This window comes from Blastopirellula sp. SH421 (assembly GCF_057808535.1).
This window is the reverse complement of the sequence record NZ_CM173712.1, coordinates 3164949-3222619: the sequence shown is the minus strand read 5'-3', so window position 1 is coordinate 3222619 and position 57671 is coordinate 3164949. Positions and strand designations below refer to the sequence as shown.

Annotated in this window: 48 protein-coding genes (2 of these 48 cut by a window edge); 26 read left to right on the top strand and 22 right to left on the bottom strand. The window is 55.0% G+C overall.

Annotation, left to right across the window (positions count from 1 at the left end; genetic code table 11):
- Together SH421x_RS13510 and SH421x_RS13505 are read left to right on the top strand one after the other, a co-directional pair.
- Positions 1-182, top strand: the 3' portion of a protein-coding gene (locus SH421x_RS13510; RefSeq protein ID WP_488856276.1) for a hypothetical protein. It extends 3865 nt beyond the left edge of the window; only the last 182 of its 4047 coding nucleotides appear in the window; its start codon lies beyond the left edge, outside the window; its stop codon occupies positions 180-182.
- Positions 183-270: 88 nt separating this feature from the next.
- A complete protein-coding gene (locus SH421x_RS13505) occupies positions 271-711 on the top strand; it encodes a low affinity iron permease family protein (protein WP_488856275.1) in 441 nt (146 codons plus the stop codon).
- A 45-nt stretch (positions 712-756) separates the two neighbouring features.
- Here SH421x_RS13505 and SH421x_RS13500 read toward each other — a convergent pair whose 3' ends face one another.
- The 3 genes from SH421x_RS13500 to SH421x_RS13490 form a co-directional block, all read right to left on the bottom strand.
- Entirely contained in the window at positions 757-1035 is a 279-nt protein-coding gene (locus SH421x_RS13500; protein ID WP_488856273.1) for a DUF1294 domain-containing protein, read from the bottom strand.
- 141 nt (positions 1036-1176) lie between these two features.
- Positions 1177-4608, bottom strand: a complete 3432-nt coding sequence (locus tag SH421x_RS13495; RefSeq protein ID WP_488856271.1) for a PAS domain S-box protein — start codon at positions 4606-4608, stop codon at positions 1177-1179.
- A gap of 361 nt (positions 4609-4969) precedes the next feature.
- Positions 4970-5323, bottom strand: coding sequence for a LysR substrate-binding domain-containing protein (locus SH421x_RS13490; RefSeq protein WP_488856269.1), 354 nt, complete (start codon positions 5321-5323; stop codon positions 4970-4972).
- A 956-nt stretch (positions 5324-6279) separates the two neighbouring features.
- Here SH421x_RS13490 and SH421x_RS13485 point away from each other — a divergent pair.
- The 4 genes from SH421x_RS13485 to SH421x_RS13470 all read left to right on the top strand — a co-directional run bounded on the left by SH421x_RS13485 (position 6280) and on the right by SH421x_RS13470 (position 9971).
- Positions 6280-7362, top strand: a complete 1083-nt coding sequence (locus SH421x_RS13485; protein WP_488856267.1) for a Gfo/Idh/MocA family protein — start codon at positions 6280-6282, stop codon at positions 7360-7362.
- A gap of 245 nt (positions 7363-7607) precedes the next feature.
- Positions 7608-8588, top strand: coding sequence for a lysophospholipid acyltransferase family protein (locus SH421x_RS13480; RefSeq protein ID WP_488856265.1), 981 nt, complete (start codon positions 7608-7610; stop codon positions 8586-8588).
- Between the two features lie 32 nt (positions 8589-8620).
- Complete coding sequence (locus tag SH421x_RS13475) at positions 8621-8935, top strand: Rieske (2Fe-2S) protein (RefSeq protein WP_488856263.1); 315 nt, start codon at positions 8621-8623, stop codon at positions 8933-8935.
- Between the two features lie 64 nt (positions 8936-8999).
- Positions 9000-9971: a hypothetical protein gene (locus SH421x_RS13470; protein ID WP_488856262.1), complete on the top strand. Its 972-nt coding sequence runs from the start codon at positions 9000-9002 to the stop codon at positions 9969-9971.
- Here SH421x_RS13470 and SH421x_RS13465 read toward each other — a convergent pair.
- From SH421x_RS13465 to SH421x_RS13450, 4 genes are all read right to left on the bottom strand, one after another.
- Positions 9968-10768: a hypothetical protein gene (locus SH421x_RS13465; protein ID WP_488856260.1), complete on the bottom strand. Its 801-nt coding sequence runs from the start codon at positions 10766-10768 to the stop codon at positions 9968-9970. The two genes, SH421x_RS13470 and SH421x_RS13465, sit on opposite strands and share 4 nt — an antisense overlap.
- Positions 10769-10817: 49 nt before the next feature.
- Positions 10818-11960: a (E)-4-hydroxy-3-methylbut-2-enyl-diphosphate synthase gene (ispG, locus tag SH421x_RS13460; protein ID WP_488856258.1), complete on the bottom strand. Its 1143-nt coding sequence runs from the start codon at positions 11958-11960 to the stop codon at positions 10818-10820.
- A gap of 169 nt (positions 11961-12129) precedes the next feature.
- Positions 12130-13551 (bottom strand): cytochrome B6, encoded by a 1422-nt coding sequence (locus SH421x_RS13455; RefSeq protein WP_488856257.1) that lies wholly within the window; start codon positions 13549-13551, stop codon positions 12130-12132.
- Positions 13552-13865: 314 nt separating this feature from the next.
- Entirely contained in the window at positions 13866-14984 is a 1119-nt protein-coding gene (locus tag SH421x_RS13450) for a glycoside hydrolase family 88 protein (protein WP_488856255.1), read from the bottom strand.
- A 38-nt stretch (positions 14985-15022) separates the two neighbouring features.
- Here SH421x_RS13450 and SH421x_RS13445 point away from each other — a divergent pair, with 38 nt between their 5' ends.
- Positions 15023-15610, top strand: coding sequence for a tRNA (cytidine(34)-2'-O)-methyltransferase (locus SH421x_RS13445; RefSeq protein WP_488856253.1), 588 nt, complete (start codon positions 15023-15025; stop codon positions 15608-15610).
- 888 nt (positions 15611-16498) lie between these two features.
- On the opposite strand, the gene SH421x_RS13440 is transcribed toward SH421x_RS13445, so the two are convergent.
- A complete protein-coding gene (locus SH421x_RS13440; protein ID WP_488856252.1) occupies positions 16499-17047 on the bottom strand; it encodes a hypothetical protein in 549 nt (182 codons plus the stop codon).
- Between the two features lie 308 nt (positions 17048-17355).
- Here SH421x_RS13440 and SH421x_RS13435 point away from each other — a divergent pair, with 308 nt between their 5' ends.
- The 5 genes from SH421x_RS13435 to SH421x_RS13415 all read left to right on the top strand — a co-directional run bounded on the left by SH421x_RS13435 (position 17356) and on the right by SH421x_RS13415 (position 21806).
- Positions 17356-18150 carry a hypothetical protein gene (locus SH421x_RS13435; RefSeq protein ID WP_488856250.1) on the top strand — a complete coding sequence of 265 codons (795 nt, stop codon included), beginning with the start codon at positions 17356-17358 and terminating at the stop codon, positions 18148-18150.
- Between the two features lie 308 nt (positions 18151-18458).
- Positions 18459-18683, top strand: a complete 225-nt coding sequence (locus SH421x_RS13430) for a hypothetical protein (RefSeq protein WP_488856248.1) — start codon at positions 18459-18461, stop codon at positions 18681-18683.
- A gap of 255 nt (positions 18684-18938) precedes the next feature.
- Positions 18939-19376, top strand: coding sequence for a hypothetical protein (locus SH421x_RS13425; protein WP_488856247.1), 438 nt, complete (start codon positions 18939-18941; stop codon positions 19374-19376).
- A 383-nt stretch (positions 19377-19759) separates the two neighbouring features.
- A complete protein-coding gene (locus SH421x_RS13420) occupies positions 19760-20755 on the top strand; it encodes a magnesium transporter (RefSeq protein WP_488856246.1) in 996 nt (331 codons plus the stop codon).
- 67 nt (positions 20756-20822) lie between these two features.
- Entirely contained in the window at positions 20823-21806 is a 984-nt protein-coding gene (locus SH421x_RS13415; protein WP_488856244.1) for a universal stress protein, read from the top strand.
- 70 nt (positions 21807-21876) lie between these two features.
- Here SH421x_RS13415 and SH421x_RS13410 read toward each other — a convergent pair whose 3' ends face one another.
- The 5 genes from SH421x_RS13410 to SH421x_RS13390 all read right to left on the bottom strand — a co-directional run bounded on the left by SH421x_RS13410 (position 21877) and on the right by SH421x_RS13390 (position 27320).
- Positions 21877-23172 carry a PQQ-binding-like beta-propeller repeat protein gene (locus SH421x_RS13410; protein ID WP_488856243.1) on the bottom strand — a complete coding sequence of 432 codons (1296 nt, stop codon included), beginning with the start codon at positions 23170-23172 and terminating at the stop codon, positions 21877-21879.
- Between the two features lie 170 nt (positions 23173-23342).
- Positions 23343-23834, bottom strand: coding sequence for a tRNA (adenosine(37)-N6)-threonylcarbamoyltransferase complex ATPase subunit type 1 TsaE (tsaE, locus tag SH421x_RS13405; protein WP_488856242.1), 492 nt, complete (start codon positions 23832-23834; stop codon positions 23343-23345).
- Positions 23831-24751 (bottom strand): thiamine-phosphate kinase, encoded by a 921-nt coding sequence (gene thiL / locus SH421x_RS13400; protein ID WP_488856240.1) that lies wholly within the window; start codon positions 24749-24751, stop codon positions 23831-23833. Before thiL ends, tsaE begins: the two co-directional genes overlap by 4 nt.
- Before the next feature lie 32 nt (positions 24752-24783).
- The gene (locus tag SH421x_RS13395; protein ID WP_488856238.1) at positions 24784-25713 is read right to left on the bottom strand and encodes a CHAD domain-containing protein; all 930 of its coding nucleotides are present in this window, start codon (positions 25711-25713) and stop codon (positions 24784-24786) included.
- Positions 25710-27320, bottom strand: coding sequence for a Ppx/GppA phosphatase family protein (locus SH421x_RS13390; RefSeq protein WP_488856237.1), 1611 nt, complete (start codon positions 27318-27320; stop codon positions 25710-25712). The genes SH421x_RS13395 and SH421x_RS13390 overlap by 4 nt, the downstream gene beginning before the upstream one ends.
- A gap of 209 nt (positions 27321-27529) precedes the next feature.
- On the opposite strand from SH421x_RS13390, the gene SH421x_RS13385 reads away from it, so the two are divergent.
- The 10 genes from SH421x_RS13385 (at position 27530) to rpsU (ending at position 42956) form a co-directional block, all read left to right on the top strand.
- Positions 27530-28009: a SixA phosphatase family protein gene (locus SH421x_RS13385; protein WP_488856236.1), complete on the top strand. Its 480-nt coding sequence runs from the start codon at positions 27530-27532 to the stop codon at positions 28007-28009.
- A gap of 144 nt (positions 28010-28153) precedes the next feature.
- A complete protein-coding gene (locus tag SH421x_RS13380) occupies positions 28154-31324 on the top strand; it encodes a DUF1549 domain-containing protein (RefSeq protein WP_488856235.1) in 3171 nt (1056 codons plus the stop codon).
- A 5-nt stretch (positions 31325-31329) separates the two neighbouring features.
- Positions 31330-32778, top strand: coding sequence for a DUF1501 domain-containing protein (locus SH421x_RS13375; protein WP_488856233.1), 1449 nt, complete (start codon positions 31330-31332; stop codon positions 32776-32778).
- Between the two features lie 277 nt (positions 32779-33055).
- Positions 33056-34066: an isocitrate/isopropylmalate dehydrogenase family protein gene (locus SH421x_RS13370; RefSeq protein WP_488856232.1), complete on the top strand. Its 1011-nt coding sequence runs from the start codon at positions 33056-33058 to the stop codon at positions 34064-34066.
- A 387-nt stretch (positions 34067-34453) separates the two neighbouring features.
- Complete coding sequence (locus SH421x_RS13365) at positions 34454-34942, top strand: fasciclin domain-containing protein (protein WP_488856231.1); 489 nt, start codon at positions 34454-34456, stop codon at positions 34940-34942.
- A 141-nt stretch (positions 34943-35083) separates the two neighbouring features.
- Complete coding sequence (locus SH421x_RS13360) at positions 35084-36454, top strand: TIGR01777 family oxidoreductase (RefSeq protein ID WP_488856230.1); 1371 nt, start codon at positions 35084-35086, stop codon at positions 36452-36454.
- Between the two features lie 34 nt (positions 36455-36488).
- Positions 36489-37973 carry a deoxyribodipyrimidine photolyase gene (locus SH421x_RS13355; protein ID WP_488856229.1) on the top strand — a complete coding sequence of 495 codons (1485 nt, stop codon included), beginning with the start codon at positions 36489-36491 and terminating at the stop codon, positions 37971-37973.
- 133 nt (positions 37974-38106) lie between these two features.
- Positions 38107-41910, top strand: a complete 3804-nt coding sequence (locus tag SH421x_RS13350) for a S8 family serine peptidase (RefSeq protein ID WP_488856228.1) — start codon at positions 38107-38109, stop codon at positions 41908-41910.
- Between the two features lie 137 nt (positions 41911-42047).
- A complete protein-coding gene (locus SH421x_RS13345) occupies positions 42048-42572 on the top strand; it encodes an SET domain-containing protein (RefSeq protein WP_488856227.1) in 525 nt (174 codons plus the stop codon).
- A gap of 186 nt (positions 42573-42758) precedes the next feature.
- Positions 42759-42956 (top strand): 30S ribosomal protein S21, encoded by a 198-nt coding sequence (gene rpsU / locus SH421x_RS13340; RefSeq protein ID WP_002652995.1) that lies wholly within the window; start codon positions 42759-42761, stop codon positions 42954-42956.
- 237 nt (positions 42957-43193) lie between these two features.
- On the opposite strand, the gene SH421x_RS13335 is transcribed toward rpsU, so the two are convergent.
- The gene (locus SH421x_RS13335) at positions 43194-43955 is read right to left on the bottom strand and encodes a hypothetical protein (protein ID WP_488856226.1); all 762 of its coding nucleotides are present in this window, start codon (positions 43953-43955) and stop codon (positions 43194-43196) included.
- A gap of 581 nt (positions 43956-44536) precedes the next feature.
- Positions 44537-45628, bottom strand: coding sequence for a hypothetical protein (locus SH421x_RS13330; RefSeq protein ID WP_488856225.1), 1092 nt, complete (start codon positions 45626-45628; stop codon positions 44537-44539).
- 212 nt (positions 45629-45840) lie between these two features.
- Here SH421x_RS13330 and SH421x_RS13325 point away from each other — a divergent pair, with 212 nt between their 5' ends.
- On the top strand, positions 45841-47073 hold the full coding sequence (locus SH421x_RS13325) for an IS256 family transposase (protein WP_488856223.1): 1233 nt from the start codon (positions 45841-45843) through the stop codon (positions 47071-47073).
- A 246-nt stretch (positions 47074-47319) separates the two neighbouring features.
- Here SH421x_RS13325 and SH421x_RS13320 read toward each other — a convergent pair whose 3' ends face one another.
- The 3 genes from SH421x_RS13320 to SH421x_RS13310 all read right to left on the bottom strand — a co-directional run bounded on the left by SH421x_RS13320 (position 47320) and on the right by SH421x_RS13310 (position 49131).
- The gene (locus SH421x_RS13320; protein ID WP_488856221.1) at positions 47320-47637 is read right to left on the bottom strand and encodes a transposase; all 318 of its coding nucleotides are present in this window, start codon (positions 47635-47637) and stop codon (positions 47320-47322) included.
- Between the two features lie 126 nt (positions 47638-47763).
- The gene (locus tag SH421x_RS13315) at positions 47764-48216 is read right to left on the bottom strand and encodes an SUKH-3 domain-containing protein (RefSeq protein WP_488856219.1); all 453 of its coding nucleotides are present in this window, start codon (positions 48214-48216) and stop codon (positions 47764-47766) included.
- Positions 48217-48219: 3 nt separating this feature from the next.
- A complete protein-coding gene (locus SH421x_RS13310) occupies positions 48220-49131 on the bottom strand; it encodes a YwqJ-related putative deaminase (RefSeq protein WP_488856218.1) in 912 nt (303 codons plus the stop codon).
- 110 nt (positions 49132-49241) lie between these two features.
- On the opposite strand from SH421x_RS13310, the gene SH421x_RS13305 reads away from it, so the two are divergent.
- The 3 genes from SH421x_RS13305 (at position 49242) to SH421x_RS13295 (ending at position 52050) form a co-directional block, all read left to right on the top strand.
- Positions 49242-49853, top strand: coding sequence for an REP-associated tyrosine transposase (locus tag SH421x_RS13305; protein WP_488856216.1), 612 nt, complete (start codon positions 49242-49244; stop codon positions 49851-49853).
- Between the two features lie 169 nt (positions 49854-50022).
- Positions 50023-50577, top strand: coding sequence for a hypothetical protein (locus tag SH421x_RS13300; RefSeq protein ID WP_488856215.1), 555 nt, complete (start codon positions 50023-50025; stop codon positions 50575-50577).
- 723 nt (positions 50578-51300) lie between these two features.
- Entirely contained in the window at positions 51301-52050 is a 750-nt protein-coding gene (locus SH421x_RS13295; protein WP_488856214.1) for a hypothetical protein, read from the top strand.
- A 1356-nt stretch (positions 52051-53406) separates the two neighbouring features.
- Here SH421x_RS13295 and SH421x_RS13290 read toward each other — a convergent pair.
- The 4 genes from SH421x_RS13290 to SH421x_RS13275 all read right to left on the bottom strand — a co-directional run.
- Positions 53407-54066 carry an SGNH/GDSL hydrolase family protein gene (locus SH421x_RS13290; RefSeq protein ID WP_488856213.1) on the bottom strand — a complete coding sequence of 220 codons (660 nt, stop codon included), beginning with the start codon at positions 54064-54066 and terminating at the stop codon, positions 53407-53409.
- The gene (locus SH421x_RS13285) at positions 54066-55340 is read right to left on the bottom strand and encodes a Gfo/Idh/MocA family protein (RefSeq protein WP_488856212.1); all 1275 of its coding nucleotides are present in this window, start codon (positions 55338-55340) and stop codon (positions 54066-54068) included. Before SH421x_RS13285 ends, SH421x_RS13290 begins: the two co-directional genes overlap by 1 nt.
- A 159-nt stretch (positions 55341-55499) precedes the next feature.
- On the bottom strand, positions 55500-57563 hold the full coding sequence (locus SH421x_RS13280) for an AAA domain-containing protein (RefSeq protein ID WP_488856211.1): 2064 nt from the start codon (positions 57561-57563) through the stop codon (positions 55500-55502).
- Positions 57564-57590: 27 nt separating this feature from the next.
- Positions 57591-57671, bottom strand: the 3' end of a protein-coding gene (locus tag SH421x_RS13275; RefSeq protein WP_488856210.1) for an alpha/beta fold hydrolase. It continues 717 nt past the right edge of the window; only the last 81 of its 798 coding nucleotides appear in the window; its start codon lies beyond the right edge, outside the window; its stop codon occupies positions 57591-57593.

Here is a 57671-nt window from a genome sequence, read left to right as displayed (position 1 = left end):
TAGCGTTGATCGATGACCGGGGAGAAGTCGTATGGGATGCGAACGACCGGGTAGCGACCGACGATCCTAGCCAGCTGAAAACATCTCGCTGGCTCGACGGGCTAAAATTGCCGGTTGCCGTTTTTCGTGACGACTGGAAAATGGCGATACCAACCGGCGAGTTCCCCAATCGGATTCCGTAGGCCACAAACCGGCGCAAGCCAAGCAAACGAATCTCACCCTATTCGAGCGCATTCGCCTTGATGAGCATCCAGCGTTGTTGAACCAACCATGAAATCAACCAAGCTCTTCACCAAAGTCGCCAAAGCGACCTCCTCAGCCGCTGGCAATCCAATCACGTTTGGAGTCGCCCTCGGTACGATTATCGTGTGGGGAGTCTCTGGCCCTATCTTTGGTTACAGCGACACTTGGCAACTGATCATCAACACTTCGACCACGATCATCACGTTCTTGATGGTGTTCCTCATTCAGAACTCGCAAAACCGCGATTCCCATGCGATTCAAATCAAACTGGACGAGCTAATTCGCGCCACCCAGGGAGCCCATGTCGCCTTACTCGATCTGGAAGAGCTAGAGGAAGCAGATTTGGAACGAATACGCAAAAACTATGGAAAACTAGCCCGCGAAGCGCGAGGCGAACTGCGCCAGGGAAATTCCGATACCGACAACCCGGAAGTGGACGAACCCCAAGTCGAAGACGACAAGACGTAACCTCCGGGACAAAGCGTCTCCCCCATGCGCGTCGCGAAATAAGCCTCAGCCGGCCAAATGCAGATAACAAAGTCCCGCGATCAAGACCACGTGCAGCGCCACGATCAGCCAATAGACAATCAAAAAAGCCCGCTTCTGCGTCTTGTGCCGAAAAAACTGTTGCCCCGCCCAAGCTCCTGGCCACCCGCCGCACAGCGCTAGCTGTTGCAAAGTCGCTTCCGATATCCTTCGCCTACCCGATTGCGCGCACCGCTTATCCCAGCCGTAAACCAAAAAGGTAACGCAGCTCATGACCGCAACCAGCAGCGCATAGTAAATCAACATTTGCTCTTAGTTTTCGGCCTGGATTCGCTCCAAACTTCCAACGCTCCCCGTTCTAAAAATCGTATTCTCAGGCACCTATCACACAGCGAACCGCGACATGGTACCGGGTTGCACACGATCAACCAACAGCAACGGCGCCCCTTAGTTTGCTTTCCCTTTCTGCACCAGGTAATTGCGTAGCAACTCTTGGATCACCGCCGGCTCGGCCGGTTTGACCAGGTGATGATCGAAGCCTGCTTGCTTGGTTCGTTGCTTGTCTTGGTCCTGTCCCCAACCGGTCAGCGCGACCAGCAGGATCTGTTCGCCCCACGCTTGTTTTCTGATCTGCTTGGCCGCTTCATAGCCGTTCAGCTTTGGCATGCCTAAATCCATCAGAATCACCTCCGGCAAAAAATCAGCCGCGACTGCGACCGCCTCCTCTCCGTCGTGGGCGACGCGGACTTCATTGCCAAGCATTTTGACAACCAATGACAGCATGTGCGCCGCCGCCTGGTTGTCATCGACGACAAGGACTCGAAAGGGGAGGGGAGCAGCGCTGGGTCCATCCTTCACTTGATCGGCGACAGGCGATTCGGTCAAAATCGGTAGTCGCACGTAGAACTCGCTTCCTTGGTCGGCGCCTGCACTAGAGACATCAATCTCACCTCCATGCAGTTCGACAAGTCGCTTGACTAAAGTCAGACCGATTCCCAGCCCTGAATATCCCTTTTCCAATGGGCGGTCAATCTGCGCAAACATCTCGAAAATCCCTTCTCGCATATCAGCGGGGATTCCCAAACCATCATCTTTCACAATGACCACGACGTCGCGCTCTTGTAGTTCGACGGTCAGCCAGATCCGGCCCCCGGATGGCGTGTATTTCGTCGAGTTGTTCAACAAGTTAGAAAAAACCTGTGCCAGTCGATTGGGGTCGGCATTCACAAAAATAGGCTGCGCAGGTAGCGTCACCGTCAATTCGTGATTCGCCTCGTCCACGAAGGGTCGCATCGCTTCTACGGCGCTCTGCACCACCTCAGAGATGGCGATCGGGCACCTTCGCAGCTCTAATTTGCCCTGCGTGATGCGCGAGACGTCTAGCAGGTCGTCGATCAGGCGAACCATTTGCTGCACCTGACGCTCCATGGTGCTGCGGACTTCCTCTAACAATTCCGGATCATTTTTCACCAGCTTGATCACTTCTAATCCGGTCCGGATCGGAGCCAGCGGGTTGCGAAGTTCATGCCCTAAGGTTGCCAGAAATTCCGTCTTGCGACGATCTGCTTCCGACAATTCGGCGGCGACTTTCCGCAGTTCGTCCTCCATCTGCTTCCGCTCGGTCTGGTCCCGCATCACTTTCATAAAGCCGAGCAACTCTCCTTGTTCGTTATGCAAACCGGTAGTAACGCCAACCGCCCAAAACCGTGTTCCATCACGACGTTTCATCCAGCGCTCGTCACTGGAGTTGCCGGTTGTCTCGGCTTTATCAAGCACCGCTTGCGGCGCCCCTTGAGCGATATCAACGTCCAGAAAGATCGACGACAAGATGTCTTTGCCGATAAACGCCGCTTCGTCAAAACCGAGCACCCGCAGCACTCCTTCGTTCCAACTTGTCGGCAAACCGTTTGCGTCGGTCATGAAGATTGCATAGTCCTCCACCTGCTCGACCAAAGCACGAAAGCGTTGTTCATGCTCTCGCATTCGTTGCTCCGCCTGTTTGCGGCCGCTAATGTCACGGACGTAGGCGGTGAACAACGGGGGATAGCTCTGATTGATGCACGTAATCGCCAATTCAATCGGAATTTCGGCGCCATCCGCTCTTAACGCGTTCACCTCTAGATGATTGTTCAAAATCGGACCATCGCCACTCTCTAAGTATCGCGCAAGACCTGCTTTGTACCTGGCTCGCAACGGAGGCGGAATGAGAAAAGCGGACATTTCCTGTCCCACAATCTCTTCGTAGGAATAGCCAAATAACTTCTCGGCCGCCGGATTGTATTCAAGCACGATCCCTTGGTGGTCAATCGTGACAATACCGTCGAGCGAGGTTTCCAGCATCGCCGCTTTTCTAATTTCACTCTCTCGAGCTTCAATTTCCGCTCGCTGACGGTCACTAATATCGCGCGCGATTTTGGAGGCTCCGATCACCTTACCGGCGGCGTCTTTGATCGGAGAGATCGTTAGCGAAATCGGAATCCTTTGTCCATCACTCTTCAGACGCACCGTTTCGAAGTGTTCGACACGCTCGCCAGAACTAATTCTAGCAATGATCTGCTCTTCTTCGTTCGCTCGCTCAGGCGGAATCAACATCGAAATGTGAGTTCCGACGGCTTGCTCTTCGGTGTAGCCAAAAATCCGCTCCGCGGCAGCGTTCCAACTCTGGATCGTCCCATCCAACGTTTTACTGATGATCGCGTCAGCCGACGAAGTAACGATCGCCGCGAGAAAGTGTGCGTGCTTTGCCCGCTCTGCATTCTCGGTTTCCAGTCGCCGCCGCTCGGTGACATCTCGAAAAACCAAAACGCAGCCTACGATCTCACCTTGATTGAGCCGGATTGGCGCCGCGCTATCATCGATGGGGCGTTCCGTTCCATCCTTGGCGATTAAAATCGTATGATTCGCGAGCCCCACAATCACACCTTCGCGCAGGGCGCGCGTCACGGGGCTTTCGACCGGGGCGCGGGTTTGTTCATTAACGATCTGGAAGATCAAATCCAGCGGTTGGCCGTACGCTTCGCGATTGGTCCAAGCGGTCAGCTCTTCAGCAACCTTGTTTAACCTTACGATGCAACCTTTCGCATCGGTTGCAATCACCGCATCTCCAATGCTGGCGAGGGTGACGCGCAATAACTCGGCCTCTTCCCGCTCTTTCCGCAGTTCGGTCAGCTCATCAATCAGCAACTGCGTATTTTCTGATTGGATCGCCGTCGGATCCTCCAAAACGCATTCGGCCAAAGCTTCGTGCACGGTCCACAACTGCTTCAGATCACTTTCCTGCTGCAACTCGGGATGAACTTTTGTCCAAAAATGGGCAGTCCGGATAAACGTGATCAAGACCAACAGGTGTTGGTAGATCCCAGGCTCCAAAACGTTTTGCAATACCTCCAAGCAACGATTGGCTTGGGACGTCTGCTGAAAGACGTGAGCAACACAAGCAAACAACGCTTCTTCTTCCGCCGTTTCGGACTTCGGCAATTCGGTGAAGTGACCACGCTGGCTGTTTAACAACGTAAGGTGCGGCTCCAGCGCTTCTCCTTTCGGAAATCTTCGGCGGAGCAGACGGACAATTTGCTCAGCCGACTCAGGCAGCGACTGCCGATCGCCAGCGGGATACCCCAAGCCGATCAAAAATCCGACATGCCGCGCGATGCAATAGCGGACTTCGCAAAACTGCGAAAGGTAAACGAACAACCGCTCCTTCAGCAGCGACGGCAGCGGGTTATCCAAGTATCCAAACTTGGCGAATCCCCACAGATTCTCCGTAATTTCGGGAGAGCTGGGCGCCAGTTGAAAAAAGTTCGGCAACACGCCAAAACGGGCTTCGACTTCCGCATGCAGAGCAGGCTGTTGGGGCGCTGGTTCCGATTGGTCGCTCACTTTGACTTCCTAAGCGGCTCGACTCTTTCCATCGCGACGGATTCCATTGCGTAGATTGGTGCGAGTTGAGAATAGGTGTTGGACTGGCCCCGCTCAATGCGATTCAAGAAGGCCCCCGCGATCCAGAAAGATCGCCGTCCCTACTGCCTGCCGGCCTTCAAGCATCGCAATTGCAGGCGACATTATAGCTAAACGCAAGCCAATTGTCCTACACGCTCTCCCGCTACGATCAGGCAAGCGAAAACGGCCCCACCACCAATTAGGGCAGCAATCGCCTGTCGATACGGTGCACTTTTGGGCCGTGCGAAGCAGTCAGACTGCGAGAATCCGTTGCAGTGAAGTAACATTGGCAATCTAGGCATCAACTTGCCGACAATTCCAGCCATGGCTGTTCAGCTAGAAACTGTAAGAGTTCTGCTTGAAAGCGTTGGGCGCGAATCGAGAGCGTTCGCTGGTAAGGCCAAATCAGGAATATCTCGCGCGGCCGACCTGACCATTCTGGCAAGACGCGTTGTAAATTTCCGATTTCAATTTCGCGCTGTACGATACTGAGCGGCAGCAATGCAATACCTGCCCCAGCTTTCACAAGGCTCAAAATCACATTCATGTCATTGCTGGTATGGACGTGCTGTTTTTGGATCACCTCTTCGCGTTTGCCGCTGACAAGTCTCCATTCACTAAACAAGTCCGCAGCAACGCTTGCCCATGGATTCAATGTTTCGATGTCGGAAATTCTCTGGTCGAGAAAGCCGCCGTCAAGTCAATAGCCGGGCGCCGTTGGTATTACGGTGTCTTCAGCGAACCACCACGTTGCTTGTTGCAATTCCAATGGTAGCGGAACGGCGCAAGCCGTCCGGTTCTTCGGACCCTCAATGATTCACACCGGAGGGCTCGCGCCCTTCCGCTACCAGTCATGGACGGTAGGTAGCGATCGTAACCACCGTTGCATCGCCCACGTTGAAGATTATGCGTTGACAGTGCGCACGGAGTTCGGGTCGATTACAGGGTGAGAATAGATAAGCAAATTGCAAAGGCTTGTTGGTTATTGGTGCTGACGGAGTGATAGGGTGCTGCGCGTGATGCGATTTTTCAGTTTCGACAGCGATGCGGTCCGGTGGGGGTGCTCCTTCGAATCTTAAATCGTCATTGATTTGAGATTCTGGTTTCGACATTCGTTATTTGAATTCGAGTCTGTATCCCACACTTGCGTTGGCGGGCCAGTTTGCTGAAGTGCGATCAAGAAACAAAAACAGGGTGAGAACCAAAACGATTCTCACCCTGGCTATATCCAGCCCCTGGAGCTTGCATAGGACAAGCTCCAGGGGCCTAAAAAAAGACTCGCCGTGAAGCGAATGTCGGCGCGGTCGACCCAGTTAACCACGTGCTCCGACATCAAAGCAGCTTCGACCCAGGAGGGGGGCTCTCGCACGTTCCCGCAAACTTGCAAGCAACGACGAGTCTTTCCAAATTCAAATTTCGTGCCACATCGCTGTTAGCGTTGGAGCGGGGCAATAAATAGCGAATCGACATTTGCTTGTCTGCGCCAATTTTTGGCGATACTGCGGATTCTTTTCCGGGGCCTGCCCCAGGTATTCGAGAACGGCGGAGCGTCTATAATGGGCGGCTTTCCCCACCTAAAGATACGTATCTTGCCCTAGAAAGGACGACATCATGTCGCTCGGCTTTGCCATTGTCGGTTGTGGAATGATCGCCGATTTCCACGCGCGTGCCATTGCGGACCTGCGCGGCGCTAAGTTGGTAGCCTGCTTTTCTCGTAACGGAGAACGCGCCGCCGAGTTTGCCGCCGAACATGACTGTACGCCTTATAGTGACCTGGACGAAATGCTGGCCGACGAGAGTGTTGACGTCGTCTCGATCTGCACGCCCAGCGGCGCTCATATGGAGCCCGGCGTCGCCGCGGCCCGCGCTGGCAAGCATGTGATAATAGAAAAGCCGTTAGAAATCACGCTAAAGCGCTGCGACAAGCTGATCGCCGAATGTGAAAAAGCAGGGGTCAAACTGTCGACGATCTTTCCGTCGCGGTTCCATGGTCCCTCTGTCGAACTGAAAAAGGCGATCGACGCTGGGCGATTCGGCAAATTGACGATGGGAGACGCCTACGTCAAATGGTTCCGCACCCAGGCCTATTACGATAGCGGCGCATGGCGCGGCACGTGGGCGCTTGACGGCGGCGGAGCGCTGATGAATCAGGCAATCCATAGCGTCGACTTGCTTTGCTGGTTGATGGGGGATGTCGCCGAGATCTCGGGCTACACGTCGCTGCTGGCGCATGAGCGGATCGAGGTTGAAGATGTCGCCGTCGCGACTTTGAAATTCGCCAATGGCGCGCTCGGCGTGATCCAGGCTTCGACCGCTTCCTATCCCGGATTTCTGAAGCGGATCGAAATCAGCGGCTCGCAAGGATCGGCGATCATGGAAGAAGAAGACCTGAAAAAGTGGGATTTCGCCAAAATGACCAAGCGCGATCAGGCGATACAAGAACGTCTCGCAGGCAAAACCCACACCGGCGGCGGGGCCGCCGATCCCAAGGCGATTGGGCACCATGGACATACGGCCCAGTTCAAAGATTTTGTCGAAGCAATCAAAAAAGACCGTGAACCGCTGATTAACGGTCCCGAGGGTCGGCGGGCCGTCGAAGTGATCTTGGCGATCTACAAAGCGGCTGAAACCGGCAAATCGGTGGCGTTGCCGCTGAAATCAGATCCTGTATTGAAGGCGCGGACCGCGAAATAATTAGAGAAACATGCGTGCCACGGCTCTGTGAGCCGTGCCAAAGTATCGGTTTGAATCCATGCTTACTCAGCGAAGACGCTGTGAAAGCATGAGCCCAGACAAGTGGAGACGATACCATGGCGCACACGGCTCACAGAGCCGTGGCACGTATATTTGGGTCGGGGCCGGGCAAATTGACCTTTCCGTACAGGTCAAATCTCGGCAAAATACCGAGCGAAATGATAGCACCAAGCAGGGAAGCGCCGGTGAAGATACGACTCGTATTGGATTACTTGGTTTATGTGGCGGTTCGTTTGGTGATTTGCATCATCCAAGCGCTGCCGATGGACCGCTGCGCTCAGATGGCCCAGTTTTTGGCTTGGCTGGTCAGTGACGTCTTTAAAGTTCGCGGCACGCTGCTCGAAACGAATCTGCAGCATGCCTTTCCGGAGATGACCGCCGCTGAGCGCAAAAAACTGGCGCGGCGAAACTGGCGGCACATGTTTTTAATGGTCTGCGAAATCGCCCACGCGCCGCGCAAGATTCATGACACCAATTGGCGCGACTATGTGGAGATGCAGAACATCAAGAATCAGATTCGCTACATGCTAAGCGATCGCCCGGTGGTGATCTTGCTTGGGCATTTTGGCAATTTTGAACTGATGGGTTACTGCGCAGGGCTGATGGGCTTTCCGACTTACACCGTGGCCCGGCCGCTGGACAATCTATTTTTGCACAATTTCGTCCAACGTTTTCGCGGCATGACCGGGCAATATATTTTGCCCAAACAAGGGAGCGCACCGGCGATCGAAAAGATGATGCAAGCCGGCGGAACGCTGGGCTTGCTGTGCGATCAGAACGCCGGGCCCAAAGGTTGCTGGGTGGACTTTATGGGGAGGCCGGCATCGTGTCATAAAGCGATTTCACTGTTTTCGATGGCCAGCGGCGCTCCGCTGGTGGTGACGCACTTTCGCCGCACCGACCGACCGATGCAGTTTCAAATGGGAATCGACAGCACCGACGCGATCTATGATCCAACCACCGCAGAAACGCAATTGGGCGTAAAAGAGTTGGCCAGTTGGTACAATGAACACCTTGAAAAAATGATCCGCCGCAATCCCGAACAATACTGGTGGATCCACAATCGCTGGCGCGACGATCGCAAGAAAAAGAGCAAGCCAAGCGACGCAACTGCTGGCGGTCTTGCCGAGACCGCCGAGCCTGAAATCAATCAACGCGCCGCCTAGCGCGTCAACACCATCACCGCCACCAGAATCGTATGCCGAATTGGGTTCGTGTCGCCGCTGTGAGTGAAATCCCCGTCGACTGCGGAATTGAACGCGTCGTCGCAGGACGCATCCTCGGGCTGTTTTGCGTTGACGAGCATTATTTTGCGATGGACGGCATCTGCGCTCATCAAGGCGGCCCCGTCGCCCAAGGAAGCGTTTGCGGAGCGATTGTTACCTGTCCTTGGCACGGCTGGCAATACAACGTGACGACCGGCAAGCACGAATTGAGTGAGATTCGCCAGCAAACCTTTCCGGTCGAAAGACGCGGCGACGAGCTTTTCGTCGACATGGAAGAACCCCAATAGCGGGCCGACATCTATTGTACTGGCTCGTGATCGGGTAGCCTGAAGTAATACCCCGTTCGACAACTTGCAGATTGCCACGCGCCCCTTGATCGAAGTTCGCCGCTTTCTCAACTCCGATCCACCGAAGTTGGTGGAAATTTGGAACAGCCAATCGCTTGGTGCGCAGCTTGCGCAGCCGATGACGGTCGGCTCGATGGAAACGTACGTTTTCGCTAAGCCCTACTTTCGAGCCGAAACCTGCTTGGTCGCGGTCGATCAGGGGCAGATTGTCGGCTTCGCCCATGTTGCGCTGCGACAAGAATTATGCCCCAACTCGCAGGGGACGCCGGGCGCCTATTTGACGATGGCCTTGGTTGCCGGGCATGCGGATTACGCGGCGGTGATGAGTGCGCTGCTGGATCAAGCCGAAGCATTGGCCCAACAATCAGGAGCGGCGCAGTTGATCACCGGCGGAGCGCCGCCGCTGGGACCGTTTTATTTCGGCTTGGCCGGCGGATCGCACAACCTGGGGGTCCCGTCCACGTTTGAGACCTTGCGTCAGCAGCTAAATCAGCGCGACTACCAAGTGATCGGCGAATATTGGGCGATGCGATCCAACATCCATGGATTTCGCCCTGCGGTCAGTCGCGAACTGATGCAGATTCGCCGCAGTTATTCGGTCGAAGCGAACTTTAGCCCGCCGCCACTTGACTGGCTGCAATCGTGCATCTACATGCACTTTGAACGCTCGCAATTTGATCTGATCCCCAAACTGAACTCGACCGCCGCTGCATCGGCGACGTTTATCGACTTGCCTCACTATAGCCAGCTGTGGGGCGTACACGCCGCGGCGCTGGTGACAGTCGCAGCGCTAGAAGATGGCGATCAGGCGAAGTCCAGCTACCTGCTGGGCGAAGCGCTGCGTCAACTTGCCGAAACCGGCGTTAGTCGCATCGAAACCCAGGTCGACAAAGAAGATCTTGGCGGCTACGCGATGCTGCGAACGCTGGGGTTTGACGAGGTTTATCAATCGGCTCAGATGGCTAAAACGCTTTAGTTTTGCGGTAGCGAGATTGCCGTCAGATATTGCGTCGCCGCGAGTTCTGCGTTGGGTGTTGCATGCCGGATCTGCAGCGAAATCGGATCAATCAACTCTTCACGTCTTGCGGCTGTTAGCTTGGCGGTGATCAAGCCACGCTGTGAACTAGACATTAGATAATGCGTCCAGAGCCAGGCTTCGGCGTAGTCAAGTTGGGTCATCGCTTCGGGGCGTTCGAGCGCCGCCAAGCGATCGAGATTCGGTCGCCAACCGCCGTTTTGCAGCGCGTCGCCCAAGACCGGCAGATGCTCTTCGTTCATCCGATCGGCTTGCGGCAGAACCTCAAAGTACTCGGCTAATCCTTCGTCCAACCACAGCGGCAAGCGGCCAAAGTTGGCATGCAGATAGGCGTGGGTCAGCTCATGCCGCAAGTCGGTCACCACATGCTCGCTCCAGATCGCATAGATGTGGGCGCCGTTGGCGTCGGTGACAAAGATGGCGCGGCGGCCTGTCAGTTGGGGGAATCGCTGAGCGACGATACTGCGATAGGCGGCCGCATCGTGATACAAATTCACCTGGATCGGGGTCTCTTCGATCGGCATTTGTAGCGTCAAAGCCAAGTCGGTCCGCAGTGAGTGGATGTTGGCTCGCAGGGCTGCTTCGGCCGGCAGCTTGAAGTCAGCCGAGATGACCAGCTTGTCTGAAGTTGCCGTCGCCGGAATTGCGAGTGCTGTGGATCGACCCCAGAGGGCGCAGCCTGAGACCCCGCCGAGGGCGGTCAACAGACAGAGCCGTAAAATCAAACCGCACGACAAATTGGCGTCCTTTCCAATAAGTTCATCTGCACGCAATCCGATAGACGAATTACGCGCCAACCCGCGTCGCAATCAACGCGTCAAGCTCTGTCTTCAGCTTGCCCAAGATCTGATCGTAAGGGAACGCGCCCAGTTCTTCGCCAGATCGCTTCAAGTTGACAAAATTGGGGCCGCACCAAAGTCCCAGATCGGCGTCATCGGTTTCGCCTGGTCCGTTGACGCGGCAGCCCATCACGGCGATCGTGATGTCATGCTCTTTGGCGTACTGCGTCATGTCGCGAACTTGCTCGGCCAGCTCGACAAACGCTTCGTTTTCGACGCGCGAGCAACTCGGACAGCTGATGATGTTCAGCGTGTTGAGTCCAAAATCGACGACGCTCCGCACGCGACCAGCGGCGATATCGGCCAAGATCTGGCGGCCTGCGGCGATCTCTTCGGGCTTTCGCGGATTCGGCACGGTCAGCGACACGCGGATGGTGTCACCCACGCCGCGGCTGATCAGTTGCTCGAAGGCGATCCGCGTTTTGATGATGCCATCCGGCGGCATGCCGGCTTCGGTCACGCCCAGATGCAGCGGAATGTCACTGCGGCGTTCGGCAAAGCGGCGATTGACGTCGATCACCTTTCGCGGGTCCGAGTCTTTCAGCGAAACGCAGTACCGCGTGAACCCCAGCGAGTCGAGATGTTCGCAATGCTCCAAGGCGCTTTCCAGCATCGGTACGATCGAGTCAGCCGGGTCGTACATCGCCAGCTTGTCAGGATCCACGCTGCCGCAGTTGACGCCGATCCGGATCGCACAGTCATTGTCCTGAGCGATGCCGACCAAATAGTCCACTTTCTCGCGCCACGGTTTGGTCCGCTCGTGGTGATAGAGATGTCCTGGATTGTAGCGCACCTTATCGACGTGGGGAGCAACCAATTCGGCCAGGCGATAATTCTCTTGCAGATCGACCGAGAGATTCGCCGAGGTCTGCCGGCGGATTTCGGCCAGCGCTTCAGCATCTTTCTTGTTGTCGACCGCAATTCGCACGACATCGGCGCCAGCTGCTTCCAGCGCGCGGACTTGCTCGACGGTCGCGTCAATGTCCTGCGTCTTGGTGGCGGTCATGCTTTGAACGGCGATCGGATTGCCATCGCCGATGGCGATCGAACCAATCACGACCCGGCGAGTCGAATTTCGCTGAATTTGCACCGAAAAGGTCTCCTGCGGCGTTGTCTGGACTGCACGTATTCTCTTGTACCGCAACAGTTTTGGCAACATCACCATTTTTCGGGGCGGCTCTGGCCAGACAACGCCAAAAGCCCGCTGACAGCTTACATCAGCGGGCCTGTGCGAGGCGGAACCATGCGCAAACTAGCAACTATAGGCAAAGCATGAAGGCAACCAAGTCCGCTTTTTCTTCCTGCGTTAGCTTCGACTCTTGGACTAGATTGAAAAACTCGACCGTATCATCCAGCGTCAGCAAGCGACCATCGTGCAGATAGGGGGGCGAGTCTTTGATTCCCCGTAGCGTAAAGGTTTTGATCGGGCCGGCGGCGATGTTATTTTGACCATTGATTTCCTCCGGCTCGTAAAACCGCTCCAAGTGCAGATCATGCATCTGGTTGTCGAGATAAAACGGCGCCGGGTGACAATCTCCGCATTTTGCTTTGCCAAAAAAGAGCTCCTGGCCGCGCATTTCGGACTCGGTCGCCTTGTCGGCGATCAGCTTGCCATCCAGACCCAGCTTGGGGGCCGGCGGAAAGTCGAACATGTTTTGCATTTGGGCCATCATCGAGACCTGATCCGATCGATCGGGTAAATGAACCCCTTTCTTAGCCGCCGTCACATGATCGCCGTCAAAGTACGCCGTTCGCTGCTCAAACTCGGTAAAGTCCTCGACCGAGCGCAGCGAGCGTTTTGAGCCGTGAATCTGTTGGTTGTACATCCCGCGTAGACTTACCGTGTCAATCCGAAAGCGATTTGCTTGCGGCCGCGTATCAGGATTCAAATGAAAAGTCGCATTGGTGTGCCCGTTGACGTGACAGTCAAGACAAGTGACGCCCAACTCGGCTTCTTTCGTCTTACGGTCGTTGGTTTGATTGAACTGCTGCTGCGGAAACGGAGTCAGCAGTAGTCGCATCCCTTCCATCTGGACCGGCGTCACTTTGCCGTCCAGCAGGCGGAAATAATTTTTGATGGTTAGCACTTCACCATTCGACACGTCTCCCAAATCGGTCCGCGTCGTCAGAAACATCGGCGGCGGAAACTCGGGCGTCAGATGCTCAGGCAAGTCAAAATCGGTATCAAAACGCTGCAAATCGCGATGCTCGGCTTTGGCGATTGCGTCGATTTGGTTCTTCGGAAAGACCATCCCGCCGGTTGCATGTTTTGAGTGGGGCAGGGGAAGAAATCCGGCCGGCAACAAGCCTTGCTTCTTCACTTCCTCCGGCTTCAACTGCGCCAACTCTTGCCACATCATGTTGTTGGGCAATTTGACGCGAACCCCTTGCTGCACCGGCTTGCGCTTGCCAGACATCATCACGTCCGACGGATTATCGCTCAGATCATAGCGAGCACTCAGCAGTTTGGCTTGCCGCTCGTTAAACATCTCTCGCTTTTCGCTGTCGTCAGCAAAGACCGTGTCAAAGTCTTTGTCGATGACCGGCATGTAGGTCTTGGGAGGCTCCGCTTGCTTGCTTTGCGGCGGTTGCGACGAGGCCGGCGGCTGAGCGAATAGCATTTGAATGACGCCGAACATAATCAGCATCGTCTCAACGATAAGCGGGAATCGCTTGAACATGAGAAGGGTTCCTAGCACAAACATGGGATCGTGGGGTCAGCCGATCAAAGTTTCTGCAGAGACCAATCGCAACTACCGTGCCTATGCTGTTATGTTTCCTCATCCAGAGACGCATCTAGATTTGTTAATTGCCTAAATCTCGACAAAAACAGGCGTTTTCGCTCATGCAAAAGCGGCAAAACGCCGACAGTCGCCCAGAATCGGCATAGACCTGCCCCAAGCCGGGTCGATCGCTGGCTAGCAGACGATCAGGCTGGCCCCGATGAGGCCAGCCTGAGAAAATTGTGCTTGGGGTAGAAGTCTAAGCAATTGTCTTACTTCGCTTCGCGAACCACCTTGGTCAAACCCTCGACAAAAAAGTACTCGCCCCACATGACCGATTCGTCCACGCCCAAATCTTTCGCGGTGTGGTAAACGCCGTGCTTCAAGATTCCTTCCCAGCCGGGGTCGTTGATCGCTAGATATTCGGGATCGGTCAACGCATCCAGCATCTTCAATGCGGTGGCGCGATACGCTTCGGCCTTAGCCGGGTCTTTGGTCTGTTTGGCCAAGTCCAGCAAACCGCTCGCGGCGATCGCGCCGGCCGAGCTTTCTTTCTGCGGGCCAAAGGGGAGGGGAGCATTCACATCGGCGTCAAAGTCCCACAGCGGAACCCCATCGTCCGGTAGATTCGCGATCCAATAATCAGCGTTCCGTTCGGCCACGGCCAAAAACTCGTCCATCTGGGTCAGCGCGTAAACCTTACTGTAGCCATACAACGACCAAGCCAAACCGCGAGCCCAGGCGCTATCTCCCTGCAACCCTTGATGGGTCGATTCGTGCAAGAACTCGCCGCTCTCCAAATCAAACATTCCTTCGTGTGCGGTTGAGCCGTTGGCGCGGACAATCTTGTCGCGGGTTGTGCGGCAATGGGCGACCGCTTTTCGCATCAATTCTGGATCGCCAGTTTCATTGGCGGCGTAAAAAATGATCGGCACATTCATCATGATGTCGATAAACAGCGAGTCATCCGAGACAAAGCTCCGCAGGTACTGCCCCTTTTCTTTAAACCGCATCGCCAACGTTTGCCCGGCTTGCACCAGCACGTCATGCAGCGCTTGATCTCCGGTCAGCTGATACCAGGGCAGATACGTGCTGAGAAAGATAAAACCGAGATCATGCACGTCGCGATCATGCTGACGATGCTCGAGCAGTTTCGAATAATGCTCGGCTCGCTCGCGCCAGGTCGCGTCACCGGTTCGCAGCGTGAACTGCCACATCATGCCGGCGAAAAAACCGCCGCACCAATCGGTCCACAATTCGCCTCCATGCTTCCATTTGCCCTCTTCCGAATAGATCGGCAAATAGTCGGGATAGGTCTCCACGACATGAGCAACCTGCTTTTCCGCAAACTGGAGAGCCGATTCGTATTTTGCGATGCGTTGGTCCGACATATTCAACCGCCTAGCGTATTTGGATCTGGTGCGACAAAATGGGAGAGTCTCGATCGGGGTGCAAACTAACTTCCCCCGATCGGCTTGAAAAGTCCTTCGCCGCCGAAAAACAGATTCCGTTGAAATACTCGCCTGTCATCCATATCGTTCTACACGAGCCCGAAATCCCGCCCAATACCGGCAACATCGGGCGGACCTGCGTCGCAATCGGGGCCAAGCTCTGGTTGGTCAAACCGCTCGGTTTCCGGGTCGACGATCGCGAGCTCAAGCGGGCCGGCATGGACTATTGGCAACACCTAGAATGGGAAGTAGCCGAAGACTGGGCCGATCTTTGCCAGCGGCTTAAAGACCGTCGCTTCTTCTACTTAACCAAAACGGCCAAACGCGCGTACACGTCTGTCGATTTCCAATTGGAAGACGTCATCGTCCTTGGCGCCGAGTCCAAAGGATTGCCGCCAGAGCTGTTGGCCCTGACGCCTGAGAATAACATCTCGGTCCCGATGCGAACCGAAGTCCGCAGCCTGAATCTGTCGGCGACTGCCGCCACCGTCGCTTACGAAGCAGTCCGCCAATTAACGCTTGCCGGCCAAGCCAAATTACCAATCGGCGAGTCCCCGATTGGCTAATCAGCGAGCCCAAATCGCCAATCAGGCTTCTATTGCAAATGACGAATGTCGAAACCAGAATGTCGAATCAATCACGAAGTCTGAATGACGAACGATGAATTGATGGAACATCTGGACCGGACTGCGACGTTTTTCTTCGTCGCACGAAACGCCTGCTTCAAAGTTGCGCGATTCACGAAAATCGCAGCAAGGTTCTCTGCGATCCATTTCTGGGGTTCGGAGGGTCTAAGAACCTTTTGCTGGCGCACTTTTTTTTCCGCCGGCGTTCTTTCGTTCTGCGCGATCAGCTTGATCCTGCAATCGACCCCAAGTCCGTGCGCTTTGTCAAGCGATAATCTTTGGCCGTGAATGCTGGGGCATTACCAAAGTTTTGCCTGGCAATGCAAACGGACGGCTTGATCATCCCCTCTTTGATATCCGTGGAGAAAACGTTGCGATCGGTTCGGGGTCCATCTCATTGACATTATGCGAACCTGGGATCAGCTCGACAGGAACTCCAATGCAGTCCGCGATGCACTGCGCAATATCATACCAGGGCAAGTTGGGGTCAGACTGACGATCGTGGCCACACGAAGTTGCGTAAGTAGGGCCTGAATGCACGTGCTCCAACAATCGGGGATCGTCAACATCGTAATTCAATTCAATTTCTTCCGGTATTTCGGCCCATCCGTGATCGCGAGAGATTTTGAGTGTCGCATCGAACTGCGGCAGGGTTACGTACATCCATTGGTAACGGTCTTCACAGTCGCAATCGAAGTCACACTCAGGCGTCCCCGGGCTAAGCAGCGAACCTAGCTGCGGAAAATCATGAGCGTGCTCAAACCTAGCGAACATGCAAGATCTTCCTGCGAATAACGCTTGAGTTCATAAGGGAGGCGAAAGTGCGGCTTAGTGAGGCGCCATCGGCTGTTTACGGCTGCGTGCATCTCGTACGACCGGGGCGATCGGCAGCAACTCCGACAGACGATCAAAATCAACCGTCGCCGGAACTCCGATTACCTTAACTTTTGGTTTCGATTTCAGCATGTAGCAAATGCGTAGTCGAATTCGCTGCTCCGCATGAAATGTGAGGAACGTAGCGGTTATCGATTCGGCGTCAATGAAGGTCGCGTTCTGTCCATGCTGCACGACAATTTTTGCTCTGCGCACGATCGCGGTAGGTGGAATGAGCGTCAGGATCCCTATCTGTACCATCAAGGTTAATACAATGCCGGGAAAGGCCAATACCAAGGGCCACAGATTCGGAAGCACCAGCTGCGGAACTGCCCATTGGAAACCCACAACTACAGCAATCGACAGCACTAAAGTTCCGACCGCAATTCGCAGGAGCGACCCGGGATTCAAGACGAAGTTGAGCTCTGCCCACAAACGCGGAACATAGGACCAACGCGGAACGCTCCAGGTAATCTTCGGTTTGGCGGCAGGGAAGAGTTTCAATGTTGGTGTCCTTCAGAACCACGTCTTTGCCAGAGCTGCGGCCATGGCGGCATCCTCATCCCGCTGTTCGTTTAAGGTGCTGCAGGGCGACACGATCAGAAATCATATACTTATTATTGCGTCTTCGTGAGCAGCGCATTGCAACCTGGCTACGATTTGCTTGGACCAGGCTCTGTCCCCCGGTAAACTAACGGGTAACGATTACCTCAATAACTTAACCACAGCGCAAGCGCCTTGGCGAGAAGCCGAGAATTCTGATCGGAAGTGAAATGAATCCCAATCAGCGATACGGCTTGCTTAGAGTCCCTTTGACGATGCTGCTGAGCATTGCGTTTTTGGCGGCCACGGCATCCGTGGGGCGCTGCCAAGCGGAAGAGGACCGAGCTATTTACTGGTCGTCAGAAAAGCGGTTTTCCAAACAAGAGCTGCAGAAGGCGAAGCTCATGCTGTATAGTCGGGTTTTACCCGCCGAAAACGAGCTGAAAAACTGGACGTGGGACGACGACCTTAAGCAGTTGCGAGATGCAAAGTCACTGGAAGTCTTCTGTATCGGGGGCGCTCCTGCGGAGAGCGACCTGTTGCTTACTGCAGACGGACTAAAAAACCTCTCCCAACTCACAAAGCTGAGCCGTTTTCAGTACATCCACATGCAAAATGCGGACGAAAAACTGAAAGTGATTGCCGACTTCCCCGCGATCGACGAGTTAATCCTTAGCGACAGCGACTTAACCTCGCGGGGTGCGAAGTTTTTATCGCGAATGCAGAAGCTTCGATACTTGGACCTCACCAATGCGGATCTAGATTCCGACGCTCTTCGCGGGGCGCATCTTCCGGCAACTCTGACTCATTTGCGACTTGATGGTACAAAAGTCGATTCGTCCGTCGTGGATGCGATTCCAAGGAGCGTTACGCACCTCTCGCTTACAAGCACGAACGTTGACGAAAAAATTATCCCCAAGCTATCTACTCGCAGCAATCTGAAAGTTTTGGAGTTCGGGCGCACTCTCACGGGTGCAGAGAGTGAATCTCTGCAGAATAAGCTGCCGAATACGCGAATCAACAAAAGCTACTTCAATCAGTTCCATAGCTACCATGCCGATTAAACGGTGGCAGTAGTGAGTAGCCGATAGTTTGCCTGCTGAGTGACTTTCGCATTTTGAGGCGGAGAGAACTTAGGAGAGCGGCCGCAAAGACCGGCCAGTCAGCCAGTTGATTCTGATCCGACGTCTTTTGATTCCCAATCCGCCAACGGATTCGCCTGCGATCGCAGTTGAGGGGAATGCGGCGTCAATGCTTAATGACGAATTTCCAAACCCTAAGTGTCGAATGAATAACCAAAGCTCGAACAACGAACTTTCTTGTTCGTGCGTTGTGCTTTATACGACCTCTCTACCGAACAAGAGACCCAACCATGTCAGGCTACCACGACTCAGGCGCTCCGGAGTATGCATTCCCACCAACCGGATATCGCTTGGTTCGCGCCGCCTGCAAGCTGGGAGTGTTTCTCGCCCTTGTCGCCAGCATTGTGACGCTCGGCCAAGCAAGCGCAATTACTGCGTTATTTGGCTGCCTACTGTCGAGTATCGCAATCGACATCCTACTTGAGCTTCGATCATCCCGTAAAACGCAGCGATAGAGTCCTCCTCTTCACACACAATGCAACAGCAACATCGCCACAAAACCAGTGACGATCAGTGCTGGCAGTTTTGAATAGAACGATGGTTGTCACTGTCCCTCAGGCGGCTGGTATGGTATCTTTAGCTGGGACTTTTGCCGCTATTGGCTGGTGAAAATCTTCAGCGGTTGGCAACGAACCATTTGTCGAAAAATACCGTCTAGAAAACGTACGAGCCGCAATGGATGGCTCGGTTTGGTTGAGGAATGCGTAGTAATGGTTGCGGCTATTCTCGGATCGGTGCTTTTTGCGTTTGTCTCGGTCGCCATGATGGCGCAACCGAGCAAAGTGGAATGCGCGGATGTGGCTTGCCGCACTCTGTCGACTGTTTCTCTGTCAACTATTTCTCCGGCGACTGATTCATTAGCCGCTGCGTCTTGCTCTACGGTTTCTTTCGCCGCCGTGACAGGCAAGGTTTCTCAGGCGGCGCTGTTGCCGCCGCGATCTGCGTCGAAGAATGGTCTGATCCTGTACGATGCCGGGAGTTTGGCGTCTGTCGCCAAAATTCGTCGCAGTCCAACAGGAATCGCGATCGTTGCTGATGCTGCTCGTTTTCGTCGCGTTTATGTTCTGTTGCATCACCAATTTCGCAACACTCAAAAAGTAAGCGCCAGGCTCTCTTTGCAAGTACTGTTCTGCACCTGGTTGAACTAACAGGCTGTTGAGGAACTCAACGCTCGGTTCCTTACGATCTTTTGTCGTCGTCTTCTATCAAGCTGCGCCGTTTCGCGACTTTAGGCGAAAATTGCAATTGCTGCTTGCCCAGTCTCGCCATCGAAGCATCGTCTTGATGGATGGGGCGCGCCGCGTTGGCATTGCTGTACCGAAAGCCGAAGCGACGGTAAGTGCTTGGTGCTGAGTTGACCTTGATCGTAACTTGCAAATTTGAAGATGCCTAAATATTTGGGCATGCGTAGCATCCAATCCAAATGATTGGATGTGTGGGTTGCGGCCCGACTGATCTTGGAGAGCAAGATCTGGCCTCTGGGTTAGCGCATGACGAAAGCCGCTGAATTCTTTACTGACGATATATTCCCATGCAACACAGTACACGGGTAGAGCGAAGATTGAACGATTGCGTGACGGCGCACATGCGTAAACAGGTCGCGCGGTTACATGAAAAGCAAACGATTGGTGAAACGCTGATCGCGCTTCGAGAGCAGCCGCCGGAGGGAAGAATCATTTATTTTTATGTCGTGGATGACGAGGATCGCCTGAAGGGAGTTGTACCGACGCGCCGGTTGTTATTGAATTCGCCGGAGCGAACGGTGGAAGAGATCATGGTTCGCGAGGTGATCACGATTCCGTCCGTTGCGAGCGTCTTGGATGCTTGTGAGTTCTTCATCTTTCATCGCTTGCTCGCATTTCCGATCGTGGATGAACAAACGCGATTGTTGGGGAGCGTGGATGTCGAATTATATACCGATGAATTGAGCGATCTGGATCGACGCGAAGGAAATGATGAGCTGTTCCAATTGATCGGCGTGCACCTGGCCGATTCGCGTCAGACGACGTCGACCCAAGCCTTTCGAAGTCGCTTTCCGTGGTTACTCGCCAACATCGCAGGCGGAATTCTCGCGGCGTTTTTGTCGGGCCTATTTCAAGCGGAACTCGAAAAAGCAGTAGCCTTGGCGCTGTTCATACCGGTCGTATTGGCGTTGGCCGAGAGCGTTAGTATTCAATCGGTCAGCTTAGCGTTACAGATCTTGCGCGGTAAGCAGCCGACTTTAGGGACGATCTGCAAAAAGCTGCAAACCGAGGCGCTTACCGGACTATTTCTGGGGATGGCCAGTGCCGCACTGGTCTCCACGGTTGCATTGCTATGGCTGGGAGAACCGCGGGTTGTAATCTGTCTGCTGGGTGGAATCATCATCAGCGTAGCGTGCGCCGCCGTCATCGGTGCGGCTATGCCCAACTTGCTTCGTTTCTTTCAGCGCGAACCGCAAGTCGCGGCAGGTCCGATCGCGTTAGCGCTGACCGATATGGTGACGTTGCTATTTTACTTCTCGCTGGCGCGTTGGCTGTTGAGTTAGATTTTTTTTGCGTTGGGCAACCTTGGAACTACCTCTGCTGCAAGTTGAAATGAGACGGGAGTAACCCATGTCGGATAAATCGATAAAGAACCGATTGAACAAAATTTACTTCATCCGCACTGGCGCCAATGCGGACGATCAAGCTTTTGAGCGGGCACTTTGTTTTTGCGAACGATCCGGAGCAAAGCTCTGCATCATCACGGTGCTAGAAGTCCCCCCGAACGGGATTTTGAGGCTGATGGCGTCATGGGGAGTAGAGTCGACATTCAAGGATCAAGATGGCGAAGAGACTGCCGAGCATGAGCGGTTGCTGGAGATCGCTCGCAGTCGCGGCGTTCAAGCGTCAGCGGAAGTGTTGCATGGCTCTGGAATGCGCCCCTTTACGCAGAAAATCCATGCTGAGGTTGGCGATTTAGTCATCAAAGCGGCTGAGCCTGCGGCGGGATTGTCAAACGTTATTTTTGGCGGCGCCGATCGGCAATTGTTCCGCAGTTGTCCATGTCCCGTCTGGATCGATCGAGCAACGCAAGCTACTGCACCAAAGCGAATTTTGGCCGCGGTGGATCCGTCTCCGCTTCGCGAAGAGATCGATTTTGATCCCGTCAATGCAGCACTGAATGTCGCAATTCTTGAAATGGCGACCAGCCTAGCGCAAATCGAGCAAGCGGAACTGCACGTGATCCACGCATGGCGATCTTACTTTGAAGGGTCTCTCCAAAGTCGTGCCGGAATGTCAGATGACGAAACGGCAGAAGTCAGCGAGTCTTTTCAGCGAGTTCACGAAGACGCATTGGCCGAGTTGTTGCAGCCGTTCCGGTCGCAGATCGCGCAAATTTACCTACAAAAAGGAAACGCTGCGGAAGAAATCTGCAAGTTGGTCGAGAGGAAGGAATATGATGTCGTCGTGATGGGAACCGTTTGCAGAACCGGCGTCGCCGGCTGGGTCTTCGGAAATACCGCCGAAACCGTGCTTCAACAAATTCAATGCTCCGTCGTCGCACTCAAGCCAATAGGATGGGCGCCGCCGGGGGTCGCCGATTTGCGGGGGTAAATCTCTCGCGATTTGCCCCCCTCTGATACGAAAGATAAAGTTTGACGCCGCACTACGACCGGTTCGCCACTTACTTGTTTTCGATCCGATACAGCGCCTGTTCGGTTCGTAGCAAGATCGCGTCGCCGTCGATACCGAAGCTGGCGAGCGCTCGCTCTTGCAGGTCGTTTTTGGCGACTTCTTGATATTCGTCTCCGTGTTGCACGACGGTTGTCATGCCGGCTTCGTCCAGCATATAGATCAGCCCGTTGGCCGCGATTAGCGACGCGGAGAAGTTCCCGCCGATACGCTGCTTCCAGCGTAGGTCTCCGGTGAGCCCGTCCAAGCACGAAAGGATGCCGTTATCCGAGATCATGTAGACCGCATCGCCGATGGCGACCGGGGACGGATTGTAGGGAACGTTGCGATCGGTCGTGTACGCGACGTGCGACTCGGTCACATCTCCTTTGCCGTCAACGCGCATCGCGATCAACGTCGAGCGATCGTAGCCGGTGCAAACATAGATCAAGCCGTTGGCGAAGACCGGCCGCGGGACGACCGAGTAGCCATCGCCGTAGGTCACTCTCCAAATCTCTTGGCCGTTGCGGGGATCAAGCGCCATGACGGCGCCGGTGCCGGACGAGATCAGCTGCGTCTGACCGTTAACTTCGATCAGCAGCGGCGTGCCGAACGAAAAATATTTGGGGAGCCCTGGGATGTTGCGCGGCGTTTCCCAGGCGACTTCGCCAGTCGCTTTGTTTAACGCGATCACCGCCTGTTTATCATTGGCGTCGATACTGAAGATCAGGTTGTCGCCATACAAGACCGGCGAGCCGCCGTTGCCATGCGTGGGCGTATAGGCAAGCTCTTGCGTGCTCCAAACGATCGAGCCATCTTTCTTACGCAGGCAAGCTGTCCCCATATGTCCGAAGTGGACATACACGAACTCTCCTTCGAGGATCGGCGTAGCGCTGGCGTGGCTGTTTTTGGAATGGATCTTGGGAGCGGTCGCTCCTTCTTCCTGGAAAACCTCGACATCCCAGACGATGTCGCCGGAAGCTGCGTCAAGACAAATGGCCCGCAGCGATTGATCCGGCTTCTTCTCTTCGGACAGGGGCACGGCGGTTGTCAGATAGATGCGACCAGCGGCCGTAACCGGTGACGACCAACCAACGCCCGGCAATGCTTTTCGCCAGGTGATGTTGCGTTCGGGGGTCCAATCGGTCGGTAACTTTGCGCTATCGGCGTTCCCCTGTCCGGTCGGCCCGCGAAATTGATTCCACTCGGCTGGCGCCGGTGCGGTTGTTTGACCCACCGCAAATGCAGATCCCCAGCTTCCGACGATTACTAGCGTTAGGCAAGCAACGACCGTTCCACAATCCGACATGCGTGCAGGTTTCATCAGGTTTCAACAGAAATGGGAGGGTAGGGGGGAAGGGCATTGCAAGAGGGGAGCTTATTAATCTAGTCCAGAATCAGCGGGTTTGACACTAGATTTTGGGCGGGGAAAAGTGGAATTTTGGGGCGCCGTTGGCTCGGCCCGAGAGCACGTGCGTATTAGCGTGAATAACGCTCGGCCAGTTGCATGATCCACTCGGCGGGCGCTTTTCCCTTGGCGGCGATGGTTACGCGGCGGTCGGTTTCGCCGGTGACGAAGATTTCGATCTCAACATAGTTGCGCGGCATGCAGCCGATGACTCGGTCGGCCCATTCGACGAAGGTGAGCCCTTCCGAGTTGAAGTATTCTTCAGGGCCCAGCTCTAGGAACTCGTCATCATCTTTGATGCGGTAGGCGTCCATGTGGTAGAGCTGACGCGCGGCGTCGTACTGTTGCACTAGCACAAAGGTGGGGCTGATCACCGTTTGGGGATCAATGTTGCATGCTGCGGCGATCGCTTTAACCAAGCGCGTTTTGCCGGCGCCCAAGGTCCCTTGCAACGCGATGGTGGTACCATCGGGGAGCAACTCGGCCAGCAACTTCCCAAGCCGATCGGTATCGGTTTCGTCGACAAGTTTTAATTCAATCTGACGATCGGCGACATCATTCATCGGTGCAAATATCCTTGCGGCTCTATTTTTTGACCACCCACTTGATCGGCCCAAATACCTGCGCCGGCGACGACCTTGCCGATCCTGGTGACCGGCGTGCCGAGCAAACCGGCGGCGACCATTTGATCCGCATTCTCAGGCGATGCCGTCAACAATAACTCAAAGTCTTCCCCATCGGCTAGGGCATGCTGAAGCGGCGATTTGCCGCTGGTCGCGGCCAACTGCTGGGCCGCGCTAGAAACGGGGATTGCCGACATGTCTAAGATCCCGGCCGCGTCGCTCTCTTGCAACAGTCGCGAGAGATCCAAGAGTAAACCGTCGCTGATATCCATACCGCATTGCGACAGACCGCTACTCGTCAGCAACCGGGCTTCATTGATGCGCGGCGTGAAATCAAAGTGATGCCCCAAAATGCTACCGCCAAGTTGACCGGTGACGAGAATCGCATCGCCAGGATTGGCATTTCGGCGCAGCAGCGGAGGCTGATCGCCGCACGATCCGAAAGCGGTAACGTTGATCGCCAGCGGACCGCTCCAGCTGTTGGTGTCTCCGCCAGCCAAGATGCAGTCAAACTGCTCCAGCAACGGCAACATCCCGGCGTAAAGTTGCTGCGCCAACTGCAGCGTTGTGCCGTGCGGCGGAGTGCGCGGCAGCAACAGCGAAACGACAACAGCTACCGGCTGGGCTCCCATCGCGGCCAAATCGCTAAGATTGACCGCCAGCGCTTTGCGTCCTGCACGTTGCGGATCAATTTCGGCCAATCGGAAGTCGACCTCATCCGAAACCAAATCGGTGGTCACCACCAAATCGTCCCGTTCTTTCCACTCCAAAATGGCGGCGTCATCTCCTAGCCCGATGCGCAGCCGATTCGAGACCGGTAGTAACTCTCTTAGATGCTGAATGAATTCTGGTTCCATGCGATTGTTTCTCTGCGTCAGTCAAGCGGACGCTAGTCGATCGAGACCCGCAGGTAGCTGTCGAACCGAGCTTTAAGATCCGAAATCAAATCGGTTGTCCACCATTCTCGAAACGCTTCCGACTCGATGCGATAAGCTTGTTCTTCGCTGGCCATCATCGCTTGCAGATAATCGACGGCGATTGGATCTTCAATTTTTTCAGCCCACGCGCTAATCTTGACCAATGCGGTCGCATGATCGTTGACTTGACCCAGTCGATTTTGAACGGTTTCAAAATAGGGATACAGCTCACGGCGGAAACCGTCGTTAAATGCAGCCGCCGTCAGCTCCATCGCATACCGCAGACGTTTGGCTTGAATTCGCAATTGGTGCAACGTGTCAGGCGCCGCTAACGTTTGTTCCGCCTGATAAAAAAACTGCAATACGACGGGATCTAGATAGAGGGGACCAATCGATTTCAACGTTTCTTCGGGCCCGTTGTCGCGCCACTCAATCCGCGAGAGAAACCGCTCAAACTTGGTCGTCAGCTCTTTTTCTTTGGCCCAGGCGGCGATATTGACCAGCGATTGCTGAGCGTCGCTGCGCATGGCCCGCATCTGCTTGAGCGTCGCTTGGGCGGCAGCTTTGTTCGCTTTCTCTTTTTCTCCGGTTAAGCGTGCGATAAATACATCCAGATCGCGTGGCTCGTTCGCGGCGCGGCGAATCTTCTTCAACCGTTTGCGAAGCTTCTCTGATTTACGCATCGGTTCGAGCGGTTGAAAGAGCTCCAGCGCCGCTTGCGAGCGCCGGACTGCGACGCGCAATTGATGCACGTATTCAGAGTTTTCATCCGCTTTCCGCGCGGCCAGCGGTAGATAGTGGCGAACCAGATCGAGCCGTTCCGCCAGCGCGACGCGGGCAACCTTCGATATCAACGTATCGGGCTCCACTCCGTCCAACCACTTTACTTTTTTGATCGTCAACTTGTCGGCGCCCCTGCATTTGCGTTCTTGCCAGTCGTTTTGCCTACGCTCACGACGACCTCCAAATTGAAAACCTTCTCAAAGAACTCGGCTCGGCTGCGCGCTGCCCAGACGTCGACTTCAGAGTCTCCTTGCGAAGTGATCGTCAGCCGCAATTGCGTGGGGGTCTTTTCGGCCCGCACTGCTTGTACGTTTTGGGTGTGACTGCGATCGAAGGCGCCAGCCAAGCGCAAAATGGCAGCTAGCGCGCGGACGCGTTCCTGATCTTCGTTGGTTAGCCGGGTGAAGTTGCGATGCTTCTTTTTAGGCGCCGAACCGCGATGATAGCGCGCCACATTGGCGATCAGTTCTAGCTCGTGCCGCGAGAAGCCGGGGAGCTGACTGTTGAGAATCAAATTGTAGCTATGCTTGTGATGCTTCTCGTAGTTGATCAAATAGCCGGCGTCTTGCAGGACAGCCGAAGCATAAATCAAACGCTCATCAGTCGGAGCTAATTGGAGCGGTTCGATCAATTGCTGAAACAGCTCGACGGCCAGCTTCGCCACATGCAGCGTGTGCGGCATATCGACGCCGCAGCTCCTAGCGAAGAACTCCATCTCCTGCTTTGAGTCTTCTTCAGAAACCCGCGCGTCGTCGGTGGGGTCAATCATCGAGATGATCAGTCCGTCTCGAATGCCGCGATCATGCACATGCAGAATATTGACATCCAAGCGGGCCATGATTCTTTCAATGATGATCAACCCGGCGACAATAATATCGGCCCGATCCGCGTTCAACCCGGCCACGCCGCGGCGCTGCTTGACGTTCATCTTTTTTAACGAATCCAGCATGTGACTGACGTCTGCATGCGTGATGCGATAGCCCCACTCTGGTTGACCGATCTCTCCCTTGTGCGCCATTTGCATCGCGGCCAAGGTCGTAAACGTGCCGCCGGTCCCAAACATCACCTGGGGGACAAACGGTCGTTTGCGAACCGTCTTTTTGAGTTCGCGATCGATTTCTTCGGTCATGCGGTTGTAGTCTTCCGCACTTTGGAACAACGCGTTCTGCGGCGCATACAATTCGGTCATGCGAACCGCACCCAACTGCGTTGCGATGATTTCTTCGATATGTCCCGCGGAAGCGAGGATAATCTCGGTGCTTCCCCCACCGATGTCGGCGACGGCGACATTGCGATCGGTGATATCAAACGCCTTGGAAACGCTCAAAAAAGCAAGTTGAGCTTCTTGCTCAGAGGTGATGACGTCAATTTCTAGTTCGACGTCGCGCAGCGCTCGCTCGCAAAATTCGGCGCCATTTTCGGCTTCGCGGACCGCGCAGGTCGCGATCGTCCGAATCGTTTTGACTTCAAAGCCCGACGCGATCTTTTTGAAGCGGCGCAGCGCCGCTAGAGATTCTTGGACCGACTCTTCATCCAGCCGCCCAGTCGAACTGACGCTACGCGCTAGCCGGGTCGATTGGCGCTCTTCGTCCAAAACGCGATAGTCAGGCCCCGGAGTCACCTGGGCGACGACCAGCCGCAAGCTGTTTGAGCCGATATCGATCGCGGCCAGTTTGTCGCCCGGCAAAAGCTGAAGATCCGCAGGCTTGTCGACGATTTTCTTCATGCGGCGGCGTTTATTCCTCTCGCGGCTTCTTTTACCAGCGAATAATCGAGAATTGGCAACTCTTTCCAACGGCTAAGATAACAAAATCAACCTTTGTTCACGATGACCAAATTGAAATGACTTGCGGCCGTGCATAATGCGGACCTCGGCAAATACTCTCCCTTCCTCTGGAAAAGCAGCGAATCATGCTTTTACGAAAACTTATCTTAATGCGACACGCAAAGAGTTCCTGGAAGGGGGGAGAATCCGATCACGAGCGTCCCTTAAATGACCGCGGCCGGACGGCGGCTCCGCTAGTTGCCGCTGAGTTGCAACAACTTGGCTGGAATCCTGAAGTAGTCGTCGCGAGTGACGCACGTCGCACGGTGGAAACATGGGAGCGGATGCGCGACGTTTTTTCTCCGCCGGCGCAGTTCTTACTCGATCCCAGTCTTTATTTGAGCGGCTACTCTGAACTGGTCAGCGCTGCAGTTCAACTGCCGGACGCTTGTCTGTGCACCCTTTTCTTAGGGCATAATCCCGGCTGGGAGATCGCGGCCAGCCAACTTTCAGGCCAATCGCTAGAGATGGCGACCGGCATGGCCGTCCTGTTGACGGCCGAATCCGAAAGTTGGAAGGGAGCATTTTTGCGCAATGCTTGGAAACTGGTTTCGATTATCCGTCCCAAAGAGCTTCATGACAATCAATAGGACGCAAACAAGTTTTTTTCGTAAGTCTTCCCCACTTATTTCGATTGCAGCTTGCCGCCAATAGGTATAAAATACAGTTCACACCATGCTCAATACCGCTGCATTTTTTTGCGGTGGTCTATCCCGCCTCTAACATGCGAAGCTATGAACGCACAAACGCTATTAGTTGCGTTGTTCTGTGGATTGACCGTCCCTGCCTTGGTCACCGCAAAGGCTGACGATATTTCGAGAGAGCAAGCTGCTTTCTTTGAGCATGATATTCGTCCGCTGCTGATCAAGCGCTGCTTCGAATGTCATAGCGCTGAGGACGAAAAGGGAGATTTGCGTCTCGACTCGCGCGGGGCGATGCTTGCAGGCGGCGAAAGTGGCGCCGCGATCGAGCCTGGCAAGCCCGAAGAAAGCTTGCTGATTGAAGCGATCAACTACGAAAGCTATGAGATGCCCCCGTCAGGCAAATTGCCTGACGCCGAGATCGCACTGCTAACCAAATGGATCCAGATGGGCGCTCCGTGGCCCGGCGGCGATGACGCACCGATCCGCCATGCCGCCCAAGATAAGATTACGGACGAAGATCGTCACTATTGGGCGTTTCAACCGCTCGCAAAAGTGACGGTTCCCACCGTCGAAGAAGAGCGCTGGAACCACAATCCGATCGATCGATTTATCCGCCAGCAGCAAATCACCGCCGGCGTGACTCCCAACGCCAAAGCGGACAAGTTGGTCCTGCTGCGGCGCGTCTGTTTTGATCTAACGGGGCTTCCGCCGACGCCTGAGCAGACCGAACGGTATATGAATGATCCGTCGCCTGACGCCTTTGAAAAGCTGGTCGACTCGCTGCTGGAGAGTCCTCATTTTGGCGAGCGGATGGCGACGCACTGGCTGGACTTGGTGCGTTACGGCGAATCGGACGGATACCGTCAAGACGCCTACCGCCCCCACGCCTGGCGGTATCGCGACTATGTCATCAACAGCTTCAATCAAGACAAGCCGTACGACCAATTTGTGCTCGAGCAATTGGCAGGCGATGAAGTAGCCCCCAACAATCCCGACGCAATCATCGCCACCGGATTTTTGCGGCACTGGATATATGAATACAACCAGCGCGACGTCCGCACGCAATGGCAGATTATTTTAAACGACATTACAGACACCACCAGCGACGTCTTCCTGGGTGTCGGCATGGGCTGCGCCAAGTGTCACGATCACAAATTTGACCCGCTGCTGCAGCGCGACTATTTCCAATTGCAGGCCTTCTTCTCGCCGCTGCTGCCGCGCGATGATATTCCTGCCGCTACTCCGCAAGAGCTCGCACAGTACAAAGCGGCGCTCGCCCAGTGGGAAGCCGAGACGCGCGACATCCGGGCCAAGATTGACGCGATGGAAGCGGCCCCCATCGCCGGCGCGATCAAAAAGCAAACCGAGATGTTTCCGGAAGACATCCAAGAGATGATGAACAAGCCGATCGAGCAACGGGCTCCGCTAGAGCATCAATTGGCCGAAATGGCTTATGAGCAGGTCGAGATGGAGATCAGCCGCCGTCGAGGACTTGTCGGAGATGAGGCCAAAAAAGCCGAATACAAACAACTGCAAGACGAACTGGCCAAATATCCAAAGCCAAAATCGCTGCCCACCGCCTATTCGGTTAGTGACGTCGGTCCGACCGCTCCGCCGACCTACATCACCGGCAAAGAACGATTGGGGGAGATCGCTCCTGATTTTCTGACGGTGCTAGACGCCTCACCGGTTTCGATTGAATCTTCTAGTAGCTCGACAGGTCGACGCTCTGAACTGGCGCGCTGGATCAACAGCCGAGACAACGCGTTGGCGAGCCGCGTGATCGCCAATCGTCTCTGGCAATGGTGCTTCCATCGTGGTTTGGTCGCTACGCCCAACGATTTTGGCAACCTGGGTACGCCGCCGTCGCATCCAGAGCTGCTGGATTGGATGTCGCAAGAGTTCATCGACCAAGGGCGCAGCATGAAAAGCATGATCCGCCTGCTGGTTACCTCCGAGACCTATCAGCTTGCGTCCACACGCACCCCCGCCGCCGACAAACTGGATCTCGATAATCGCACCTACTGGCGCAGCCAGGTTCGTCGCATGACCGCTGAACAGGTTCGGGATGCGATGTTGGCGGCAGCCGGCAAGCTGGATCGCACTACCGGCGGCTCCAGCGTCAGCGGCACCACACCGCGCCGCAGCGTTTATCTCAAAGTAATCCGCAATACGCGAGAACCGCTGCTGGATGCGTTTGATTTCCCCGAACGCTTTAGCAGCGCCGCGACGCGCAACACCACCACCACTCCGACGCAATCGCTGCTGCTAATCAACGGCGATTTTCCGTTGCAACAAGCCCAACGCATGGCGGCTACCATCCGCAAGAGCGGTCAGACCCCAGAAGATCGCATCCGCGCCGCCTACATGGCGGCCTTCAGCCGCAAACCGACCACGGCCGAACTTGAAGACGCCCAAGCCTTTATTCAGCAGCAATTAGCGATTACCCAAGAACAATCGGCCGCCGAGAAACCGCTCGCAATCGCCAAATTCAAACAACTTGACAAATCAGGCGTCCATCTGAAACCAGATGCCGAAGTCTCGCAGTTGTCAGCCAGTCTGCAAGACTTTACCGGCGCCTCATTTACGGTCGAATCGATCATCCAACTCGATACGATTTACAAAGATGCCTCGGTACGGACGATCGCATCGCAGTGGAACGGCGGCAACACGCAGCCTGGCTGGAACTTTGGCGTCACCAGCGAAAAATCGGCCTACACGCCCCGGAACCTCATCATGCAATTGGTCGGCGCCAACTCGCTGGATCAAACCATCTATGAAGTCGTTCCGTCCGGCATTCACTTGGAGCTAGGTCGTCCTTACTACGCTTGCGTGCAGTATGTGCGAGATGATTCTGGCGCCGCCGAAGTCCACTTCTTTGTCCAAGACCTGTCGGTTGCCGCCGCGCCGCTGCAGACGGCGGTGGTCAAGACCGAAATTATTGCTGGTCTGCGGAACGACTATCCGTTTGTGATCGGCGGACGGACCGGCACCAAAAGCTGCTCGTTTGACGGCCTGATCGCCGAAGTCCGCGCCGTGCCTGCAGCGCTTTCGGCGGATCAACTGCTGGTCCAGCAAGCAAGCGCTGTCAGCGAAGTGGTCGGTCACTGGAAGTTCGCCAAAGCGACCGGTTCGCTCCGCTCGCTCGCAGGCGGCGTTGACCTGACCTCCGGCGATTCGGCGATCAACTCCGACACGGCGGCTTGGGTAGACTTCTGCCATATCTTGCTTAATTCCAACGAATTCCTTTACGTGCCATAGCCCCCATGTCCTCGACCATTTGCCAACAACACGGCGTTCCTCACCACGAGCAAATCTTTGATCGTCGCCAAGCGCTGCTGCGCACCGGCGCCGGATTTGGTTCGCTTGCGCTTTCTTGGATGCTGGCTCAGGAAGGACGCGCTGATCACAGTGGCCTAGTTGAGAGCAACCAGACGGCTCACATAGCGCCTCGCGCTAAGAATGTCATCTTCCTATTTATGGAAGGGGGACCCAGCCACATTGATCTGTTTGATCCCAAGCCGACGCTCAACAAGCTGCATGGCCAGCAGCTTCCCAGTTCGTTTAAAAAAATCATCCTAGCGATGGGCGAAGGGAAAGCTCCTCTCTATGGTTCGAACCGCAAGTGGAAACAGCATGGCCAGAGCGGCCTGTGGATCTCGGACTGGCTGCCGCACATCGCCGAGCATGCCGATGATCTAGCGGTCGTTCGCTCGTGCTATGGCGAAGGAATCAACCATGCCGGCGGCGTTTGCCAGATGAACACCGGCGCAATCATCGGCGGTCGCCCCTCGCTCGGCAGTTGGGTCAGCTACGGCCTGGGAACCGAAAACGAAAATCTGCCGGCGTTTGTGGTGCTGCAAGACAACAACGGCACGCCGGTTAACGGTCCGCGCAACTGGGGGACCGCCTTCATGCCGGCCGTTTATCAAGGAACCCGCTTTCACCCCGGCGAGACCCCAATTCGCAACCTCGAAAATCCCAACGGCGTTACCGACACCCGACAACTGTCAAAGCTCGCTTACCTCAGTCGGATGAACAGCGGTTTCGCCGGCGAACATCCTGGCCAAAGCGAACTGGACGCGCGAATCAAAAGCTACGAACTTGCATTCCGCATGCAGGTCCATGCTCCCGAAGCAATCGATCTAACGCAAGAGACCGAAGAAACCAAGCAACTCTATGGCATGGACGACAAAGAGACCGAAACCTTCGGTCGTAACTGTCTGTTGGCTCGTCGTATGGTTGAACGGGGGGTTCGCTTCGTTCAGCTTTATCACGGCACCGGCAGCAAATGGGACGCTCACTCCAACATCGAAAAGAACCACGGGACCAACTGCCGCTCCTCCGATAAACCGGTCGCCGGGTTGCTGGCCGACCTAAAACGCCGCGGGCTACTAGATCAGACGCTGGTCGTGTGGGGCGGTGAGTTTGGGCGAACTCCGATGAGCGAACAAGGTAACGGCCGCGATCACAACCCCAGCGGTTTTACCATGTGGTTTGCAGGCGGCGGCGTTCGCGGGGGTCAGACGATCGGCTCGACCGACGAAATCGGCCTACATGCTGTCGAAGACCGAATGCACGTGCATGATCTGCATGCGTCGATCCTGCACCTGATGGGACTCGACAACATGAAGCTGACCTACTTCCACAAAGGTCGGCCCGAACGTCCCACCGTCAACGAAGGTGGCATGAACATGAAGCTGGTAACCGGCTAAAAGTTACCCTGCGGCGATTGCTAGTCCGAAATCGCCAAAAATATAATTCCCCAGAGCGGCTTTCATAATTCCGTCTCTAGAACGTAGCGGACTTGATCTTTCCGCTACGTTGCTTGTGCGGGTCGCTGGCTTCGCTTTCCGATCTACTAGACCTCGACGGTGCGATAGCGATACGCTGATAATCAACCAGCGGCCGCGGCGGTTGTCGCTCCATCTCCGCCCTTATGACTTGTCGCCGCGTGAGCGTTTTCTAGTCATCGTTAGAAGGGGGCACGCCGTGTCGCATTCAGTTTGTTTGATCGAAGGGGACGGAATCGGGGCCGAGATTACCGCTGCAGTTCAGCAAATCATCGCAGCGGCTGGCGTATCCATCGATTGGCGTCCTTGTCTGGCCGGCGTCACCGCCGTCGAAAAAAAAGGAACTCCGCTCCCCCCAGAAACGATCGCCGCGATCCAAGAGACCGGTGTAGCGCTCAAAGGCCCGCTGGCCACCGCGATCGGCAAAGGCTTTCGCAGCGTGAACGTTGGCCTGCGTCAAGAGTTGCAGTTGTACGCCAACTTTCGCCCTGCTCGGACGATCCCCGGCGTTAAGACACGCTATGACAATGTTGACCTGATCATCATTCGTGAAAACACCGAAGGTCTCTACAGTGGTTTAGAGCACACCGTCGTTCCCGGCGTGGTCGAAAGCCTGCGGATCATCACCGAAAAGTGCTCACGCCGAATCGCCATCTTCGCGTTTGAAACGGCCCGCAAGTACAACCGCAAAAAGGTCACTTGCGTTCACAAAGCGAACATTCTGAAACTAAGCGACGGGCTCTTTCTCGATACCGTCCGCGACGTCGCGAAGTCCTATCCCGACATCGAGCTCAACGACTGCATCGTTGACGCTGCCGCGATGAAGTTAGTGATGGACCCGACGCAGTTTGAAGTTCTAGTGATGGAAAATCTGTTTGGCGACATCATCTCGGATCTCGCCAGCGGTCTGGTGGGTGGACTCGGCGTCACGCCGAGCGGCAACTATGGCGAAAACATCGCGATCTTTGAAGCCGTCCACGGAACCGCCCCCGACATCGCCGGCAAAGACCTGGCCAACCCAACTGCGCTGCTGCTAAGCGCCACGATGATGCTGAAACATCTGGGCGAAACCGAAGCGGCCACGCGAATCGAAAAAGGGCTCCTCGCAGTGCTGCAAAACCCAGAAACCCGCACCGGCGATCTCGGCGGAAAACTGGGAACTTCAAAATTCGCCGACGCAGTCGCGGCAGCGTGTGCAGCAGGTGACTAGGGCAATGCGAGGGTGGATGGAACAAGCGAATTACGGTCTCCAATTTCAATCGATCGCGCCGCCTGTGCAATCCACCATCGCAGTTGAAACGCTCGGCAACTCTGGTGGCTTACGCAAACCGGCCATGCTGCTTGGTGGGTGGTAAAATCGATCACGGTTGTTGCTCCACCCACCCATCAGAAAATATCGCCATCGGGCGTCCAATTGGGACGCCCTTTTTTTATGCGCCTCTTTTCTGGCTGGTCAATCCAATCGGTGCGCCTACAAGGTTGGTAGAAGTCAGCGACGTGTCATGACAAACTGCCAAGCTTCGCCCCCCGCTGTGCATCCTGCTTTCAACGCAGATGATGCATACCATTTATCCACCACTACCAGGAGCTTTTACTCATGCGTGCATTATCTTGGATTCTCGCTTCGGCGATGCTAGTTGCCTGTGTTTCGCTGGTACAACCCGCAGCCGCTGCTGAAGAAGCGAAGAAAGACATTGTTGATACGGCCGTCGGTGCTGGTGATTTCAAAACACTAGTTGCAGCCGTTCAAGCGGCAGGCTTGGTCGATGCGTTGAAGGGTAAAGGGCCTTTCACGGTCTTTGCACCAACCGACGCCGCTTTCGCCAAATTGCCGAAAGGGACTGTGGAGAGCCTGCTGAAAGATAAAGAGAAGCTGGCCAAGATTTTGAAGTATCACGTCGTCTCTGGCAAAGTCATGGCTGCCCAAGCCGTGAAGCTGGATTCGGCCGATACATTGGCTGACGAATCGATCAAGATTGCCGTTAAAGATGGCAAGGTCATGATCAACAACGCGACTGTCGTCAAAGCTGACATTGTCACGTCGAATGGAGTGATTCACGTCATCGACACCGTTCTGCTTCCCTAGTCGACTGCTGGAGTAATCTTCGCCCCGACCAACCGGCGACTCGATCCATTCTGGAGGGGATGGAAAGAGTCGCCCAGATCGGGGCGAATTTTTTTCGTTATCATCAAGGGGAGATTACGACATCCCCGGATTACCACTTCGATGACTCATCAAGTCTTCCAACTTCGTAGCGAAATCCCCGCACCGGTCGAAGTTGTGTTTGGTTGGCACAAACGGCCCGGCGCTCTTCAGCGACTCACTCCCCCCTGGGAATCGCTAACTGTGCAGTCTTACCAGCCCGGCTTGGAGCCCGGTACGCAGGCCGTACTGATCACCAAGATCGGTCCGTTTCGTGTAAAGTGGGTCGCCGAACATCGCGAACTGATCGAAAACCAGCTGTTCCGAGACGTACAACTCTCAGGCCCATTCGCCCACTGGGACCATCAGCACCGCTTTGGTGCAATCGACGCGACTCACAGCTATCTAGAGGACCACGTCGAGTACTCCGTCCCAGGCGGCGCGCTCGGTAGAATGTTGGGAGGCAGTTTTGTCGCCGGCAAGATTCAACGCATGTTCCAATATCGACATGCGACGATGCTGGCCGACCTTGCTGCTCATCAACCTTATCAAGAGCATCGCGCCATGAAAATTGCTATCACCGGAGCATCAGGGCTCGTCGGAAAGTCACTCTCCGCATTTTTAACGACCGGCGGTCACCAAGTCATCCCGATGACGCGCAGCCGCGACAAGTCTGGCATCTACTGGAACTACAAGCAGAAAGAGATCGATGCCGCGTCGCTCCATGGTGTCGACGCCGTCATTCATCTGGCTGGCGAAGGGATCGCCGCCGCGCGGTGGAGCGACAAACAAAAAGCAAAGATCCGCGACTCGCGTATCGACGGAACTACGTTCCTCTCTAATCAACTGGCCGCACTTCCCAACCCGCCCCAAACGTTGATCTGCGCCTCCGCGATAGGATATTACGGGGACTCCGGCATGCAGCCGGTCGACGAACGGGGCCTAGCCGGCTCCGGCTTTCTGCCCGATGTTTGCCGAGCCTGGGAGCTCTCGTGCGAACCGGCTGCACTGGCCGGCATTCGCGTCGTCAATACGCGCCTCGGCGTGGTGCTAAGCCCGCAAGGCGGCGCACTCGCCAAGATGCTGCTTCCCTTCAAACTGGGTATCGGCGGCGTGATCGGCAGCGGTCATCAGGTCTGGAGCTGGATCACGCTAGATGACGTGATCGGTGGGATGCATCACTGTTTGATGAATGACCAATTGGTCGGGCCGGTTAATTTGACCGCTCCCCATCCGGTGACCAATCGAGAGTTTACCAAAACGCTGGGGCGCGTCTTGAAACGTCCAACAATTTTGCCCGTCCCCAGCTTCGCCGCGCGTTTGGCGATCGGTGAAATGGCGGACGATTTACTATTGGCCAGTTCGCGGGTGATGCCGACTCGGTTGCTGGAAACGAACTATCCGTTTCGCGATCCTGATCTAGAGCCGGCGCTGCGGCGGATGCTGGGCCGCTAACTTCTCACCTTTTGTCGCCAGAGATGAACCTGTTTTGGAAGACTTTCCTTCGCTAAGACTTGCCCCCGTCAACGACGCTCCGGTTCGTACCGAGCGCGATTTTGTCCTTTACTGGATGATCGCCAATCGTCGCACGCGTTGCAATTTTAGTCTGCAACGCGCGGTCGATTGGGCTCGGCATTTAAACAAGCCGCTGGTCGTGTTCGAGGCGTTGCGGATTGATTATCCCTGGGCCTCTCGGCGATTTCACCGGTTTGTCATGCAAGGGATGCGCGACAACGCTGCGGCGTTGCAGACGACGCCGGCTCTCTATTACCCATATGTCGAACCGACCAAAAATGCCGATCATGGTCTGTTGGCGGCGCTCGCGGCCAAGTCGTGCGTGATCGTCACCGACGACTTTCCCTGCTTCTTTCTGCCGCGGATGCTGCAAGTGGTTGCGCGACGTGTTGACGTGCTGCTAGAAAAAGTAGACTCCAACGGCATCTTGCCGATGCGCGCCGCCGATCGCACGTTTACGGTGGCGCATAGTTTTCGTCGATTTTTGCATCACAACCTGCGCGATCATCTGGTTGATTTTCCCCAGGCAGATCCGCTGCATGACGCCCAGATTCCGCAGGCAACCAGCCCACTGATCGCCGACATTCAAGCCAACTATCCGGCCGCTTCCCCAGAGCTGCTAAACGCCTTGCCTGCGGCGCTCGACGGATTGCCTATCGATCAGGCTGTGGGCGACGCCGCGCTGGACGGGGGAAGCAGCGCCGCGCAGACCACCCTCGACAATTTTTTCAGGCGCCGCTTGGCGCGCTACGGCGAAGAGCGAAATTCTCCCGAAGCGGATGCCGCGAGCGGACTTTCGCCCTATCTCCATTTCGGTCATATCGCAACGCATGATATTTTTGAGCAACTTGTTAAATCAGAAGAGTGGGACGTTTCGCAGTTGAACGCAAAAGCGACCGGCTCCCGCGAAGGCTGGTGGAACATGTCTCCCAGCGCCGAGAGTTTTGTTGATGAACTGATCACCTGGCGCGAGCTTGGCTATAACATGTGCTCACGCGAAACCAACTACGATCAGTATGAATCCTTGCCAGCGTGGGCGCTAGAAACGCTAGAACAGCACCAATCGGATCGCCGTCCCAAGGTCTATACTCTGCGCCAGTTAGAACAGGCGCGTACCTACGACGAGCTATGGAACGCCGCCCAAACGCAACTGGTTCGCGAAGGGCGAATGCACAATTATCTGCGGATGCTGTGGGGTAAGAAAATCTTGGAGTGGTCGCCGACCCCCAAACAGGCGCTCGCTGCGATGATTCACCTCAACAATAAGTACGCCGTCGACGGCCGGAATCCCAATTCCTACAGCGGCATCTTTTGGTGTCTAGGACGTTACGACCGAGCCTGGGGGCCCGAGCGACAGATCTTTGGCAAAATTCGTTACATGAGCAGCGAAAACACGGCTCGGAAAATTCCGGTCAAGCGTTATATCGAAAACTATGCTCCCAATCAGCTCTTCCGGTGAACCCCTCGGATTGGCGAAGTGTCGTAGTTTTTTGTCTACAAACCTATTCCGGCCGCTTTTGACTGAGGTAAGATAGCAAGGCCCCCGCCCAAAATCTTCGCTACAATCCTCCCTCTCCAACCGATCGACCTCCATGATATTGCGTTCGCTATTTACGATCGTTATCTGCTCGATTGCCTTACCGCTCGTTCACGGTGAAGAGTCTCCCTTTCCTAAATACGGCCTCCTCCCCAAAACCGAGATCGGGGCGATCCGGTTTCTAGAGCAACATCCTGAAGCGGACGGCCGCGGCGTGGTGGTCGCCGTCTTTGACACCGGCGTCGATCCAGGCGCAGTCGGACTCCAAACGACGCCTGACGGACGCCCCAAAATCATTGACATGGTCGACGCTTCGGGCAGCGGAGACGTTGATACGTCGACAATTCGCAAACGGGATGATCACCAGATCTTGGAAGGTCTAACCGGACGCAAGTTGACGATTCCCAAAAAATGGAAATGCCCCAGCGGCGAGTTTCATGTCGGTATGAAGCGCGGCTACGATCTCTTCCCAGATGGTCTCGTCAGCCGCTTGAAAGCCGAGCGCAAGAAAGATTGGGACGAAGAATTTCGCGCGGTTCAAGCAAAATTGAATGACCAGATCGAAGCGTTTCACGTCGCCCATCCCAAGCCGAATGAAGAAGAAAAGGAAGACCTGCAAGAACTCGAAACGCGACGCAAAGAGCTCGACAAAGCGCACAGCAGTTGGGACGATCCAGGCCCGATCTACGATTGCGTCGTCTTCTTTGACGGAAAAGCCTGGCGAGCGGCGCTCGACGCGGATGAAGATGGTCAACTTGAGGATGAAAAGTTGCTGACCAATTTTCGTGCAGAGCGAAAATACGCCACGTTTGATGCAGAGGGACTGCTGAACTATGCGCTAAACATCTATGACGACGGCAATCTGCTGTCGATCGTCACCGACTGCGGAACGCACGGTACGCATGTGGCCGGCATCATCGCCGCCTATCATCCTCAACACCCAGAGCAAAACGGCATCGCCCCCGGCGCCCAGATTGTCGCAGTGAAAATCGGCGATACCCGCGTCGGGTCCAACTCGCTGGGAACCGGCGAAACGCGCGGCATGATCGCCGCGCTCGAAAACAAAGTCGACCTAATCAACATGAGCTACGGCGGAGCGGCGCCGATCCCCAATGTTGGTCCGCTTACCGAACTACAAAACGAGCTGGTCTACAAACATGGCGTGATCTTTGTCGCCAGCGCCGGCAATGACGGCCCTGCGTTGTCAACGGTCACAGCGCCCGGCGGAACCACCTCTTCGATCATCGGGGTCGGAGCGTATGTTTCGCCCGAGTTGGCCGAGGTGAGTTATTCGCTGCGCGACAAGCTGGCCGAAATCCCCTATACCTGGAGCTCGCGCGGTCCCGCGATGGACGGCGACCTGGGGGTCGATATCTGTGCACCCGGCGGCGCGATTGCGCCTGTCTCTCAATGGGCGTTATCCGCCAAGCAGTTGATGAACGGCACGTCGATGTCCTCTCCCAATGCATGCGGCGGTTTGGCGCTAGTCGTTTCGGCCCTCAAGCAAGCGAAACTCACGTACTCTCCGACCCTTGTCAAACGAGCGATCCAAAATTCGGCTCGGGCGTTGGAGGAGGGGAGTCCCTTCGTCATGGGACAAGGCTTGTTGCAAGTCGACGCCGCCTATGATTGGATCGTCCAGCATGCGCCGCAACTGGATGCTCGACTGCGGTACGAAGTAAAGATCAAGTCGCATGCCGATGCTCGCGGCATCTATTTGCGAGAAGCGATCGATCTAGCGACGCCCACCCAAGCCAAGATCGAAGTGCAGCCGATCTTTCCGGACGACGTGGCCAGCGTCGACAAGTCGTCGTTTGACATGAAGCTTCTTTTGGAATGCGATGACGCGTGGGTCAAGACGCCGGAGATCTTCTTTTTGGCGTACGGCGGTCGCGACTTCGAGATTGAAATCGACCCCACCTCACTTGAGCCAGGCGCCTACTACAGCGAGATTCGCGGCTATGACGCTGACAATCCTGCGGCAGGCCCATTGTTTCGCGTGCCGATCACAGTGACGCAAACCATCCCGCTGCATGACAAATACAGCTGGCGTGAAATATTGAAATCGACCGCCGGTCAGGTCGAACGCCGTTTTTTTCCGGCGCCGATCGGAGCAACTTGGGCCGACCTGAAGATATCAGCCGGCGATTTTTCTGGTTCGCGACTCATGATTGCTCATTCCAAGCAACTGCTGCCTCAAGAGGATAGCCGCGACCAAGAAGCACAAAACTATCTGCGATTTGTGAAAGGGGAAGTAAAAAACATCAGCTTCCCAGTGGTTGCTGGCCGCACCTTAGAGCTCTGTCTGGCCCAATACTGGAACAGCTTAGGAGACGCCGACTTTGAATGTCAATTGACCTTCCATTCGCTCGATCCGACTGACCAAACCATCGTCTTTGACGGGATCGACTACGCCAAGCGGATCGAAGTGGTCGGCGCATTTGGACTAGAACGCTTAAACCCCAAGGCCGAGCTATCAACCTGGCGGCGCGTGGTCGAACTGAAAAAGTCCGAGCTCGTCCCGCTCTCGGCCGAGCGTGATTTATTGCCCCAGCAGCGGCGCAACTATGGCCTGACGTTGACCTACGAGTTTAACATGGCCGAAGACGGAGAGGTCAATCCGCGACCAGCCGTAATGTCAGACGACTATGCATTCGAGATCTGGTCGGGCCGGCTCTGGATGATCTACGACAAAAACAAACAGCAGATGGGCGCTGGAGTCTCGGGACGATCGGTGAAATTGCCGAAAGGGGACTACACGCTGCAACTTTTCTTCCGGCACTTTAACCGCGAAATGTTGGCGAAACTAGAATCCATGCCGATCTTTCTCGATCAAGAGCTCAGTTCCAAAGTCACGCTGCCGGTCCGTCGTAGCTTTGATCAGGTCATACAAGGTTCTGGCAAGTTCGCAGTTCAAAAGATCGCCGATGGCGAGCTCGAAGCGTTTTATCTCGGGCGACCTTCCACCAGTTCGTTGCCCAAAACGATCGGAACGCGAGATCGCTTTCTCGGCAAAATTTATTTGGGCGAAGAACAAAAAGAGGTCGCCGGTTCGGGCCGTCGCCCTCAAGGTTTTGAGCTGATCTACTATCCGCCGCCGCCTGAGCCCAAAGAAGAACCCGACACCGACAAGCCCCCAGAAAAAACGCTCGCCGAAAAGCTAATGGAGCTGCGCATCGCCGAGCTCGCGCGGCTGGCCAAACAGGAGGATCCCGCCCAGTTTAACCAGCTGGCCAAGTCGCTGCTGGCCGAAGACCCTGACAACCTAGAAGTGCATCAAGCCCAACTCCATCAGTTGGATGGGGATGACCGCAAAGACCATTTGCCGCAAGTGGTCAAAGCGGCTAACAAAATCATCCGCTTGATTCCGCAAAACAAGTTGGCGAAATATTTCGGTCACAATCACAATCCGAAAACCGACGCCGAAAAAGAGCAAGCGGAAGAAATGAACCGGCAACGCGATTTTCTGACCGACGCCCTGTATCGCAAGTGTCGCGCAATCGCTTACATGGATTTGCCAATCGATCCGACCACCGACCAACAGACGGAAATCCCCAAGAGCCCCGCCGATCCAGAGCAACGCGCCAAACTGTTCGAGAAAACCTATCAGCAGTTGGCGCAATGGGTCGATCCGACCGATGCAAAATACGCGCTGGTCGATGATCGTCGCCTGCGTCGCCAAGATCGCCAAGGCGCCGCGCTTCAGCTGCTCAACAAGCTGATTAAGCAAGAGCCAACCAAGTTGATCCTCTATAAAAAGCGGGCCGACATCTACGGTGAACTAGGCTGGACCTTTCTACAAAAATACGAAAACCAATGGCGCTTGCTCCGCAAAAACGAAGCCTACGCACCGTTTTAAATACCGGCGATTTTTGAGTGTCTACGCCGCCATGCTCTTACCGCGTCTTCGCGGAATGAGCATGCCGCCCGAAATTCGACCTTAGGCCTTCGTCTTTCTCTTTCTTGCCCCTTCCCGAAACTTCGCCGCACGGTAGCATGGATGAGGCTAACTTAATTTGCACGCACATGACTGAAGAGGCGCTGATTTTGGACGATCTGGTTCGAATTGAAGAGACTCCCTATGGAAAAGGTCTGTTCGCAGTTTGTGATTTCTCCAAATACCACCTCATTTGTGAAGTGCAGGGAGAGATCATTGACGACGCCGACTACTCCAGCAGTTATTGCATCGATCTAGGGGGGACTTTTTCGTTAGAACCCGGCGAACCGTATCGCTATCTGAATCACAGCTGCGAGCCGAATTGCTGCTTGGTCTATGACGAAGAAGATGTGACCCCGCCGTCCCGAATTTGGGTCGAAACAACCCGCTATATCGAAGCCGGCGAACAACTTACCATCGACTATGCCTGGCCGGCCAATGCGGCAATTCCGTGCGGCTGCGGTGCACGTCGTTGCCGGGGGTGGATTGTTGACCGTGCCGAGCTAAAACTGCTGAAAACGACGCAACACTATTCACCACAAGACTTTACAAAGAAAAAGCCTACTTCGGCGGCATCCACCTAACCCGACCTTGGTTTGGCGTAAAGCGTTGAATATTCTTGAGATAGGACTAGGCGAGATAGCACCCGATTCGTTATATTGGGCGTTTCGCACATGCTTGCAGGCGAGGCTAGAAGGGTTTCTGGCCTCTTTCGCGTTGATTCACTTTCAACGCTAAATTCGTTCACGCTACGATAATTCAGGAAAGACATGGTCAAAGTTCTAGTTCGCGAGAAGGAGTCGATTCAAGAAGCTGTTCGTCGCTTCGGCAAACTGGTCATGCGCAGCGGTTTGAAGAAAGAAATGCGCCGCCGCAAGTTCTACGAAAAGCCAAGCGATTTGAAGCGCCGTGCTCGACTTCGTGCCGAACGACGTTCTGCCAAAGAACGCTCTCTGTACCTCGACTAGTTTTCACGTAACGATCACGTTACCCCGTCGGTGAGAATCGCGCCAGACGAGAAAACAAACCTACAAAAAGAAAGCCGTCGTGAAACTCACGTCGGCTTTTTTCATGCGCGGTCAAGATCGAGATGCGTGCGATCGTTCGCTGTGACCAGTGGTCGATATCCTCAACAACAATCCTCAACAACAATCCTCAACAACAATCCTCAACAACAATCCTCAACAACAATCCTCAACCGTGTTCTACGACGTGAACAGTTCCTTGGTGCATTTTGAGCAATCATGAAATTTCTGTTCGGATTTGTATTGCCCATGGGTATAGATTCCCCGACCGTCCCTCCCTCGTAATCCGCAATAAATACAACGATGATCGCCGTTGCTGAAACGAGAGCCGGGCAGGGAATAGTAAGCCGATTTACGTAGCGACTTCCAGGTTTGTCCACTCACAAAAATGCCCACCGCCGCCAAAACCCCCACGATGGCAATCATGGCTGCAAACGGCAAAAGGTCTGCTTGGATTCCAACCATCACCGCCAACGTGCATGCTCCTAGCAATACAACCATCGCCAAAATCCCCGCAACCATCCGGCGCCGGCGATAAATGGCGACCAATGCCGCATGGGTTACCGAATTGTCAAAGGACTCCGCTTCCTGAGATTCCAGAGCAGCCGAATCGGCGTTTTGGCCACTGTTCTGCCGAACAATTTTGATCGCGCGAATCAGATCGTCCGCTGCTCGAGCTTTGGCCTCCGCAGAGGGCTCCACCCCCGCAGCGAGATGCGCAATTGCGTTTCGCACTCTCAGTGCGCTGTTGACGTCGTAGATAAAGCCATCCTTTGCAAACCAATCTTGCCGCTGCACAAGATCACCCAAGGTCGCTTCTCGATCCTTGCCCGCATCCTTGCCCGCATCTTTCTCCCGAAGCTCCGCCTCCAGAAGTGCCGCAGCATTGATCACGCGTGAATCCAGGTCAACAATCCTCTCAATTTGAGCCAGCGTCTTCATTGCGTCGAGCTACCTTCAAGGGATGCAGGAAACGAAGTGGACCAGCATCGGCGCCGCTGCCACAGACTTTCGTGGCCAATGATTGTACATGGATAGAACGCTTGGCGTCGCCCAGGTCGACTGAGCCTCGGCTTCCTATATCTTCACTGTCGCCTGCGATAGTGCTCTTCTAACAGTGCTCTTCTACTCGATTTCAATCTAGAGTCGAACAATTTTTTTACTTCACAATGACGATCCACTACCTTGCTGAACATAAACAGCGAGTCTCATCATCGAAAGCGAGTGAAGCACTTTCCTCTGGCGGAGCATGTTCACCTGCTGGTATTTCCCATGGTCGCCGAGGCCAGCGTCAGTCGGCTATTGCAGAAGCTCGTTCGCGATTACTGGACGAGTTGACCATTCAAGAGCGGCCCGGGCAACGCTGTTTTCGCTTTTGGCAGGCAGGATCTGGTTAGGATCGAAATCCCTTCCAGCCTTCAGCGATCGAAGCGGCCTGCTTCCATTTCCCCAAACCGAACTCTCATAACGAGTGGACCAGAAAATGGGGGCATTCCACGACGACCAGTACTACCTCGCCGTTCTTAGATCGTGGTTTGCTTCGGTTTATTACCACGATGAATGTGAAGCAGAGGATCCATCTGTCGAGCTTTTTCCAGCGCAGCGTCTGAATCCCCATGACAGCCACGCAGAACGAGTTCTTGCGTCAGTTTGGCGGCGGCGAGCTTCGTAACGATCTCCTCCGTAATGCGGCAACTGACGATTTCAAGTCGCTGCAACTTGACGCCGCATTGCACCAGCGTATCAATATCCGGCGCATCCTTGAAGAACAATGCATCCGAGCGAATCGTGAGTTGCCGAAGCCCAGCCACCTGAGAGAGTTGACGTAGGAAACTCCCTGGCGTTCCTGCAGGGACATTGAGTTTTTTGAGTGACTTAATCTCCAGCAAGTGCGTCCAGGTTGATTCACTCGCCCGTTCGCGAAGGTTGATTTTGAGCTCGTCAATCTGCGGGAGAAAAGCAAGCGATTCCCAGGCTGCTTCGTCGGTAATGCCGAGATTTACGTTTACCGGCGCGGGCGCTCCGAGGACGTCAAACAATTCTTTTGTCTCTTCATTGGGCTTCCAGCCTTGAGTCATAAACAGCCGGTACGGATCGTTGAGTGACGGTGGTCCGCCAGGGGTGGATAGATCACGTAGCGAATGTTCATCACGAGAAACCATCAATCCGCCATTCCGCGCCCCAACGATCGCCTGACGCATTTCCTCCGACTCCACCGTCGACCAGGTTACCCCTTTCAACTGGGGAGTCGCCTGAGCCAATTGTCGAACTCCGGCGGTCGTCACAAACGTGTCGCCTAGTCCCATCGAGAGCAGCGTCGGATGTCCGTGCAAGTGGGCGATGCCGGCGTCGGACACCGGAGTCGTATTCAGAACCAGCGTTTCCAGCGTTTTGATTTTTGCAACCTGCGCAAGGATCCGATCGGAAATGTCGATGCTCGACAAGCTTAAGTACTTAAGAATTTGGCACTTCTGCAGTGCCTTCACGTCCGCCGTCTGTAGCTTTTTTGGTCGAGCAGCAATCTTCTGAACGCCTTCGGTGGGCACTAACGTGACCAGCGGGTGTTCCGCCAAATTGATGTCCTCTAGATGAATGAAAGAGATAAGTCCTTTCATGGGTCCTTCCTCGCGGCGAATCACCGCCTGCCCGCCGAGACTGCGTATTTTCTCTGCGAGCTGTTGGTGCTTGGCGACGAGTTCCGGTGATGGGGCTTGATCGGCGAAGCTGCACGGATAACGTCCTAATTACTGCGCAAATTTGAAAGCCAGCCCTGGCTCTGGTATGGAATTGATTACCAACATCAACCACCCAGAACCAAGGACTGACCATGACGAATTTACCAGAAGATCGGCTCGGGGAAGAGATCCGGGATGCGATTAAGATTGACGGCGACGCGGTGCGGGGGCATCTTGATGAACTGGTCCGCTCGACCGTGGAGGAGACGTTGAATCAGATGCTGGACGCCGAAGCGGATCAGATTTGCAAAGCGAAGCGTTATGAACGTTCGCCGGACCGCGTCGACTCGCGCGCCGGGTCGTATTCGCGAAAGCTGCAGACCAAGGCGGGCGAGGTGTCGCTGAAGGTTCCGCGACTGCGGAGCTTGCCGCTGGAAACGCAGATCAGCGAACGCTACAAGCGACGGGAATCGAGCGTCGAAGAGGCGCTCGTCGAGATGTATTTGGCGGGCGTTTCGGTCCGTCGCGTCGAAGACATCACCGAGGCGTTGTGGGGCACTCGCGTCAGTTCGAGCACCGTCAGTGAGCTGAATCAGAAGATCTACGAGCGGATTGAAGCGTGGCGAAATCGGCCGCTGGAAGGAGAGCACCCGTACGTGATGCTCGACGGCATCTGGCTGAAGCGAAACTGGAGAGGCGAGGTGAAAAACGTCGCGATCCTGGTGGCGGTCGGCGTCGGCGCCGACGGGCATCGCGAGATTTTAGGAGTCGCCGAAGGTACGAAGGAGGATAGTGAGAGTTGGCGAACGTTCCTGCGTCACCTCAAGGAGCGAGGCCTGAAGGGCGTGCATCTGATCACGAGCGACAAGTGCCTCGGCCTGGTCGAAGCGCTGGGAGAATTCTTCCCCGACGCGGCCTGGCAGCGCTGCATCGTCCACTTTTATCGCAACGTGCTGAAAGACGTGCTGCGGAGCAAGTCAGGCGACGTAGCGGCGATGTTGAAGGCGGTTCACGCCCAGGAGGATCGAGCGGCGGCCCAGGCGAAGGCGGAACTGGTGATCGAGAAGCTAATTTCGCTCCGGCTGGGCGCCGCGGCGAAGTGCTTCCGCGACGGCTACCAGGAAACGCTGGCGTACATGGCCTTCCCGCAAGAGCACTGGACGCGGCTGCGGAGCAACAACATGCTGGAGCGGATCATGAAAGAGATCCGGCGGCGCACCCGCGTCGTGGGAGCGTTCCCGGATGGTCAAAGCGCCCTGATGCTGGTAGCAGCCCGGCTACGCCATATCGCCGGCACGCACTGGGGAACTCGACGCTACCTCGACATGGACCGCCTGCACGAACCGGAGGAGAGAGAGGACGACAATTTTTCAGAGCCAGGCTGAAAATCAAAAGAGCGCAACTTGACGGACACTACCCAGCTCCTTCAAAGCATCCCGCCGTGCCCCCTTCGTCATGTTAATTCTCCCGCTGAACCATGAAACGCCTGTGATGATGTCAGGCTATCATGGGTGGGAAGATGTGGTTGGCCGGACGGTTACGATCCAGCAACTACGGCAGCAAGACGACGAATAACCAAGCCCGACTGAAAGCCGCCGCGGAAAGCATTGAGGGTGCGGTTGGCCGGACGGTTACTCGCCGGGGCCGTAGCCGAGAAAGCGGGCGAGCGAACGACTGTCTTCGCACCGCCAAGCGATGCCGCGCTGGCTCGAAATATCCACGAAGTAGCCGATGAAAATCATGCGGAAATAGACGCCCGGCGGCAGCGACTTGCGGCCGGACGTTTGATAAAACGGCGCGGCCGCCGCTTCGAGCTGGCGATCGAATCCGATCTCGGCCAGCAGCCGATTCAGCCGATCATAGAAAACGTTCCGCGGCCCCGAACCGACCGCGTCCGCCGAAACCCAAAACGCCTGCTGCCGCTCTTCGCGACGACGTCCCAACGCCATATGCTTACCTCCGATTTGCGAATCGGTTTAGGATAACGGGACGGCGGGAAAATCAACAGGATGCTAGATGCAATTGAGTCCTAGCGTCGAAGACATTGTTACGAAGAAGTGGCGACGGCAGTTGTGCTATTCCATAGTCGCAAAGACGTCGAACTTTTTTTTCCTCAAGATGATGTAGTTTTCGAGGGCGTCCTCAAAGGAGTCGCCTGCATACCAAAGCTCATTGTCGAAACAAACGAACATACGTCCATCACTAGATAGAAGCAAAAAAGCTTGCTGGCTAAGATTTGCAATCGGCGAAAGGAGCAATCCCATTCGATCTTGCCAATATTCAACGCGGTCAAATTCACCGGAAGCATTCAACGGATCGAACTCCGTTTGAATGCAAGATCGAGCTGGATCTGGTGAATCGGATGCTCTGATAGTTATTCCTCCATATTGTTGAAGGACTGAAATTGCGGCCGGAACGAATGAGAACCCCTCTTTCTCTAACTGCTTTGTCCACAACTCCGTCGATACAGATCGACTTTCCGTCCAACCTGCTTTTTTAAGCGTCTCAATAGTAACTGAATTATTCATAGCTTACGGCCAGTATTTTATCCCGAGTGCATCTAAGACGGTTTCACATCCGTTGGCGCATGGAGGCTTAGTCGATCCATGATTCACGCTATTCGCTCCACGCACCATTGCGTTTTGCATATAAGAACCGCGGAGTATATTTCGTGCCTGACCGACTGTTGTCACCAAACGCCCAGTGGCATCCTCGTACGATCGCAGGGCTTGAGTAATGGAGTGAAATTCTGAACACTTGCCTTTGAATGGATGTTCAACTGCATTTGCCAGATTCCTAAGAACCGGATGCATTGGTCCGCCATAACTAGAACGTCCGCTAAAACCAACGCCAAATCTGGTTTCTAGGCGAGAAACGGTAGTTGGCCGGATGTCTTTATGAAATCCTCTATATAAATTTGCAAATTCAAGGATATTTCCCCTGCTTGGAGGTACGCGAAACGCTGCACTTGCAACGTATCGTGACATAGCTGTCTCTTCATATTGAGCAAAAGCCGCCAGCGTATTCCACGCCCATTTTTTGCCTGCTGTTCTAGCGACGATCGATGTGACATCAACGAGATTCCGTTGAACAAATCTCGGAGCGCCCAGATATCCAACACGCCCCCCAATCCCACCTGCGACCAGACCCGCTCCCAGAGTTCCCCATTCGTTAAGGAGTGCGGGGCCATCCATTTGATTTGAACGACGTGCAAGACTGTCCACTTGATAGAATAGTACGCCACCGCCGCCCAATCCAGCTGTGACCGAAAATGCAGTATAAGCGCCTCCATACCCAAGATTTGCTGCAGCTGTTCCAGCTATTCCCATGACACCGCCAATACCAAGTGCGACAGGTGCCGCGATCGCAGCTGTAACTCCGATATTGCCAATGCCATCCGCGGCGGGGTGGCACAGGCCAACAGCCATTTTTTCGGGTGTCACTGGCCAAAGCCAGTGTCTTCTCTTCCCTCTGCTGCCGTGGATCCAGCACCAGAAGGTCGCTTCGATTCTATACTTTGACTCGCAGCCGTCGCCACTCTATTTTGGTGGTTATGGACGCCCCACCCCCGCATCACAAATGCGTTAAGCACTTTCATGTGCCGGGGCATTTTCATGAGTTGACGTTTTCTATCTATCGTCGTCGACCACTCTTGACGAACGACAGTTGGCGAACCATTCTCTCCCGATCCATCGACGAAGCATGTCAATCAGAATCGTGCCAGTTGATTGCGATGGTCTTCATGCCGGAGCATGTTCACTTGCTGGTATCGCCAGTGATCGCTGAGGCCAGCATCAGTCGATTGCTGCAGAAAATCAAGCAGCCTACGTCTCGACAAATCAAAACGATGCTCGTCGCAGCTCGCTCTCGATTGCTCGGCGAGTTAACGATCCAAGAGCGGCCTGGCAAATTTTGCTTTCGCTTCTGGCAAGAAGGGTCTGATTATGACCGAAATCTTTTTCAGCCCTCGGCGATCGCAGCGGCGATCGACTACATTCATGAGAATCCAGTTCGTCGCGGTCTCTGTCGACGAGCGATCGACTGGAAGTGGTCGAGTGCACGTTTCTACTTAGAAGCAATCGTCGATCCTCGCCTGCCGAAATTATCGTTTCCGCCACAGGAACTGTTCGACAAGGCAGGCGTACAATTACCACACTCGGAATGAAGAGCACTGGCTGAAAAAGGCCAGTGGCGCCCGAAAAATTAGACTTCCGACTGTGCCACCCAGCCGTTAAGCTCGTGCCATTCAGTCCTGACACCTTTCTTCCCCTCTAAAGCTTAAGACCTTGTCCGAGGGATCGGTGGTTTTGCTGTACCGCCGCAATAAACAAGTCATGAATAAAGAAATTACTTGGCGATTTAAGGCGATACTCGCTATTACGGCCACTATGGTCGTCGTGGTGACAATTGGAATGATTCTTTTGGATGCTGGAAGTGAAATTCGATTAATTCCAGAATCGATGCCTGATGAACTCAATAGATTACAAAACTCGGAAGGGTTCTCAATCGTTTTTCCACCGAAGTGGGAAACAGTTGTCTTGCCTGGTCCTGGAGCGTCGATCATGAGCAAGACGCCTCCGTTCAGGGCTGGACGGTCTCCATTTTCAATGCTTCGTGTTGAACTTGTTGGTGACGAGAAGCCTCAAGAATTAGAGTCGGAGGCCAGCAATTTTGCGTTCCAACAGCAGCCTGCGTATTTAAACAAGACTTACTTCCATCGCTCATATTCGCTTGATGGGCCTGAGGCGAACAGCACTTCCTTCGTTGTCTACTTTGAGCGTGGAAAATCTTGGTATCGCATGACCTTTTCAACAAGCCAGCAGATTGAAGAAATCCCCCGCATCATATTCGAATATATGGAAACCTTTCATCTAGAAGACTCGAAATAGGGTAAGAAAAAGTGTCATGAAGAAAAGGTGTCAGGACGAATGGCACGAGCTTAACTCTAAGCCGCTGTTGCGTAACGATTTCGGGGCGTTTGCATTAGTTTATACGCTTTCGGTCTTCGCTTGACTTCTCGCGGTTCGTTGCGGTTGGGCTGGCTGGCACTGACGAACAGTCATTTTTTTCGCGTGCCACTGGCCAGAGCCAGTGTCTGCTCATTCTTTCTCCTGCTTCGCAGAGAAAGCAAGCAACAGATTCCAACGCCATCGCGACCCACGCGTAAACCGTGGCGCTGCTAGTCAACAAACTCGCCGTCGCAGTCATCGCCGACGAATCAAAGCGCAAAGCCAGCCAGAAAGGTCGCGGCTATCCAAAGAAAAAACGACCCCATTCATGCGGCCCGCCGAAGTTCACAGCACTGGCGAAGTTGCAGCTGAAGTCTGCGAAGCTGTTGGAAGTGAAGTAAAATCGTTACCGGCGTTAGGTGCCATCTGGCCCAGATTAAGGTCGGCGAAAAGGAGAATTGTTTGTCAATAGGAATGAGTATTCGTTTGTTTCCGCAAGACGCTGCCTTTTCAGCAGTCGAGACGTTTTGCCAATTGGTAGGCGCCGTTGACGTTTGGGGAAAGCAACAGGGAAACTGGAATAGACTTTCGGTCAGGAAAATGGATTTTTGTGATCGCGTCTTTTACCACGCTGGCCCACAATCTTCCGACTCGATAATCTCTATGGCTTCTCAATTAACCGTCCCACCAGATGGTTCAATTACCGCGAGCGTCCCGATCGATTGTCGACGGTTCGATAGTGGGACGATGGTAGATGGTGAAGCCATCCTCGACATTTACTGCTGGAATGATCAGTCGCAATGGCGAACCGGAGGAAATCCCGCCATGGAAGGCTATGCGGAGATCTCGATCTTGCCCGCAAATCCCTATTGGGAACTCCTTGATGAGAACTCTGCTGTTGGGGGTAAAGAGTATAACGAGGGAGTCGCGGACAACTTGGAAGCGCTTGGCGAGTTGATGATATGCCTGGTGAACTCCACCAAGCCAAAGTCTTTAAAGCTGTTCGTCGACGCCTGTTGGATGCTCCCTTTTAATTCCCATTGCACCTACTTCTCCGGCACAGAAGCGTTCCTGGAGGACCTCGCCCTCATCAATGAAGCTTGGGAAAACGGAATGCCGCAATACGAAAATACCCCACCCTTGAAGCAGTACGATGAAAAACGTCACAAATTATCCTGGAACTTGTATCGACCGAAGGAGCTGCGATATGAACTTTGGAAGGATTTCGAATCCCACCTTCCCGCCCTTCGCCACGTAACGCCGGAAGGAATTCGCAAGACGTTGGAGACGACGTCTTTGGATGTAATGAGGAAGGACGGAGGTTGGTTCGTTTTTGACTATCCCTACATGCTCAATTCATTCGTCGCCCCGATTTATCTGGAAGTGCTTGAGGACGCACTTAAGCAAAAATAGAGCGATCAAAATGCGGTGGGTTTGACACCCTTCACAAAATGGGATCGCCAAATATCGACAAACGGATCCCTCGATTGCGCAATCTAGAGACTGCCTTTGGCAAGGTTCACCTGCTCGGCGTAAACGAGCTCTCCTCCTATGCACGACTCTAGCAATCAGATCATCGACTGGCTGGCACTGACGAACAGTCATTTTTTTCGCGTGCCACTGGCCAGATCCAGTGTCTGCTCATTCTTTCTCCTGCTTCGCAGAGAAAGCAAGCAACAGATTCCAACGCCATCGCGACCCACGCGTAAACCGTGGCGCTGCTAGTCAACAAACTCGCCGTCGCAGTCATCGCCGACGAATCACTTGTTAACCTGCATCGGCCCCTTCCCATGCCAAACGAAAGTAAAGCAGGTGGACCAGACGCGGTGCGGCTTGACAGGGGGCTTCCTATAGGCGGCACACGACGCAATCATGGCCACGCAAGGTCGCCGCTTTGGCGACAGGCAAAAAATGCCATTGACAAATACCAAGTCTTTTGTTAGCATTTATTCATACATTTTAGCGAGCCGTGCGACCTGTTGGTTTCACTTGGGCGGTGGTCTGTCGTTGAAGATCGGCAACTTCGGGAGAGGTTGGCGGGTTTGTTTGCTGCGCGGACTGGGGTTTTGGAGGTTGTGCCGTTCAGCAGAAAAAAACGCCGCAGGAGAGTCCACTTTGGTCGTGCAGAAAATCGGTGCGGTCCGGTCTGCAAACTCAGAAAAAAAACGCAGCAGTCCAGTGTCCACATTGTGAAACCAGTCACGAAGTTGGAAATCGGAAGGGCGAATTGGGGGCGCAAAGTGGTTCAGGCGAGCGCTCAGAAAAAACAGGCCGCGGTCCGGTCGGGGGAGGGGAGTAACCCATGTTTAACTCGGGGAGAATCCCCAGCGACTATGTGCGGTATTGCTGCTTCGTCATTTACTTGCAACCGCATTTCCCTCGCTTGCGCGTTCGGGCTACGAAGATTGGGGGCCGAAAAAAAAACGAAGCAGTCCGGTCCGGTCCACAGTCCAGTCGCTCAGAAAAAAAAACGACGCCGAGTCCAGTCCGGTCTAATGTCCGGTCCCATCTGGTCGGCTACCCAGAAAAAAAAAGCGAGGCGAGTCCACTCTGCCGCGAAGAAAAAAAAGCGACGCGGTTTGGTCCAGTCCACTCGGGGGGAAGCCAATAACGAATGTCCAATTCAGTGAGAATCATTAGCGACAATGTGCGGGTTTCGTGCATCGTCGTTGACTTGCGATCGCGTTTCCCTCGCTCGCGCGGCGGGCTTCGCAAAAACAGAGATGCTCTTCCGGCGCAGACGCCGGAAGAGCAGGGGCCCCTGTAGGATTATTTGGCGATTGCTGGCTGCACTAACTTGGTCCAGATTTCGTACCCAGCGTCGGTCATGTGGAGACCATCTTTTTTGAAGAGGTCGGCTTGTGGTTCGCCATCTTCGCCGAGCATCGGCTTGTCGACGTCAATGAAGGTTAGCAGGTCGCTTTTGTCGCACTCGGCGGCGATCAGCGTGTTGGTTGCTCGAACTTTGTCAACTAGTTTCCAACGCGAAAGACTCGGCTTGACTGCGATAAACACGATCTTGGCTTCCGGCCGTTTAGCGTGAACGGTTGCGACAAATTTTAGAAAGTCGTCGCGAATTCGCTCTGGCGTGTAGCCGTGGGCGATGTCGTTGTCGCCGGCGTACAGCACAACTGCTCGCGGCTGCAGCTTGTTTACCAGGCGATCGGCGTAGTAGACCGAATCTTCTAGGTGCGATCCGCCAAAGCCGTGATTGATCACGTTTTGGCCGGGGAAGTACTTGGGCAAATCCCACATCCGAATGCTGGAGCTGCCGATGAAGACGACACCCTGGGCGGGAATCGTTGATTCGGCGTCCTTCGCTTCAAGCTCAAGAATCGATTTTTCCCAGCGCGCGGGATCAAACTCTTTGGCCCACGCCGGCGACGTTAGCGCCGCCAGCGTGATGATGGCTATTAAACAATGTCGCATTAGGTCATTTCCCAGGGGCTTCGGTTGGAATGTGAAATCATCGCGGTCGCTTCGCTGTCATCACCCACAATTTTTTCGGCTTTGGGGTCCCACGCAATCTTGCGGCCCAAGCGGCACGAGATGTTCCCCAGATGGCATGCGGTCGCGGTGCGATGACCAATTTCGGCGTCGCAGATCGGCAGTTCCCGCGACTTGATGCAGTCGAGGAAGTTTTGGTGGTGATTGCTGCTTTCGTACAGATGCGTATCGCCAGAGGTCAATTCGATCTTACCGAGCTCTTCGGGAGTCGCTTTGAACTGACCGCGATTGACGAAAATCTGCCCCTTTTCGCCGATAAAGGTGGTCCCGCCGGGGATATCCTTTTGGCCTTGGCCCAGGATCATGGTGACGTCGCCGGGATAAACGTAGGTGATGCGGCAGGTTTCGGTAACGTCGTGCCAACCCTGAGGATGGAACGTCGCTGTGCCGTCGATCGATAGTGGACCGCTGTCATCCATCCCCATGCCCCAGTGAGCAATGTCGATGTGATGCGCGCCCCAGTTGGTCATTTGTCCGCCTGAGTAATCCCAGAAGAAACGGAAGTGGTAATGAACATGATTTTTGACGTAAGGGCGCAGCGGGGCCGGACCGAGCCAAAAGTCGAAGTCCAATTCGGCCGGCGGTTCCGACACCGGATCTGGTTTGCCGGGATGATTGGGGCCGGGGATGCCGACCAGCACTTGCTGCAATTTGCCGAGATAGCCAGAGCGAACCAGTTCGCACGCTTTGCGGAAATTGGCGGAAGAACGTTGCTGCGAGCCGGTTTGCACAATTCGCTTGTTGCTGCGAGCGGCGTCAACAATCTTGCGCCCCTCGGCCACGGTCAAGGTCAGCGGCTTTTCGCAGTAGACATCTTTGCCGGCTTCACAAGCATGAATCGTCGGCAATGCGTGCCAATGGTCAGGGGTTGAGATCACCACGGCGTCGATATCTTGGCGATCAAGCACCTTGCGATAGTCGCCGTAGATTTCGCACTCGGTTCCCTTTTTGTCTTTCACAATTTTCGCGGCTTGCTCGGCATGCTTGCTGTCGACGTCGCAGATCGCAACAGCGTTACCCACAAACTTGCCCAAGTTGCCGCGGCCTTGTCCGCCCAACCCAATGTGACCGGTCACGATCCGCTCATTGGCGCCAAACGCGGTCGAAGGAATAAATGTGGGAGCGACAGCCAAGCCGGCCGCCGCCGCTGCCGAAGTCTTGAGAAACTGACGTCGACTAGCAGAGGTTTGCGTCATGAAGGGGACTCGCTAAGCGGGTGGGACTCGAGAGCTCGAAACCCTAAGAATAACCCAAGTTGCGAAAATCGCAAAGTCTCTCACCGGCCCCATGCCCCTTTGCTTTGCAAAATAACGCTGCATTAACCGGCGGTTTTAGTGGGGGTATACGACGCACCGCTAGTCAATTTCTTCCCAAACCGAGTGATAGGCGTCGATCGCTTCGACATATTCTAAGAATCGTGCGTAGAACTCATTCCCCCCAATCGTAGAGCTATCACCGATCACGATCAGCTTGCGTTTGGCCCGGGTCATCGCCACGTTCATGCGGCGGACGTCGGCCAAAAAGCCGATTTCCCCCTTGTCGTTGGATCGCACCAAAGAGCAAATCACCACTTCCTGCTCGCGGCCTTGGAACCCGTCGACCGAATCGCACTCGACCCCATCCGGCAAATGCTCACGCAACAAGCGAACCTGGGCGGCGTAGGGGGAGATGACCGCAATCTGCTCCGGCGGCAGATCGAGCGCGAGCAACTGATTCACTTTACGAACGACCAGCTCGGCTTCACGCGGGTTGGTGCGACTGGTCGAATCGTCCTCGGCTTCCTGATAATCGGCTCCGGCCGTATCAAAAAACTGAACCGGCTTGGTCCACAGCTGGTCAGCGGTGATCAAATCAGACAACGAATGAGCGGCAACCGAATCATGGGCCAACAACGCGCCATCGTAAAACTCGAGCGAGCTGAACTCCATGATCTGCGTGTGCATCCGATACTGCTGCTCGAGGCGCTGCGCGGCTTGCGGATACCGCGCGATCAGTCGCTCCAACATGCTGACGCCAAAGCCGGCCGCTTCCGCAGCGCGCGAAACGATCGTCGGCGGCAATTGGCAATGATCGCCGGCGATCACGAAGCGTTGACTGCGAGAGACAGGGATCCAACAAGCAGGCTCGGTCGTTTGACACGCTTCATCAATCACCGCCAGATCAAACCGCCGCGCGCCCAACAAGTCGTCATCAATCCCGGTCAGCGTGCAGCAGACAACCGGCGCATCATCCAGCAAGCGTTCCAGCGTCTGCTGCTTGATGCGATCAGCGTCATCCAGCAGCGCTTTGGCTTCGTCGCGCAGCGAACGCTTTTCGCCAGGCGCCGGTTTCGAGCGTGTAAAACGATCTGCTTTGCGGAACAGCGTTTTCGCCTGGCTGACCAGCTTTTCGGACAGCTTGGCGTCGGGATGCTCACGCACCAGCGACTCCAGCAGCGCGTCATGCAGCGACTCACTAACGCGGGCCGGGTGTCCCAAGCGAACCGCTTTGATTCCGCAGCTCCAAAAGCGTTCGACCAGGTTGTCAACCGCCAAGTTGCTGGGCGCACAGGCCAAGACCTTCTCGCCGCGTGCAATTGCAGTCCGAACGATCTCGGCCAAGGTGATCGTTTTGCCGGTGCCTGGGGGACCATGAATGATCGCGAAATCATGAGCCGAAAGAGCCAATTGAACCGCCGCTTGTTGCGTGCTGTTCAATTGCGGCGACGCCAGGCTCTCATCACGTTCAGCAAAGGAGGGCGCTTGCAGCTCTAACAATACATCACGCAGTTCGGCGGTACGATTGCCGCTGGCCGACGCCGCTTTCAGCAGCGCGCGTTCTTGACGATTGCGGGCAATGTCGTCGGTCGAAATCGCGACCCCCAGCTTGTCTTCTGCTCCTTCCCACAAGCCGCCGATGGCGACTTCCAATGCTGTTGAAGCGACGCGCGTCACGACGCCGCGAGCCCGATCTTCGCCGTCGCCAGATAGCAACACGATCGGCGAACCAACGCGGAGCCCGTGCATCGGCATCCTGGCTTGCGGGTTCTTGCCGGTCAACCGGCAAATCATTCTGCCGCCGAGCGCCGACCATTGATCTTGCAGACGCAGACCTTTGAGCCGCAAAGACGAAGGATCGTTCGCGATCCGTTCTTCCTGCTCTTGGGCTTCCCATTTCAAACAGCGCTCAAACTGACGGAAAAGCTCTGGCTGCTGAACATCATCCGGCTCGACCCACGCGGCCAAGTTGGGCTGCGTCTCGACCAGTTTGCGCTGGGTCCGGCCGCAAATCTCGGCCGGCATTTCAATCGCGGCGCTACGGCGCTGCAGTTGGATGCGGCCAATATCACGATTGTTGACGCCGGCCTCCTCGATCAGCAGCTTAAAGACGCCGCCGTTGGTCGTACCAAACGGGAGCGATTCGAGATGGAGTTTGGCCATGGATGCAATCGAAGGGAGGAGCAGGGATCACGATACTTGTTGTAGGAAGTCAACAATGTACGTTGCTAGTTGCGGTCGCAACAAGAGCGAGAAGTGATCGGCGCCGGG

Bases quoted from the DNA above. Each gene is read 5' to 3' on its own strand.
- SH421x_RS13385 (WP_488856236.1), top strand. From the start codon at position 27,530: ATGCGACACGCAAAGAGTTCCTGGAAGGGGGGAGAATCCGATCACGAG.
- SH421x_RS13505 (WP_488856275.1), top strand. From the start codon at position 271: ATGAAATCAACCAAGCTCTTCACCAAAGTCGCCAAAGCGACCTCCTCA.
- SH421x_RS13420 (WP_488856246.1), top strand. From the start codon at position 19,760: ATGCAACACAGTACACGGGTAGAGCGAAGATTGAACGATTGCGTGACG.
- SH421x_RS13280 (WP_488856211.1), bottom strand. From the start codon at position 57,563: ATGGCCAAACTCCATCTCGAATCGCTCCCGTTTGGTACGACCAACGGC.
- SH421x_RS13335 (WP_488856226.1), bottom strand. From the start codon at position 43,955: ATGAAGACGCTGGCTCAAATTGAGAGGATTGTTGACCTGGATTCACGC.
- SH421x_RS13475 (WP_488856263.1), top strand. From the start codon at position 8,621: ATGCCGAATTGGGTTCGTGTCGCCGCTGTGAGTGAAATCCCCGTCGAC.
- SH421x_RS13290 (WP_488856213.1), bottom strand. From the start codon at position 54,066: ATGCGACATTGTTTAATAGCCATCATCACGCTGGCGGCGCTAACGTCG.
- SH421x_RS13330 (WP_488856225.1), bottom strand. From the start codon at position 45,628: ATGAAAGGACTTATCTCTTTCATTCATCTAGAGGACATCAATTTGGCG.
- SH421x_RS13350 (WP_488856228.1), top strand. From the start codon at position 38,107: ATGATATTGCGTTCGCTATTTACGATCGTTATCTGCTCGATTGCCTTA.
- thiL (WP_488856240.1), bottom strand. From the start codon at position 24,751: ATGGAACCAGAATTCATTCAGCATCTAAGAGAGTTACTACCGGTCTCG.
- SH421x_RS13345 (WP_488856227.1), top strand. From the start codon at position 42,048: ATGGATGAGGCTAACTTAATTTGCACGCACATGACTGAAGAGGCGCTG.
- SH421x_RS13300 (WP_488856215.1), top strand. From the start codon at position 50,023: ATGAATAAAGAAATTACTTGGCGATTTAAGGCGATACTCGCTATTACG.
- SH421x_RS13285 (WP_488856212.1), bottom strand. From the start codon at position 55,340: ATGACGCAAACCTCTGCTAGTCGACGTCAGTTTCTCAAGACTTCGGCA.
- SH421x_RS13320 (WP_488856221.1), bottom strand. From the start codon at position 47,637: ATGGCGTTGGGACGTCGTCGCGAAGAGCGGCAGCAGGCGTTTTGGGTT.
- SH421x_RS13410 (WP_488856243.1), bottom strand. From the start codon at position 23,172: ATGTCGGATTGTGGAACGGTCGTTGCTTGCCTAACGCTAGTAATCGTC.
- SH421x_RS13360 (WP_488856230.1), top strand. From the start codon at position 35,084: ATGACTCATCAAGTCTTCCAACTTCGTAGCGAAATCCCCGCACCGGTC.
- SH421x_RS13305 (WP_488856216.1), top strand. From the start codon at position 49,242: ATGGACGCCCCACCCCCGCATCACAAATGCGTTAAGCACTTTCATGTG.
- tsaE (WP_488856242.1), bottom strand. From the start codon at position 23,834: ATGAATGATGTCGCCGATCGTCAGATTGAATTAAAACTTGTCGACGAA.
- SH421x_RS13380 (WP_488856235.1), top strand. From the start codon at position 28,154: ATGAACGCACAAACGCTATTAGTTGCGTTGTTCTGTGGATTGACCGTC.
- SH421x_RS13485 (WP_488856267.1), top strand. From the start codon at position 6,280: ATGTCGCTCGGCTTTGCCATTGTCGGTTGTGGAATGATCGCCGATTTC.
- SH421x_RS13450 (WP_488856255.1), bottom strand. From the start codon at position 14,984: ATGTCGGACCAACGCATCGCAAAATACGAATCGGCTCTCCAGTTTGCG.
- SH421x_RS13325 (WP_488856223.1), top strand. From the start codon at position 45,841: ATGACGAATTTACCAGAAGATCGGCTCGGGGAAGAGATCCGGGATGCG.
- SH421x_RS13425 (WP_488856247.1), top strand. From the start codon at position 18,939: ATGGTTGCGGCTATTCTCGGATCGGTGCTTTTTGCGTTTGTCTCGGTC.
- SH421x_RS13315 (WP_488856219.1), bottom strand. From the start codon at position 48,216: ATGAATAATTCAGTTACTATTGAGACGCTTAAAAAAGCAGGTTGGACG.
- SH421x_RS13375 (WP_488856233.1), top strand. From the start codon at position 31,330: ATGTCCTCGACCATTTGCCAACAACACGGCGTTCCTCACCACGAGCAA.
- SH421x_RS13430 (WP_488856248.1), top strand. From the start codon at position 18,459: ATGTCAGGCTACCACGACTCAGGCGCTCCGGAGTATGCATTCCCACCA.
- SH421x_RS13455 (WP_488856257.1), bottom strand. From the start codon at position 13,551: ATGTTCAAGCGATTCCCGCTTATCGTTGAGACGATGCTGATTATGTTC.
- SH421x_RS13445 (WP_488856253.1), top strand. From the start codon at position 15,023: ATGGGAGAGTCTCGATCGGGGTGCAAACTAACTTCCCCCGATCGGCTT.
- rpsU (WP_002652995.1), top strand. From the start codon at position 42,759: ATGGTCAAAGTTCTAGTTCGCGAGAAGGAGTCGATTCAAGAAGCTGTT.
- SH421x_RS13390 (WP_488856237.1), bottom strand. From the start codon at position 27,320: ATGAAGAAAATCGTCGACAAGCCTGCGGATCTTCAGCTTTTGCCGGGC.
- SH421x_RS13365 (WP_488856231.1), top strand. From the start codon at position 34,454: ATGCGTGCATTATCTTGGATTCTCGCTTCGGCGATGCTAGTTGCCTGT.
- SH421x_RS13500 (WP_488856273.1), bottom strand. From the start codon at position 1,035: ATGTTGATTTACTATGCGCTGCTGGTTGCGGTCATGAGCTGCGTTACC.
- SH421x_RS13415 (WP_488856244.1), top strand. From the start codon at position 20,823: ATGTCGGATAAATCGATAAAGAACCGATTGAACAAAATTTACTTCATC.
- SH421x_RS13295 (WP_488856214.1), top strand. From the start codon at position 51,301: ATGGCTTCTCAATTAACCGTCCCACCAGATGGTTCAATTACCGCGAGC.